We start from the raw sequence: 48759 nt of genomic DNA, 5'->3' as shown, positions 1-48759 counted from the left end.
GCCGGCCCGACCCGGTGCGGACAGGCTGCCATCCGGGCGTATCAGGCCAACGCGCGTCAGATCAGTCCCACCGTCATACAGAACCGGACATAATCGCTGCCACGGTCGAGGACGAGGTGGATCGAGTGGACATCGTGGCGAAGGTCACCGGCGCCCTGTGGGACGCAGCAGGGCGCGTGGTGGACCTGTGGTGGCGTCTGGCGTCCGGGCATGCCGCCCTGGGCTGGATCGGCGTGGTTCTGGCCAGCTGCGCGGCGCTCAGCATCGCGGGGCATCTGGACCGGCGGATCGAACGGGGACGTTTCCACATCACCCTCAGGCTGCATGGTTACCGCAGCCACGGCGAGTACGTCGGCGGCCCGGAGTGGAAGGCCAGGCGGCGGCGATGGCTTTCCGAAACCGGCAAGCGTCCCTGTCACATCTGCGGGAAACCATGGCGGGACGGCCCGTCCGGCGTCGGTTACCACGCACACCACGTCGATTATTTCCGGGCCGGGTCGGGTCACGAGTCCAACCGCGACCTGGTCCCCATCTGTCATGAATGCCACACCCTCGTCCACAAGGTCGACCGTTACCGGGGACCGTTCGGAACCCGTGCGCTGGGGTTGTCACTGCGCCGCTGTACCGGTCTGGTCCGTGCCGCCTACTGGCCGGTCCGGGCGCTACGCGGTGACGCCGGGATCGTGTACGGCCCCACGCCCCGCCGGGCGTCCCGCCGGCCACGACAGCGCCAGGGGATCCGACCCGCCGAGGTACATCCCCTGGGAGGCTCCGACCACCACCGTGCGGGCGACCACCGTGCGGGCGACCACCGTGCGGGCGACGTTGACCCCCACCGTCACCAGACGGGCACCGGCAGGCCCTGAACCGGGGATGCGGTCCGTCCACTACGCTGGTTGTAGCGGACGGCGTTGACGGGACGAGTAGCGGCGGGCGCAGCCAGGACGGCCGGTGACGGGCGTCGAGCGAGCCGGGGACGGTGCAAGCCCGGTGGCCAGCGCGTCGTGAACATCACCCCGAGCTGCCGGGAGAACAGGGTCGTACAAGCCCCCAGTAGATCCGGCACCGCGCGTGAAGAGAGGTCGTCCAGGTGACCGCGAGCCGGCATCCTGGAAGGCAAGGAGGGTGGTACCGCGGTGCCACCGCGCCCCGGCGACGGCCGGGAACCGCGGGGTGTCGTCCCTCCGTTGGAGCTTGATCCCCGACGGAGACCCTCATGTCAGCCAACGAAACACCAGCCAACGAAACGCCGGTCAACGAAACGCCGGTCAGCCGGACGCCGGCCTTCCCGCCGCTGCCGACCCAGGTCGACCTACCCGCTCTGGAACATGAGGTCCTCCAGCGCTGGACGGACCTGAAGGTCTTCCAGCGCTCCCTGGACGCGACCGCCGACGGGCCGCGCTGGGTCTTCTACGAGGGTCCGCCGACCGCGAACGGCAAGCCTGGCGCCCATCACGTCGAGGCCCGGGTCTTCAAGGATCTGTTCCCCCGCTACCGGACGATGCGGGGCTTCCACGTCCCGCGCCGCGCCGGCTGGGACTGCCACGGCCTGCCCGTCGAGCTCGCCGTGGAAAAGGAGCTGGGTTTCACCAGCAAGAACGACATCGAGGACTTCGGCATCGCCGAGTTCAACGCCCGCTGCCGCGAGTCCGTGCTGCGCCACGTCGCGGACTTCTCCCGGATGACCGAGCGGATGGGCTACTGGTGCGATCTGGACGACGCCTACCGCACCATGGACACCCCCTACATCGAAAGCGTCTGGTGGTCCCTCAAGCAGATCTTCGACAAGGGGCTGCTCGTCGAGGACCACCGGGTCACCCCGTACTGCCCCCGAGACGAGACACCCCTGTCCGACCACGAGGTCTCCCAGGGCTACGCCGACGTGGTCGACCCCTCGGTGTACGTCCGGTTCCCGGTGACGTCTGGCCCGCTCGCGCAGGCCGGGGTGAACCTGCTCGTCTGGACGACCACCCCGTGGACGCTGGTGTCCAACACCGCGGTCGCGGTGCATCCGGATGTCACCTACGTGGTCGCCCGGACCGGCGCCGGCGGGCGTGACGGCGAGCTGGTGCTGGTGGCCGAGCCCCTGCTCGCGTCCGCGGTGGGACCGGACGCCGAGGTGGTTCAGACGATCCGCGGGACCGATCTCGCCGGTGTGACCTACGCCCGGCCGTTCGAGCTGCTGCCCGTGGCGGAGTTCACGAACCCGGCCACCGGGCGACCGACGGGCGCGACGACGACCGCGGCCACCGGGCGACCGACGGGCGCGGGGACGGGCGCGACGACGACCGCGGTCGCGCACTCGGTGGTGCTCGCCGACTACGTCACCACGACCGACGGCACCGGTCTGGTCCATCAGGCTCCGGCCTTCGGCGCGGAGGACCTCGCTGTCGCCCGGGCGTACGGGCTGCCCGTGGTCAACCCGGTGGGCCGCGACGGCCGGTTCCTCGCCGGCACCCCGATGGTCGGCGGGTTGTTCTTCAAGGACGCGGACGCGACCCTCGTCGACGATCTGCGTTCCCGCGGGGTGCTGTGGCGGGCCGAGGCCTACACCCACAGCTACCCGCACTGCTGGCGCTGTCACACACCGCTGATCTACTACCCGCTGCCGTCCTGGTACATCCGGACGACCGCGGTCGCGGACCGGCTGATGGAGGAGAACGAACGCACCGACTGGCACCCGGGACGGATCAAGCACGGCCGTTACGGCGAGTGGCTGCGAGGCAACGTCGACTGGGCGCTGTCGCGCAACCGCTACTGGGGTACGCCGCTGCCGGTCTGGCGTTGCACCGCCGACCCGGCCCACCTCACCTGTGTCGGGTCGTTGCTGGAGCTGTCATCCCTGGCCGGGCGGGATCTGTCCGCCCTCGACCCGCACCGGCCGTTCGTCGACGAGGTGACGATCCCCTGCCCGACGTGTGCGGCGGTGGCCCGGCGCGTCCCCGAAGTGATCGACGTCTGGTACGACAGTGGGGCGATGCCGTTCGCCCAGTGGGGTGCGCCGCACCGCAACCAGGCGCAGTTCGAGGCCCAGTACCCGGCGCAGTACATCTGTGAGGCCATCGACCAGACCCGTGGCTGGTTCTACACGCTGATGGCCGTCGGCACGCTGGTGTTCGACCGCTCCGCCTACGAGACCGTGCTGTGCCTGGGCCTTCTCCTCGACACCGAGGGCCGCAAGATGAGCAAGCATCTCGGTAACGTCCTCGACCCTCATCAGCTGTTCGAACAGCACGGCGCGGACGCGGTGCGCTGGCTGATGCTTGCCGCCGGCTCACCGTGGGCGGACCGTCGGGTCGGCCACGAGGCGCTCGAGGACATCGTCCGCAAGGTCCTGCTGACCTACTGGAACACCGCGTCGTTCTTCGTCCTCTACGCCAATGCCGGCGGCTGGACACCGGGAAGCGCGCCCGGGTCCGAACCGTCGGAGCGGCCCGTGCTCGACCGGTGGGCGCTGTCCGAGCTGCATTCGACCATCTGTGAGGTCACCGAGGCGCTGGACACGTTCGACTCGCTGCGTGCCGGCCGCCGTCTCACCCGCTTCGTCGACGACCTGTCCAACTGGTATGTGCGCCGCTCTCGGCGGCGGTTCTGGGAGGCCGACCCGGACGCTCTGGACACCCTCTACACCTGCCTGGACGGCGTGACCCGGCTGATGGCTCCATTCATCCCGTTCCTCACCGACGCGCTGTGGTCGAAGCTGGTCGTCGGCGTCCGACCGGGCGCCCCGGACTCGGTCCATCTGGCCGACTGGCCGCAGGCGTCGGCGGATCTCGTGGACGCGCGGCTCGCCGGCCGGATGGACCTGGTCCGCCGCGTCGTCGAGCTCGGCCGGGCCGCCCGGGCGAGCAGCGGCGTGCGGACCCGCCAGCCGTTGGCGCGCGCCGTCGTGGCCGCGCCCGAGTTCGCCGGCCTCCCCGCGGACCTGCGTGCGCAGATCGCCGACGAGCTCAACGTCATCACGGTCGAGGCCGCTGCCGCGGACGTGGTCGACGTGACCGTGAAGCCGAACTTCCGGGCGCTGGGCCGCCGGTTCGGCAAGCGGACCCCGGCCATCGCGGCCGCCGTCGGTGTCGCCGCGGCCGCCGGCCCACCCGTCGACGGCCGCCTCACGGTCGAGGTGGACGGCGAACGGATCGACCTCGGCGAGGATGATCTCATCATCGCCGAGACCCCGCGGGAGGGATGGGCCGTGACCTCGGAGTCAGGTCTGTCCGTGGCCCTAGACCTGGAGATCACGCCTGCACTCGCCCGCGCGGGCATCGCCCGCGACGTCGTACGGGTGCTCCAGGAGGCCCGTAAGACCTCCGGCCTGGACATCACCGACCGGGTCGACGTCCGGTGGTCGGCGGACGCTCCCGACACCGCCGAGGCGTTGCGGGAACACGGCGCGGCCGTGGCGGGCGAAGTCCTCGCCGTGACCTTCGCCGAGGGCCCCGCAACCGAGAGCCCCGCAACCGAGAGCCCCGCAACCGAGAGCCCCGCAACCGAGAGCCCCGCAACCGAGGGCATGGCTACGGGGTACGGGCACACCGCGCCGGATCTCGGGTTGACGTTCTGGCTCGGCCGGGCCACCGTGACCGGCTGACACCGGTAACGGTGCGGCGTCCACCACAGGGCAGGTCCTCAGGACCGGTTCTGTGGTGGACGCCGGGAACGTCTGTGTACTCCGAGGGGCAACAGCACCGCCGCGACCAGGCTGGTGATGATGGCGGCATAGATGAAACCGGTGCCGCCGGCCACCCCCATCAGGAGCAGCACGGCGGAGACCAGCACGAGGACACCACTGAGAACGATCACAGCCGAGTAATCCCGATGTCAACCGCCCCGGGGGTCAGGGGTACGGGGGCAGGGATGGGCACGGGAACGCCCTCGAGCGTCTACCGGTCAGCCCTTCAGAAGTCCTGGATTCCGGGGACGTCCCGCCGGGCCGGTTCCAGCTCGGGGCCGCGGACCCCGCCGTTCTCGCTTCCCCGCGCCATCGCTCCCGCGGGCAGCGGGGAACCCTGCGGGAACGCGGACGTGGCGACCGGGCCGGGACCCTGCTGGGAACCGGCGGCGATCCCAGCCGGAGGCTGCGGGGACCCGGTGCCCGGGTTGAGCGTCGGACGCGGGGGGCCGCCGGCACCGACGGCCGGCTGCGTCGGCATCCCATCAAGATCGCGTAGCTGCATCTCGAGGTAGGCGCGCAACCGGGTACGGTACTCACGCTCGAAGGCACGCAACTGCTCGACCTGGCCTTCCAGGCGGCGCTTGTCATCCTCCAGACCACCGAGCTGCTCGGCAACGTGTGCCCGGGCTTCACCGATGATGCGGTCCGCGTCGGAGCGGGCTTCGCGCCGCGCTCGCTCGGACTCGTTGCGGGCCTCCCGCAGCGCCTCGTCGGCGGTGCGCTGTGCCAGCACGAGTGTCCGGGCGACGCGCTGTTCGATCTCGGCGTCCAGCTGGGTGTTGCCGGTGCGGGCCGGGACCTGGCCGGCAGGCTGTACCGCCGGCATCGCCGCGGTCGCGGCTGTCGGTTGCGCAGTGGAACGCTCACGGGCTGCGGCCTGTGCGGCCTGGGTCGCCTGAGCCGCCTGGGCCGCCTGGGCCTGAGCCTGGGCGACCTGGCGCCGCGCCTCCTCCAGCTGCCTGCGTAGCTGCTGGTTCTCCTCAAGCACCTGCGCGGGTACGCCTGGCCCACCGCCACCGGCGCGGCGGGCCTCGTCAAGCTGTCGGCGCAGATCGGTGATCTCGTCGAGCAGCCTGGTGAGTTCGCTCTCGACATCATCGAGGAAGGAGTCGACCTCGTCCTCGTTGTAGCCGGTGCGAAACCGGGTCGGGCTGAAGACCTTGTTCTGTACGTCCTGCGGCGTCAGAGCCACGTCGCCTCCTCATGATGCGGCATCGCCGCTCCCCCGGGGAGGGCGGTCCAGCGGCGGGCTGCCGCTCGCGTTCGCCGTGTTTGCGACTTCGTCACAGCCCATCCGCGAGTCCCCGCAAGACCCAGATCAAAATTAAGATCAATAAAAAACCCAGGTCAAACGCAACGCTACCCACCCGCAGGGGAGGGATGAACCGCCGCACGAATCTCAACGGAGGGTCGGTGACTGTGTACACGGACTCAAAGAGTAGTACCAGGACTCCGGTCGGCCGGAAGGTGTGGCTCAGAGCTAGCACCAGATCCATCGCCCAGCGTGCAATCAGCAACAGGAAGTAGACCAGCAGGAGCGCGGAGATCACATCACCCAGTGTGCTGATGGTGAGCTCTCCTGTACCTGTGGGGACCCGGGTCCGGTGGTGACTGCAATAGCATCATGACTGGTTGTAGAAGCCACCCTCACGAATCCGCCGCTTGTCGGTCTCGGTGACCTCGACGTTGTGCGGCGAGAGCAGGAACACCTTGTTGGTGACCTTCTCGATCGACCCGCGCAGCCCGAAGACCAAGCCCGCGGCGAAGTCGACCAGCCGCTTGGCGTCGACGTCATCCATCTCAGTCAGGTTCATGATAACCGGCGTACCGTCACGGAACTCCTCCCCTATCTGGCGCGCCTCGTTGTAGCTGCGCGGCTGCAGGGTGGTGATCCGATACGGCGACGGCTCCTCGGCCGCCGCCGGCCGGCGCATCGGCACCGGACCGGCCGGGCGGAGCTGTTCCACCGGGGGGCGTCGCGACATCGGAGCCGGCTCCTCACGTGCATCGATACGACGAACCGACCGCTCCACGGGTATGGGCTCACGCATCTCACGCCGGTCGTCACGACCAGCGTCCTCGTAGTCGTCCTCGAGGTAGTCTTCGTCCTCCTCGGCCAGACCGAGGTAGACCATCGCCCTGCGCGCGACACCCATGGGCGCGACTCTAAGGGACACCACGCCGTTGACCGAACAAAGCCGTCCCGATGCGAAGGTGTGTCGCGCCTTCGGCCACCGCATCCTCAAGGTCCCCGGACATACCGGCACTGATCGCCGAAGCATCCGGGTGCCCTTGTCGAAGCACGTCCGAAACCTCACGCAACCTCGCGAAGGCGGGACGAGCCGGCGCATCCCGCGGCGCGACACCCATCACCCCGGCAAGGACGAGGCCCCCGCTGCCTGCGACGAGATCGCCGAGGGCGGGGATGTCGGCCGGCAACGCGCCACCCCGCCCGGTGCCCGACCCCGCAGGGTCGAGGGACACCTGCAGGCACACCGCCAGCTGACGGCCGTTCACAGCCGCCGCGCGGGCCAGCGCCGTGACGACCGGCGCCCGGTCGACCGATTGGACCCAGTCCGCCCACCGGGCCACCGACGCGGCCTTGTTGCGCTGGAGTCGGCCGACGAAATGCCAGCAGGGCACGGATACCGGCGAAGCCTCCGCGTCCTGCCGGCCCACCCGGCCGGCATCGGCCCGGCCTGGCGGCCACACCAACGAAACCTCGGCGTCAAATAAGGATTTCGTCACGTCCACCACCTTCGGACGAGCTTCCTGGTCCCGGTTCTCCGCGAAGTGGGTGACGCCCAGCGCGTCGAGGATCACGACGTCCGCCGCCGGCCAGGTCTTGCTCACCGCGACGAGGGTGAGCTCACCGACCGGCCGACCGGCCGCGCCAGCCGCGGCGGCGATCCGGTCGCGGACGTCGGCGAGGTTGAGTCGCAGCTCCTCGCGCCGGCCGGCGGATGCCGCGTGTCCCGTGCCGGACGCGATCACATCCGGTTCCACACGACGATCAGGACGGCCGTGGCCGATGGACGACGGCCCCGTCTCTCACTTGAGGAAGTCGGGGACGTCGAGCTCGTCGTCATCGTCGGCGATCGGCCGAACCGGACGCCGCGGCGCCGGGTAACTCGGCCGCGGCCCCTCTCGCGCTTCCCGATAGGGCGGATAGCCCTGGTCGGAGTCTGCCTCGGCACCGTCTCGTCGGGACCCCGACCGTCCGTCATGGTCGTAGTCCCGGTCGTCGGGGACATCCGCCACGTGCCCGGGCGCGGACGTCCGCGGGTGGGTCGACTGGGAGGAGGAAAAGGTCGACGACGGGTTGTAGGTGGGCTGTGATGAGTAGGTCGACGTCGGGGTCGCCTGAGGTGACGACGAAGGGGTGTGCGTGGATGCGGCCGCCGTGGCGGGCACCGGCCGGGTCTGCGGCGTCGACGGCGCGAAGGTCGGTGTGGGCGTGGCCGGGGTCGACGGTGTCGAGATGGCGGCCGAGGTCCCGGGCGGGGTGGACCCCGGCCCGCCGCCGGGTGTCCCCGGCGCCGTGGTCCCGGGTCCGGTCGGCTGGCCGTTGCCGGGCCGCCGGGTGCTCGCCAGACCGCGGGTTCGGCGGTCCTGGACGGTGTCGAAGCCCGCGGCGATGACTGTCACCCGGACCTCGTCACCGAGCGCATCGTCGATCACCGCACCGAAAATGATGTTGGCTTCCGGATGGGCCGCGTCCGCGACCAGTTCGGCGGCGGCGTTGATCTCGAAGAGTCCGAGATCGGACCCGCCGGAGATATTCAGCAGCACGCCCTGGGCGCCGTCCATGCTCGCCTCCAGGAGCGGCGAGGCGATGGCCTGTTCGGCCGCGACGATGGCGCGGTCGTCCCCGCGGGCACGCCCGATACCCATCAGGGCGCTGCCCGCGTGTGACATCACGGTCTTGACGTCGGCGAAGTCGAGGTTGATCAGACCGGGGGTGGTGATGAGGTCGGTGATGCCCTGCACACCGGACAACAGCACCTGGTCGGCGCTGCGGAACGCGTCCAGCACACTGATGTCACGGTCCGTCATCGCCAGGAGCCGGTCGTTCGGGATGACGATGAGGGTGTCGACCTCGTTGCGCAGGGCGTCGATGCCGGAGTCCGCCTGGGTCGCCCGGCGCCGTCCCTCGAAGGTGAACGGGCGGGTGACGACACCGATCGTGAGCGCCCCCAGCGACCGGGCGACGTTGGCCACGACCGGCGCGCCGCCGGTGCCCGTGCCACCGCCTTCCCCCGCGGTGACGAACACCATGTCGGCGCCCTTGAGGACTTCCTCTATCTCCTCGCGGTGATCCTCCGCCGCCTGGCGACCGACCTCCGGGTCGGCACCCGCACCGAGCCCGCGGGTGAGTTCCCGGCCGACGTCGAGTTTGACGTCGGCGTCGCTCATCAGGAGCGCCTGGGCGTCGGTGTTGATGGCGATGAACTCGACGCCCTTGAGGCCGACCTCGATCATGCGGTTGACGGCGTTCACGCCGCCACCGCCGATCCCGACGACTTTGATCACCGCCAGGTAGTTCTGAGGAGCTGCCATGCGGTGTCGGTCCTCCAGCGGCGTCGGTGGGCGGACGGGGGCGTGCCCCAGCCGGCCGGTGCAGCGAGGAAGGCGGCGCCGAATGGATGGAGCGGGGACCGGCCGGCAAGCCTCAACCTTCACCGTCAGCTAGACGGTTAATGTTATGTCAACTTCCAAGCCGTGGTCCGGACAGTAGGGACGACCAACGCGAGGGTCAAGGATGCGCCCGGCGCGTCACGCCACGCCTTGCGCGTCCCCTCGCTCACATCATCGCGCATGCTGGGCACCAGCGCCGCCCCCACCCATCCGACAGGTATGATGCACGGTTGATCAACGTCGGGTGACACCGGACGACCCCGGAACATGATCCCGACACGCGGCGTCGACGCGACGGAAGATCCGTGGTCGGAGGAGACCACGATCAGACAATGCCCTCGACAACCAAAAGTGGCGATCCGATTACCGATATGGAAGAAATTCGAACGACTTCCATTCATTCGTATACAAACGGCAACGCCCGGTGCCCACCTCGACCATCCCACCGGAGTCGGGCCGGTCGTTACCTGCATGTTCCCGACAGATGTTTTGATATCCCTGGACGGGCTTGGCATCACCGGGTTTCGCCCACGCATGTCGACCAGGCACAGAACAGCTCGACCAGGCCAGGAACGACACCCTCATGATCTTCTTGTGCCGCCGGCAACCCCGAGGAAGCGAAGCGGGCCGAATACGGCACGATGACAGGTCTGCGCACCGCCGGAGGCCCAGGAAACCCAGGGGGGACGTGAAGTGGCTGGTACCAGCGCCTCCGGATCAGCCGACCAGCCGCATGCCATGGACGAGATCGCTACGCAACCCGGTCGACGGATACGACTGGTGGCCCGTTCCCGGAAAGCCGACGCGGACGAGCAGCAGGCCGTCTCCTTCGCCGACCCGGAGTCCGCGGGCACCGTGACGGTGCTGTTCACCGACATCGAGGGTTCGACCCGGCTTGTCCGTAAGTACGGCGAGCTCTACGGGACGATCCTGGCCGAATGCCAACACCTGCAGCGTCACGCCTTCGAAGCGGTCGGCGGCCGGGAGATCGACACCCAGGGCGATTCGTTCTTCGTCATGTTCCGCACGTCGAAGGACGCGGTGGCGGCTGCCGTCGCGGCCCAGCAGGCGCTTGCGGCGCACCCCTGGCCGCCCGGCGCTCGGGTTCGCGTCCGAATGGGAATCCACACCACCGAACCGACCGCGTGGACCGGCCGTTTCATCGGGCTCGGTATACACCGGGCAGCCCGCCTGTGCTCGGCCGGGCACGGCGGCCAGGTACTGCTGTCGGAAACCACACACTCGCTCGTCGAGGACGGCCTGGCCGCCGGCTTCGACGTGCGCTACCTGGGCGAGCACTGGCTGAAGGACTTCGACCGGGCCGAACGGATCTGGCAGCTGGTAGTGCCCGGCCTGGCCGACACGTTTCCCCCGCTGCGAACCCCCGACTCCTCGATGCCGACCGGTCCGGCCACCGGTCCGTCCGGTTCGGATGGTTCGGATGGTTCGGATGGCATCGAGCATCCGGACGGCTCCCCCCTCGGATGGCTGCACACCATGGCGGGCACCGCCTTTGTCGGCCGCGTGTCGGAACTGCGGGTCCTGCGGGAGGCGTGGGACCGCGCCCGCTCGGGACACCGGGTACTCGCGCTGATCAGCGGGGAGCCCGGCATCGGAAAGACGACCCTGGCTGCGCAGGTGGCGAGGACGGCGCGCGGCGACGGGGGGCTCGTCCTGCACGGCCGCTGGGACGAGGAGGTCCTCGCCCCCTACCAGGCCTACCGGGAGGCGTTGGGTGAGTACTCCCGCACCTGCCCGAGGCCCGTGCTGCGTGCCGAGCTGCGCGGGCACGCCGACGAGATCTCCCGGTTGTTCCCCGAGGTCGCCGAGCGCATCGGCGTGGTCGGCGCCCCCCTGCCCGGCAACCCCGAGGCCGAACGGTATCGCCTGTTCGAAGCCCTGGACGGCTGGCTGCGCGCGATGGCCTCCCGGCGCCCCGTGCTCATCGTCCTCGACGACCTGCAGTGGGCGGACCGCTCCTCGCTGCTTCTGCTGGCGCATCTGATGCGGATGCCGCGGGCAACCCCCCTGCTCGTCGTGGCCACCTATCGCAGTACCGGCCATGCAGAGCTGGGCTCCTTCCTGCCAACGCTCACCCGCGACACCGAGTGCCGCCGGGTCCAGCTGAGCGGCCTCGACGCCGCGCAGACCGCGACGCTGCTCGGTCGGGTCACCGGCGGGAAGCTTGCCGAACCAGGCGTCCAGCTGGCCCGCGAACTGCAGGCGGACACGGCGGGCAACCCGTTCTTCCTCACGGAGATGATGCGCCATCTCGTGGACATCGGTGCCTTCTCGCCGGATTCCACCGACAGGCCTGCCGGCCACCTGGCCGTGGAGATCCCCGAGACCGTGCGGGACCTGGTGCGCTGGCGGCTGGGCCGGCTGTCCCCCGAATGCCCCACCGCGCTCGCTGCGGCGTCGGTGATCGGCCACGAGTTCGACATCGACGTCCTCGCGACCGCAGCCGTGATCGATGACGTTCGCCTGCTCGACCTGCTCGACGAGGCCGTGGATGCCGGCCTGGTACACGAGGCATGTGACGTACCGGCGCGGTACCTGTTCGCCCACTCGGTCGTGCGCCGGGTCCTGCATGACGACCTGGGTCGTACCCGCACCGCCCGGCTGCACCGGCGGATCGCGGACGCGCTGGCGACGCGTCCGGGCACCAGCCCGGCCGAACGTGCCCACCACTACTGGGCGTGCGCCGACGCCGCTGTCGCGGACAAGGTAATCCACTACTCGCGGCTCGCCGGCGAGCGTGCGCTGGAGGAGGCGGCCTTCGACAGCGCGGTACTGCACTACCGCCGGGCGCTGGAGGCGGCGGACCGCCACAGCGGCGAACCGGTGCTGCGCTGCGAGCTGCTTCTCGCCCTCGGTGATGCCCATGGCCGGGCCGGGGAGTACCCGGCGCGGGACGCGTGTTTCGTGCAGGCGGCGACCGTAGCCCGCGATGCCCGCGCGGACAGGCAGTTCATCCGCGCCGCCATCGGCTACGGGGGCGTCCTACCGGCGGCGCTGAGCCCGGACCCGCGGGCACGTGCCCTCCTTGAGGAGACACTCGAACGCCTCGGTGAGGCCGACAGCGCCGCGCGGGCCAGGGTGCTCGGCCGGCTCGCCCACTGGGCGCACCACGAGCGGCCGTACTCCGAGCGGGTCGCCGTCTGCGAGCAGTCGGTGGCGATGGCCCGCCGGGTGGACGACCCGGCGACACTCGCCGCCGTCCTGTGCCACCGTTGCTGGGCTCTGGACGGCCCCCGGGACGTGGACGACCAGCTCACCGCCGCTGCCGAGATCCTGCGGCTCGGCAGGGAGCTGGGTGACCACGAGCTCCTCCTGGAGGGATTACGGGTCAGGATGTCCGCGCGGTTCAGACGCGGTGACTTCGAACTGGCCGCGGATACCGCCGCCACCCTGGCCGATCTCGCCCGGGAACTTCGCCATCCCGAGTTCCTGCGGATGGCGACCATGTGGGACGTGGCGGTGGCCACGCTCGAAGGACGCTACGACCAGGCCCAACTGCTCACCGACGAGCTGCACGCCCGGCTTCGCCAGCTCGGCCATGCACAGACGGACCTCATCGGTGTCGGCCAGGCGATTCCCACCCGGTGGCTGCGGGGCAGCCTCGGCGAGGCTGGGTCGCTCATCGGCGACATCGCCGCCCGACGGTCGGAGATGCAGGTCTGGCCGGCGATGAAGGCATGGGTGAACGCCGAACGGGGCGCGGACGACCAGGTGCGGGAACTCCTGCGGACCCTCTCCCCGGACACCCCGAGCACGCTGGACGAGAACTACCTGTGGTGGGGGACGATCGTCGCGTTCACCCGGGCGGCCACCTCGGTCGGTGACCGGGAGTGGGCGCAGGCCCTCTACGACCTGGCCCTTCCCTTGGCCCGGCACAACGCCACGGTCGGTCTGGCCGGTTTTCTCGGTGCCGTCACCCACCACCTCGGCGCGCTCGCCGCGACGCTCGGCCGGTGGGACACCGCCTGCGCCCATCTGGAGGCGGCGTTACATCGCCACCAGGCCATGGGATCTCGACCGTTCGTCGCCCTCACCCAGGTGGAGTACGCAGGCGTGCTCATGTCGAGAGACCGCGACGGCGACCGGGAACGCGCCGGCGAGCTCCGGGAGGCAGCGCTCGCGACAGCCGCCGAGCTGGGCCTCAAAGCGGTGGAGACGATCGCCGCGCGCACGACCACCGGCTGACGCCCACCCGGCGGTCAGGCCGCACCGTCGGATTCGAAGTGGCCGGTGATGAGCGGGTAGACGTCGCGGTCGGCGTCCCGGCCGATGATTGCGTCAAGGTGGGCGTAACCCGGCAGGAGGCTGCGGCTGTAAAGGTCCGGGCCGTTGGCCTCACGAAGCCAGTGCATGGTCCGCTCGGATCCGTCCGGCAGGAAGATGTAGTTGTCCGTCCCCTGCAGGAAACGGATGGGAAGCCGGAGGAACTCCGGGTTCCTGGTGTACACGTCCCGGCCGGCGTCATCGACGACAAGGCTCCCCCGCATCATCAGCGCAAGGTGCCGCAACGCGGTGACGTTCCCGACGCCGAACATGTCGTTCAGCGCCTCGTGAGTGGCCTGGTTCAGCCGCGCGTGTCGGTGGGTGCAGCCGTAGATGCCGTTGATCCAGCGGCACAGCGCCTGACCGCAGCGTTCGGGTCCGGCCATCGGCAACGCCCGCAACGCCAGGTCGACGGCCACGTTCGGGAGGGTGAACCGACCCGGCCGGACGAGTTTCAGTCCGAGATCACCGAGCGCCTCCCCAACATGCAGCTCGGTCTTGAACCTGTTCAACGGTGATGTGACCGGATGCAGCGGGAACTGCGCACAGACCGCCGAACGGACGTCGGGCAACCTGCCGGTCGCCAACGCCATCAGCAGCGAACCGGAGCCGACGCAGTGCCCGTACGCCTGGACGTCGGCTGCCCCGGTCACCCGCCGGACCTCCGCGACCGCGGTCGGCCAGTCCTCGGTGGCGATGACGTCGAGAGTGAACTGGCTGGCCGACGAGGGCAGGTCGATGGACGCGCGGTAGTCGAACAGCCAGACGTCGTACCCGTGCTCGACGAGGAACTCGGTCAGGTTCGTACGGATCGTGTCGGCCAGGAACGCCCCGGTCGACATACCGAACCCGGATGCCAGCAGGACCGGCCCCCTCGTCCCGCCCTGGTAACGGATGAGACGCAGCCAGCCGTCCGCGCCCACGTCGCTTCCCTCGTGCCAGTGGCTGCCCGCGCCGCACCAGCGGATCTCGGGAGCCGGGAGGCGTAACTGCCTGCGTGGTGGGCTGGCCGGGGAGCGGCCCGGGGCGGCGGGGAAGCGGCGGGCCTCGTCCAGGGGACCGCCGTAGATCCGCAGCAGGTATCCGGCGAACAACTTCGCGACCGCGAGTTCGTATCTGCGGCGGCGGCCGGGGTCCGCAACGCCCCGCACCTCGACCGCGCGCAGCGCCCGCAGGAAGTCACGGCGCTCGACCCGCGCGATTCCCGCGCCGAGTACCTGGCCACCGGCCGTACGCAGGGTCAGGTAGAGGGTTGTCGTGTCGGACCACGCGTCAAACCCGGGACGGTCGTGCAGCGTCTTGAAACCGTCGAGCACGTACCGCTCGCCGTCGTCGGCGACCAGATCCAGCCGATAGCGCACATGCCACGTCTCGACCTGATCGGGGTCGGGGTCGACGAGCACGAACTCGCCGCCTACGACCGTCAGCTCGTCACGCGACAGAAACGGGACCCGCACGCTTCCCGACGGGCGTCCAGGTATGCCGTGGTCACGCAGCAGCGCCTCGAGGTCGTCGAAGCCGATGGTGAGGACCAGTTCGACCGATGTTGCATCGGAGCGGCCGGGAACATCCTCGTGGCCTTCGGACGCGCCGAAGAAACCATGATCGCGCGATCTTTGGCCGGCGGACCATCCCGCCTGAAAGTCGTGATCGGTGACCCGGGTCGACAGGTAACCGGTGAACCGCTCGCGCAACCACAGTGCCGGGCGAGGTAACGGTTCGAGATCAGTCGCCTTCTCCGACGGTGCCGCATTCGACCTGGAGAGAATGCTCATGATCCCCCTCATACCATCACGCCCTCGGCCCGTGCGCCGGTCAGCGCGTCGGTCAGCGCGTCGGAATCCGCTGTCGGCTCCGGCGACAACACCCGGTGCGGACCATCGGCGGTGTTTCCGAACCGTGCATCCGAGCTGCGCCTCGGACGGACCCTTCGGCTTTCGCCGAGCACGTTCCCACAGCGCATCGACCACGTCACTATCAGCTGGCCGACATACCCCGGTCAACCGAGGTCCAGCGGGTCCTCGGCCGCGGTCTGCGGCACGGCCCGCACGGTGAAGGCGACCACTCCCGCCACGCAGAGGCCCCCGGCCCATACCCATGAGGTCGCGGAGCCGGCGGGTTGAAGCGGCCACGCCCACCAGAGGGGTACCGCCCGTCCCCGTATACCGAACACCGGGCAGAGCAGAGCGATGAAGAGCGGGACAACCCAGCTCAGCCCGGCGCCGAAAACCTGCGCCCCGAGATAGGCGAGCCCGATGTAGCCGATCAGGTTACGCAGCACTGCCCAGCCACCGTGGCCATGACCTTCCTGACTCCAGACCATAGCGGGCAGGAAGGCGACGATCGCCACAACGACCAGGGCGAGTCCGTGGCCGAGCCGGACCGCGCGAATTGCGCGTGCGGCCACCTGTTCGAGATCGGCCATGAAACACCGGGTGGTCTGGCCGACGAGGGCAGCGGCAGCGGCCGGTAGTACCAGATCCAGAGGAAGGAGGAACTGATCACCGCCCCGCAGGCTCGGCACGGTCAGCATGACACGTCCCACAACCGCTGCGAGCATGCCCGTCACCAGCAACCATGTGCCGTAACGCGGCAACTGTCGGGAGATGACATAGTGCCGCATCATGGGCCGGACGGTCCGGTAACAGGCTGGTCGCAGGCGCGAACCAGCGGAATATTGTCCCGAATCCAGGATCGCTGCCGGTCCGGGGAGGCACGCAGCAACTCCGCGAACCGCTCCGGGTCAGGTCGGATGTTGTCAGTCACACTCCCTGAACCCTGATAGGTGAGCCAGGCCCCGACCAACAGGTACCGTTCGAAACGCTCCGAATCGAAACGCTGCGAACCACTGGCCAGCATGCAGGCCGGCGGAGGAGTCGGAGCGATCCCGGCAACCAGACCGGTGATCAGGGAGCCCCTGGTCACCGGGACGGTATTGATCACAATCGCGGGAACACCCGCCGGTTCGGTGGGTGTTCCGCCGAGCCCGGCCTCGTTGATGACCGGTGGGAGTGTCGCCACCCCTTGCAGCGCGACGGCGAGCCGACCGGCGACGTCCACCGCGTCGTCCGCCCATTTCGCATGCTCGGGCCACAGGCACACCCGCGGCGCCGATCCCTGACAGTAGCCCGCGGTGGGTGCGCCGCGCGGCGTGAGGTTGTCACCGCCGAACCCGACCACCACCAGCCCCACGGCCGCGAGCCCGGCGATGGGGGCGGTGACCCGCACAACCCGTGCGCGCCCACCACCCCGACCTGCGCCGACGAGCGCCGCGGCACACACCAGGACGGCGCCGGCCAGCAGGACCCGCGCGCCGACAACCACGGGACGGGCCGCCAGAGCCGGCGAGGTCAGTAGCGGGTCGGTGGCCGTCAGCGCAAGCCGCTGCCAGCGCGGAGATGTCGTTGACAGGGCAACCAGCCAGCCGAAGACCGCGAGCCCGCAGATCGGCGCGGTGAAGCGGGACGAAACCAGCCGGCCGGCGCAGTAACCGACTGCCGAGTAGGCCAGCAGCGACACCGCGCCGACGAGGACGTAGGAAAGCCAGATATGGCCGGCCTTCGCCTCGGCGGCGGTTCGCACACCGGCCACGACCGCGCCGAGCAGATAGATGCCGACACCGACACCCGCCACGACCGCCCACTGCACGATCGACGCATGCCGAGCCGGGCGTGGCATGACGGCGTCGAGGATGGCGAAACCCTGCCGCCGCCCACGCCCGGCCACCCACGCCGCACACGCGGCAAGCGCAGGGGCCAGCACCAGGACGGGGAACGCGATCGCGAGACTGGTCGCGTGCCAGTCGCCCGCCCAGTAGCGGCTGTCCCTGGTGGCCAGCAACATGCCCAGGTCGAACGCGAGCAGCCACGGAGCGAACAGCAGCACGGGGCTGCGTCGAAGCTCGATGGCGAGCACACGCTTCACCCGACGCCCCGAGCCCCGGCGAGAATCGTCATATAACCGCGTTCCAGGGGGCTGTCCCCCGCCGTCTCGGTGGATCCCCGTGTGACGATCTCTGCCGGAGATCCCTGAAAGACCGCCCGGCCGTCGTGGACGATGACGACATCGTCACATGCCGCGGCCACGTCCTCGACGAGATGCGTGGCGACGACGACGACACCACGCTCACCGAAGCGCCGCAGCAGCACCCGGAAGTCGACCCGCTGCTCGGGATCAAGACCGGTCGTCGGCTCGTCCAGCACCAGCAGCTCCGGACGGTTCACGATCGCCTGGGCGATTCCGGCCCGGCGCAACATACCGCCCGACAACCGGCCCATCCGCGTCCCGGCGGAACCCGACAGGCCCACGGCATCGACCGCGTCCCGTGCCTGCTCCCGGACCCGGCCGGGCGGCACCTCACGTAGCCACGCGACGTACTCGACGAACTCAAGCACTGTGAAGCCCGGAAAGTAGCCGAAGGTCTGTGGGAGGAACCCCATGCGCCGCCTCAACGCACGCAGCTCACGCCGGTTTCGTGGGTCGACACCAAGCAGTGTCAGGGCACCCTGCTGCGGCAGGCTGCTGGTGGCAAGCACCCGCAGCAGCGTGGTCTTGCCGGCTCCGTTCGGGCCGAGCAGACCGAGCACACCCGGCCCGACCTCGAGACTGAAGGAGGAAAGCACCTTCCTGTCTCGATATCCGTACTCGAGCCCACGGACACGGATACCTGCCGCGACCGCCGACACGGCGGTCATGAGACGCCTGGGCGAGACGGCCGGTTCCGGCGGTGCGGGTCAATGCCAGCTCGACCGCACCGCCGGAACCGGACAGCATTCTCGTGCGACCTCGTCAGCGAGTCTCGATGATTGCCCCGCGAATACCCCACGGGCACTGGCCCGTCCACAGGTACCACGAACCCGAACCGACCCACGGCGAATACAGATCGGGAGCGTACGAACAGTCCGCCCGGACACGAACCTGACCGCTGTAGACCGTGCAGTTCGCATAGGCTCTGCCGGACGACGTCCACGAACTGCAGTTGACGGACGCGGCCTGCGCCGGAGCCGCCGCGAACGGAATGGCGACGAGCGCCAGCCCCGAGATCGCCGCCCCAATTGCAGATCTTCGAAACCGTCCCATCTGATGTCCCTTCGATGATGCGGTACAACCGGACATCAGGAGCACAACACAGAACGGCGGCAATTCTCCACAGAGTAGACCAATATCGGTCCAATCTCCGACCAGGAACCGACCGCCGACCGTTCACGTGTCGCGAGCAGCGGTCTCCGGCCGCTGTCGCCACGATATCCGAGATCATTCCAAGCCTTCCCGCAGAGCACGGTTCGCCCAGGCCTCGGCTCGTTCGAGGAGGGCCTGCCGATGGAGCGCGCCAAAAGCACCGTCGACCGCACCCAGCGCCGCTTCAAGCGCGGTCACAATGTCACGCGGGGGCAGTCGGACGCCACGCTCATAGTCGCCCAGGTTACTGTGGGATGATAACCCGACCCGACGCGCGAGTTCCCGCTGCGACAAACCGCTGGCCAGCCTCTGCCGCCGAATCTCCACCCCAAGGAGTACGACGACCGGTAGCCGCACCGGCTGTTCCATCGGGGGCTGAGATGAAATCTCCAATGCGGAGACTACTACATCCGCCGAACTATCTGGGGGACGACTACCGAACAGAGGTTCCTGATTTTTCACGGAAGCCCTCCAACACGGAATTGCGCCGCGGCGACACGCTACGACACCGATTTACGCGGCGGGTACATCATCAACTAGCGGAGAAGATATCAGACAAACCAATCGACGTCATCAGATGTCCGGAACACCGGCCGACGGCATCCGCGCGTACCTGCTGGAATCCCCACCGACGGGCACGCGATCGTTGTTCCTCTCGCACGCCCGGAGACCTCCGGAGAGACCGGCTTCCGAGCAAGGCCTCATTGGGATGACCTGCGGTCATCCCAATGAGGCGAGCAGGCGGGGGCCGATTTCGGTGATCGTCCCGGCGCCGAGCGTCAGGAGCAGGACGCCGTCCGGTGCGGCCGACAGGCTCACCCGCAGGTCGGTCGCGAGTCGATCGGCCAGCTCCTCCCATGGCACGTAGTACGTCGTCTCCGGAACGAAGATCTTCTTGGCGAGATCGCTGGCGTGCAGGCCCAGCGTGTCGTGCTCGCGGGCCGCGTAGATGTCGGTGACGTACACCCGGTCTGCGTCGACGAACGCATCGGCGAAGTCGTCCATCAGAGCGGCCAGCCGACTGAAGGTGTGCGGCTGCACGGCCACCCACACCCGTCGCGAGCCGGCACGCTGGCAGGCCGCGGCGAGCGTCGCCCGGATCTCGGTCGGGTGATGGGCGTAGTCATCGACGATCTCCAACGGGCCGTGACGATCCGTCGGGGCCACCACGCCGACCAGCTCGAACCGGCGAGCCGCACCCGTGTAGGTCGCAAGTGCCGCGAGCGCCTCCGCCGTGGCGACACCCAGCTCGGACGCGACAGCAAGCGCCGCAAGCGCGTTCAGGACGGTGTGGACGCCCGGCAACGCGAGCGTGAGCGTCCCGACGTCACGGCCGTCCCGGCGCACGGTTGCGCGGACGCCTCCGCCCGGCGTCGCGCCCAGGCCCACCGCCCGCCAGCTCCGGTCGGGTTCGAGGCCGTAGTCGACGACCCTCGCGTGCGGCTCGGGTAGCCCGGCCAGCACCGTGGCGACGCCGGGATGGTCACCGCAGACCACCAGCGTTCCGCCCGGCCGGACCCGCGACGCGAAGGCGGTGAACGCCGCGCGTACGGCGTTTTCGTCCGGGAAGAGGTCGGGATGCTCCCACTCGACGTTGGTGATGACGGCGAGTGCGGGATCGAGGTTCTCGAACGCCCCGCCGTACTCGTCGGCCTCCAGGACGAACACCCGACCGGCCCCGACCAGTGCGTTGCCGCCGAGCTGGCCCACCTCCGCGCCGATGACCGCGGTCGGGTCGATGCCCGCGGCGCGCAGCACCAGCGCGAGCATCGCGGATGTGGTGGTCTTGCCGTGCGAGCCGGCGACCGCGACCAGGTCGTGGCCGGCGGTCAGCTCCGGCAGCCACTCGCTGCGACGGCGGATCGGGATGCCCAGGCGGCGTGCGGCCACGAGCTCGGGATGACCGTCGGGCAGCGCGCTGGAGGCGACCACCACGTCCACGCCGTCGAGCTCCGCGTCCAGCACGCCCACCTCGGTGACGGTCCCCACCCGTACCCGGGCGCCGGCCGCGCGCAGGGCGTCCAGGCGGGGGGCGTCCTGGGCGTCACTGCCGCTGACCACTCCGCCGCGGGCAAGATGGATGTGGGCGAGCGCGGACATACCCGCCCCCGCGATTCCGAGGAAGCGCACGTGCTGAGAGTTCTCACGGGTCACGACAGGCAGTGAACACCACGCCCGGTCCTGATTCCCCACGGCCACGCCCGCCCAACGCCGCTCCACGCACCCGTCGCTACACTGAAGATCGGATACTGCTCGGGCATGCGATGGGAGATCGGCATGACGGTCGTGCGTCCGACGTCCCCGCTGCTGGTCCGACTACCCGGGCGGGCACTCACGCTGGACGACGTGAGCGAGCTGGCCGCGGCCGACGAACTGCATCGCTACGAACAACCTGCTGGTCATGCCACCGGCCGACGCGGAGCACGCCGCGCTGATCACGCGGGTCGTGGTCTGGCTCGTCGCCAACGGGCATAGCGCCGACCGGGTACTGGCCACCCCCGGCCTCCGTATCACCGAATCCTCCAGCGGCCGAAGCCCTGACATCCTCGTTCTCCGCCGCCCGGCCCCACGGGGCGCCGTGTGGATCGACCCGATCGACACGCTGCTCGTGGTGGAGGTCGTCTCCCCGGGATCGGAGAACCTGGACCGTATGATCAAACCGGGCGAATACGCCCGCGCCGGGATTACCCGGTTCTGGCGGGTCGAACGCGACGGCGGCCCGGCTCGCCACTACGGAGGTCAGCCGGGCAGTGACGCGCGTTCGGCGAGGACGCGCAGAAGCTCACCGCCGAGCAGGGTCACATCACCCGCACCGACGGTGAGAACCAGGTCGCCCGGGCGGACGAACGCCGCAACCCGGCCCGCCGCGGCCGACCAGGACGGCTCGTAGACGACCCGGTCGGCGGGCAACGGCACCCGGGAGGCGATCATCGCGCCGCTGACACCGGGGATCTGGCGCTCCCCCGCGCCGAACACGTCCATCACCACCACCGCGTCGGCGAGGGCAAGGACGGCCCCGAACTCGGACGCGAAAGCCGCCGTCCTGCTGTACAGGTGGGGCTGGAAGGCGACCACGACGCTGCCGCCGTCGGCGATGTCGTGGGCGGTCCGCAACACCGATCTGATCTTGGTTGGATGGTTGGCGTAGTCGTCGATCACCCGGATGCCGTCGACGGTGCCCTTGGACTCGAAGCGGCGGCGCACGCCCGCGAACCCCTTGAGCCCTTCCAGCAGGCCGGCTGCGGGCAGGCCGAGCTCAAGGCCTGCAGCCAGTGCCCCGGCAGCGTTCAACAGGTTGTGCCGACCGGGGACCTGCAGGGTGAGCTCTCCCAGGCGCCTGCCCCGGACGACCACCTCACAGGTCGATCCGGTGGGCGAGATCATGGGAAGTTCCACCCGGACGTTGGCGTCCGCCGACTCGCCGTAGGTGGTGACCCGCGGGGCCTTGGCGCCTTCCCGTTCTCCCAGCGCGGCGACGAGCCTGGCCGCCCCCGGGTCGTCCAGGCAGGCCACCACGAAACCATCCGGGTCAACCCCGTCGACGAACCGCGTGAACGCGATGTCGATGTCCTCCGGCCGGCGGTAGTAGTCGAGATGGTCTGCTTCGACGTTGGTGACGACCGCCGCGAAGGGCTCGAGGAACAGGAATCCGCCGTCGCTCTCGTCGGCCTCGGCGATGAAGATCTCGCCCGATCCGGCATGCGCGTTGGAACCGGCCTCGTTGATGTCACTTCCAATCATGAACGACGGGTCGGCTCCGCAGGCCTGCAACGCGACGGTGGCCATCAGGGTGGTCGTCGTCTTCCCATGGGTTCCGGCGACGGCCAGCCCGCGGAAGCCCCGCATCAGCGCGGCGAGCGCGGCGGACCTGGAGACAACGCACAGACCACGCTTTTTCGCTTCCTCAACCTCCGGGTTCCCGTCCGGAATGGCCTGAGAGAAGATCAACGTTCGGGCGTCACCGAGATGGCCGGGATCGTGGCCGATCGCGACCTGGGCGCCGAGCGCCCGCAGCGCGGCCAGCCGGCGCGAGTCCCTGGCGTCGCTTCCGGACACGTACGCACCACGCCGCAGCAGCAACCGAGCAAGGCCGCTCATGCCCGCCCCGCCGATACCGACAAGGTGAACACGGTCGAACTCGTCCGGTAGGGCCGGAGCTGTCACAGTGACATCTTGCCCCATCCCTCGCCCCGTACCGGGTTCAGCGGGCCGCGTGGCGTGCCGGTTGTCGCCGCCGGGACGCCCCGGCCTCCCGGATCATCGAAACGATCACATCCACGGCATCGGGATGTCCGGTACCGGCGCATGCCGCCGACATCTTCGCCAGCCGCTCGGCCGAGGTCAGGACGGGTAGCAACTCCTCGAACACCCACTCCGCGCAGAGCGCGGCATCCTCGATCATGAGGCCACCACCGGCTTCGACGGTGGGCAGGGCGTTGCGTCGCTGCTCACCGTTGCCATGCGGGAGTGGAACATAGGCGGCGGGCAAGCCGACGGCGGCCAGCTCCGCGCAGGTCATCGCGCCGGAACGACACAGGGCCATGTCCGCCGCCGCGTACGCGGACGCCATGTGGTCCAGGTAGGGACGCACGACATAAGGTGCGGCCAGGTCCGGCGGCAGTGCCGCGAGCACCGTGTCGGCGTTCTTGGGCCCGGCCGCGTGCAGGACCTGCACCCCGCCCGCCGTGATCTCCCGGGCTGCCGCGCTGATGACGTCGTTGATCCGCCGGGCCCCCTGGGAACCGCCGAAGACCAGCAGCGTCGGGCGGCGCGGGTCGAGCCCGTAACTGATCCGCGCGGCCCGCGCCGCGGCCGGGGACCGGTCGAGCTTCAGGATCTCCGGGCGCAGCGGGATGCCGACAAGCCGGCCGCCGCGCAGCGGCGTACTCGGATAGGACACCGCGACAAAGGGCGTGAACCGGGCGCCGATCCGGTTCGCGACCCCCGGCAGCGGATTCGCCTCGTGGACGACGATCGGGATGCCCGCCCGCCGCGCCGCGAGATAGGCGGGGACGGACACGTACCCACCGAAGCCCACCACCACGTCCGCGCGCACCCGCAGCAGCGTCGCCGACGCCTGGCCGACCGCCCCGGCGAGCCGGCCCGGCACGGTCAGCAGGGACGGCGTGGGCTTGCGGGGCAGCGGCACCTTCGGCACCGTCGCCAGCTCGTACCCGCGGGCCGGCACGAGCCTCGCCTCCAACCCGGACTCCGTCCCCAGCAGGGTCAGACGAATCCGCGGGTCGGCGGCCCGCAGGGCGTCCGCGACGGCCAGCGCCGGTTCGACATGGCCCGCCGTGCCACCGCCGGCGAGCACCACACTCCTCAGCATCGCTGACGACGATGGCACACCTCAGTAGTGGATCGCCCCCCGGGTCCCGCCACCAGCCGCGATGACCTCACCGTTGATGGCAACGCTCACCGAAGACGCGAGGAATGTCACGACTGCCGCCACCTCGTCCGCGGTCACGATCCGGCCGATCGACACGGTCCCGGTGAAGGCGGCGAACCGCCGCGGGTCCTCGGCGGTCAGAGCGGCCAGACTCTCGGTGAGCGTCGCACCGGGATGCACGACCGTGACGTTGATGCCGTGGGGGCCGAGCTCGTCCGCTTCGGGCGGGTCACCTTCGCGGCGTGGCCAACGCGACCGACCGCCTGACCGGCTTCCGGAAGGCTCCCGGGTCCCCCGGTCGTTCCCATCTCCCGCCGCGGCGATGCCGATACCGCGCAGCCGCGGCATGAGGAGCACCGTCATGCCCGTCGAGTTCATCGGAATGACATCGGTACCCGCGGGCGCTTCGAATACCGAAGGGACGTGACTATGAGTGTGACCATACCGGCCTCGCGGGAGGCTGGAGTACCGGTACGGACCGGCCCTGACACACCGGCGGTGGGTATCTTCCTGTCGCCGCTGTGGGGCGCCGGTATCCGGCACGCGCTTGACGAGGCACTCGCCGACCAGGTCGACATCGAGATCATCGAGATTCCGGACGAAGGGGAACCTGCCCGCCAGCCACGGATCCTGGTGACAGGCCCAGGGATGCAGGCCGCGGCGCCCCCGGCCTGGTTCGCCGGGGTCGACTGGGTGCACAGCGTCTCGGCCGGGGTCGACAGCTTCCCGTCCTGGGTGCTGGAACGACACACCGTGACGTGCTCCCGCGGGATCCACGCCACGCAGATCAGCGAGTGGGTGATCGCCGCGCTGCTCACCGAAACCCGGGTCGATCCGTGGATCAGCGCTCCGGTGGACCGTTTCCAGCCACCGCAAGGCGGCCTGCTCGCCGGTTCGACGCTGGGGATCGTCGGTTTCGGCGAGATCGGGCAGGCCGTGGCCCGCAAGGCCCTCGCTCTTGAGATCGATGTCGTGGCGGTCCGGCGGCGGGACCGGCCAAGCCCGGTGGACGGTGTCCAGCTACTGCCCGACCTCCCGAGCCTGCTCGCGGTGAGTGACGCGGTGCTGCTCAGTGCCGCGTCCACACCCGAAACCCACCACCTCATCGACGCCGCCGCGCTTGCCCGGGTGAAGCCCGGCGTGCACCTGCTGAACATCGCCCGCGGCACTCTCGTCGACCAGGACGCGCTGCGGGACGCGCTCGACGGCGGACAGGTCCGGGCTGCGAGCCTCGACGTGACCACGCCGGAACCGCTACCGGCCGGGCACTGGCTGTTCGACCACCCGCGGGTACGGATCAGCCCACATGTCTCGGGCTGGTCTCCGCGCCTGGAACGCCGGATCGCCGAGCGGTTTCGGGAGAACCTGCTGCGCTACCGCGCCGGGCAGCCGCTGGTTGGGCTGGTCGACCCCGTCCTCGGCTACTGACCCGCCGCGGACGGTACCTGTCTGTCAGGCCTGCTGGCCGAGCGCGGCCGTGGCCGCGTCGGCCAGCCGGCGGGCGGCGAGTTCCAGGCGTTCCGGGGAACTGCCCGCGAACGACATCCGCATGGTCGCGGGGTCCGGATGGTGCACGGCGAACTGCGGGCCGGACACGTAGCTCACCCCCCGGCGGACCGCCGCGTCGAGAAGATCGTCCGCGGACAGACCCGGCGCGACGACCCGCCCCCAGACGAACAGCCCACCGGCCGGGTCGTTGACCTCCAGCACCCCGGGCAGGTGGGCGGCGACGGCCGCGCGCAGGGCGGCGCACCGCTGCCCGTACACACCCGGCAACCTCGCCAGATGCTCGTCGAACCAGGCGTCCCGGCCGAGCAGCTCGACCAGGGCGTACTGCATCAGCGTCGAGGTGTGCAGGTCCGACCAGCGCTTCGCGCGGACCACCGCGTCCGCGAGCGCGGGCGGCACCACGACCCAGCCGGCACGCAGGCCCGGTCCGAGCGTCTTCGAGAACGACCCGATGGTAATCACATGATCGCTGTAGGCGGCGACCGGTGGTACCGGATCACCACGGAACCGCAGCGCGGTGTACGGCTCGTCCTCGGCCACCACGAATCCGTACCGCTCGGCCAGGTCCGCGAGCTTCCGCCGCCGGACGTCGCTGAGCGTGGCCCCGGTCGGGTTGTGGAAGGTCGCGACCGTGTAGACGAGCTTGGGGCGCAGGCCGCCTTCCAGCCGCTCAGCGAGCGCGTCGACGTCCAGGCCGTCGTCGTCCACGGGAATCGAGAGGAACTCCGGCTGGTACATCTCCAGGCAGTGCAGCGAACCCGGGAACACCGGCTCGTCGATGGCCACCAGATCACCGGGGTCGAGCAGGGCACGGGCGATGACGTCGAGCCCCTGGAGCCCCCCGGCGGTCACCACGACCTGGCTCGCCGCGACCGACCGCCCCCGTTGCAGCGACGCCCGCCCGGCGATCCAGGCACGCAGCACGGGAAGACCCTCCGCGGCGGAGTACTGCAGGGCGGTCGTTGCCAGCCTCGACGTCGTCACCCGCATCACCGCCTCGCCGATCTCCGCGGCGGGCAGCGTCTCCCCGGCGGGCAGGCCCCCAGCCAGGGAGATGACGTCGCTGACATCGCCGAGCCGCAGCGGGTCGCGCATCACCCACGTCCCGACCTCACCCATCCGACGGGCAAGCGGCACCGGTCCCGGAAGGATCGCCTCGACCGACTCGTCGCTCATCGCCCAGTCCTTTCCTCGGCCTGGATGCCGGACCACCCACCGTCACGCCCAGCCGGTGCCGGTGTGGCGCGCCGGGTCAGGAGCCGCCGTACCGCAGGGCCGCGATGTTGAGCGGTCGGTCCCCCGGCTCGGGCGCGGCGGGATCTGGACCGGCGCCGGATACACCACGTTCGTCGGAAGGTACCCCGCAGGACGCGGACCGTGGCACCGGCCCGGGTACGTCCCTGCCCGATGCCATCCCCGGTGGACGGGGGACGCCCAGGACCTCGAACGCCGCGGCGAAGATCGGCCCCATCCGCCAGCTCTCGTTGGAGTGCATGTGGCGCCACCGGCCCCGCCCGGAGTCCCGGCGATACTGGCCGGGCCAGTCCGTGGCGGCGATCTCGGCTTCGCCGACCTCGACCGGGCCCTCGCAGTCCGGGTCGACGAACAGCGCGTCCACCGGGCAGTAGATCTCACACATGAAACACGTCTGGCAGTCGCTCTGCCGGGCGATCACCGGCACGCCACCGGGTACCGCGTCGAAGACGTTGGTCGGGCAGACCCGCACGCAGATGTTGCATGTGGTGCATCGGTCGGCGAGCACAAGTTCGATCATGAGGCGATCCCCTCGGTGACGTCGGCGAGCCTGCTCGGGGGCATGGTCGAGCCGGGTGTAGACCCGGTCCGGCCAGCACGGTGTCACAGGCTGGTTCGTCCCAGGTACCACCGGGGCTCCTCGTTCAGGCCGCGCACGGTCCCCGGGCACGGGAAAGGTTCTGGGGATGGGGATGGGGACGGGCAGAAAATGGGGATGGAATCCTTACCCGGTCACCGGCGACACCCAACGGGTAACCCTGTCCGATAACCCGCGCGGAGGGTCACCACCACACGCGGACCAGACCGAGAAAGGACCGAAGAAAAGCGGTATCGGTCAGCACCGTCAGCGACCGAAAGACCGGGGGTGGAAACCGCCTAACGACACAGACAACTACTGCTGCGCGCGAAATCCACGCAGCGTCGTCGCATCAGACGCATTCCGATTGACACGTGAACTACTTTTTCCCACAGGCGTCTGTGCGTCAAGATGCCGGATACACCTCACATCCGCGATACCGGCCGCGACACGGAACCGCCCTATCCTCGGGCGCTCTTACCCGCCTGGGAACGACGGCGCCAACGACCGGAACGGGTCTCCTCCCGGGCGTCTCGTCGCAGTGCCGTCCGGGCACTGATCAGCGCGGCAGCCGCGGGTTCGTGCCGGGCGAACGAGAGCAGCATGCCGACCGTGAGCATCGTCGGGACCAGCGCGGAGCCGCCGAAGGACACCAGCGGGAGCGGGATCCCAGTGATCGGGAGCAGGCCCACCACCGCGCCCATGTTGACCATCGCCTGGCCGAGGATCCACCCGGTGGCCGCGGCGGCGGCAAGCTGGACGAACGGGTCGGTGCTGCGGTGGGCGACCCGGATGCCGGCGTACCCGAGAACGGCGAAGAGGATGACGACGACCAGTGTGCCGCACAGGCCGAGCTCCTCACCGAGGATGGCGAGGATGAAGTCGGTGTGGGCGTTGGGGAGCAGGCCGGGCCACTTCTCCCGGGACGCGCCGAGCCCCTCTCCCCACCAGCCGCCCGAGGCCAGCGCGTACAGGCCCTGCACCGCCTGGAATCCGGTGTTGTTCTCGTCGGCGAACGGATCGCGGTAGGACAGCAGCCGCTCGAGCCGGTAGGGCTCGGTCACGGCCAACAGAGTGCCGGCCAGCAGAATCGCACCGCCGATCGAGGCGAACACCCGCAGCGGCGTTCCGACCACCCACAGGAGGGTGAACAGGATCGTGAGCACCACGATCGCGGTTCCCATGTCCGGCTCAAACATGATCATGACGCAGATCAGCAGAGCGCCCGGGACGAGCGGGACCAGCAGGTGCTTCCAGTTCCCCAGCAGCCTGCGTTTGCGCACCAGCAGGTCGGCGCCCCACAGCACCAGACCGAGCTTCGCGATCTCGCTGGGTTGCAACGTGTACGGCCCGAGCCCGATCCAACGCTGGGCGCCGTAGGCCGAAACGCCGATCCCCGGTACCAGGACGACCACCAGCAGCACCAGCGCCACGACGAGGACCGGGTAGGCCAGCAGCCGAAACACCCGCACGGGCAGCCGGCTGGCCAGCACGAGCAGGGGCAAGCCGATACCCACCCAGGTGGCCTGCCGGGCGAACACGGCATAGGAGGAGCCCAGCTCGTCATAGGACCGCACGCTGGAGGCGGAGAGCACCATGACCAGTCCCAGCGCCAGCAACAGGCCCGCCGAGGACAGCAGAAGGTAGTAGGACGCCAGCGGCCGGGCCAGCACGGGCACCCGGACGTCGTCGAGAAGGCGCTCGCCCGGTCCGGGCTTTTCCGGCTTTCCGGACGTGACGGACACGCCGGACGCGGGCGTACCCGCCCCGGTCGCGTCGGTCATGCCGACACCACCCGCCAACGCTGCGACTCCCCCTCCCCGAACAGGTGCCACCATCACGATCATCTTGCCGTGCCCAGCACAGTCACCAGGACAATGTCACCTGGTCGGGGCCATCCCGCCGCCGGGGCCATCCCGCCGCCGGGGTCGCCCGGTCGCCGGGCCATCCGGTTGCCGGGGTCGCCCGGTCGGGCAGGCGGGGTCACCGCCTCCCCGCATGGTCCACGACACCGGCCCGCCCGACCGGCACATCGGGGGCGTGTCGGGCAAGCGCGGTGGCCGTCCCATCGAGGAGGAGACTCCCACCATGTCCAACCAGGTGCTGACCATTCTGCGCGACGCGGTCGACGCCACCTGTGTGCTGACCGACCCGGACGTCATGACCGGCTATGTCCGGGACTGGACCGGCCGTTTCGTCGGACGGACGGCCGCGGTCGTGCGGCCGGCGAACACCGCCCAGGTGGCGGCTGTCGTCCAGGCGTGCGCACAGCACGAGGTTGCGCTGGTGCCCCAGGGGGGCAACACCGGGCTTGCCGGCGGCGGCGTGCCGACCCGCGGTGAGATCCTCCTGAGCCTGCGTGGACTCTCCGACATCCTCCAGGTCGACGTCGCGGCCGGGCAGGCCACCGTCGGCGCGGGGGTACCCGTGGGTGTGCTGCGCGAGGCCGCGTCCGCCGCGGGTCTCGGCTATGGCGTGGACCTCGCGAGCCGCGACAGCGCCACGGTCGGTGGAACGGTCGCGACGAACGCGGGTGGTCTGCGGGTGCTGCGGTACGGAGACACCAGAGCCCAGCTGCTCGGGGTGGAGGCCGTCCTCGGTGACGGCAGCGTCGTGTCCCACCTCGCGGGCCTTGCCAGGGACAACACCGGCTACCACCTGCCGTCCCTGCTCGCCGGCAGCGAGGGCACCCTCGGCGTGGTCACGGCCGTACGGGTCCGGCTCACCCCGGCCACCCGGGCGCGGGCCGTGGGCCTGATCGGCCTGGCGTCCGTGCCGGATGCCGTCGCCGCGGCATCCCTGCTGCGTAACGGTCTGCCCGGCCTTGCCGCGGCCGAGCTCATGCTCCCACCCGGAATAGATCTTGTGATGCGGGCGTGCCGCCTTTCCCCGCCGCTGCGCGGGACGCACGCGGCGTACCTTCTTGTCGAGGTCACCGGGGACGCCCCGGGCGAGGACGGCGCAGGCGGGAACGGACCCCTCGACATCCTGGCGGACGCGGTCGCCGGCCTACCGGGCGTCGCCGACGCCTCGCTCGCGGATGACCGACCCGGCCGCGAGGCCCTGTGGGCCTACCGGGAACGGCACACCGAATCGATCAATACCTGTGGGACGCCGGTGAAGATGGACGTCACCGTGACGCCCGACGCGCTGCCCTCGTTCGTCGAGGCGGTACCCGCCGCGGTCAGGGCCGTCGCGCCGGAGGCGAGCACCTGGCTGTTCGGACACGTCGCCGAGGGGAACGTGCACGTCAACGTCACCGGTGCCGCAGGCGTAGGTGAACGGGTCGAGGACACCGTCTTCCGCCTCGTCGCCGAGCGCGGTGGCAGCATCAGCACCGAGCACGGGATCGGGACGGCCAAGCGACGCTGGCTGCCACTGAACCGCTCCCCCGCCGAGATCGCCGCGTTCCGCCGGATCAAGCAGGCCCTGGACCCCGCGGGCATCCTGAACCCGAACGTCCTGCTCCCTGCGCTCTGACGGCGGTCACCGCGTTACCACGGCATCCTGTCACAGAATGCGACAGCCTTCCATGGCGAGCGCGAAGGCGGCCCCGCGCTCGCGGTAGTCGCGGAACCTCCCGAAGCTCGGCGCGGCCGGCGAGAGAAGGACGACTCCGTCGGGTCTCGCCCAGCGGTAGGCCTCGACCACGGCACCGGTGAGGTCGTCGGTGTCCACGGATGTGACGCGCGGGCCGGCGCCGGCCTCATCGACCTGGCGCCGGATGTCCGGGCCGTTGTCGGGCACCGTGACCAGCAGGGTGTCCATCGTCCGGGTGCGCAGGCCGACCGCCAGCGGATGGTAGTCGATCCCACGGCTGTGACCGCCGACGATGAGGGCGATCCGCCGGTCGCCGAAGGCGTCGACGGCGGCGAGCGTCGGCAGGACGTTCGTCGAGAGGTTGTCGTCGACGAAGCTGACACCATCCACCACACCGATCAGCTTCAGCCTGCTGTCCAGCCCGGCGAACCCGTCGGCGGCGGCGCGCAGCTTGTCGTCGTCGTACGCCTCGGGCACGCCGAGCGCCCGCAGGCCGGCCCTGGCGATCGCCGCGTTACGCCGGTTGTGGACACCGAGCAGCCCCAGCGGTCGGCTCCAGCCCGTGTCGGACCCAGCGTCGGACCCGGCGTCGGACCCGGCGTCGGCGTGCACCCACTGCACCCTCGGACCCAGCAGTCCCCGGCGGACGCGGATCAGGTCGCTGTCACCGTTGGCGATGGTCAGGTCCGCACCTGGCTGGGAGCAGGCGGACAGCTTGTCCCGGAAGTACGTCGCCAGGTCCCCGTCATGCCATGGCAGATGATCAGGATGCAATGACGTGACCGCGACCACCGGCGGGGAGCACGCCAGGTCGGTCGCCTGATAGCTGGACACCTCGATGACCCAGAAGTCGTACTCGCCGACGATCCGAGGGTCCTGCGGCGGCACGCCGATGTTGCCCGCGACCAGGCATCGGTAGCCGAGCCGACCCAGCAGGTGCCCGGCCACGGCCGAGGTCGTGCTCTTGCCCTTGGTTCCGGTCACGCACAGCACCTTCGACCGGTCCGCGTCGGCCAGCCACAGGCCCACGCCCCCGACGACGGGGATGCCACGGCGCTCGAGGTAGCGGACGGTCTCGCCGTACCGTGAGATCCCGGGCGCCTTGACCACGACGTCGCAGCGGGCCAGGGCCGCGAGCCCCCCACCGGCGTTCACGAGGACCTCCCTGCCCTCGATCGGGGCATGTCCCGAGGCATCGTCGACAAGCACCGGCTCGACCCCCAGGGCAAGGCAGGCTCGCAGGTTCGCCTCACCCTCACGACCGAGACCGTAGAGACCGACGGTACGGCCGGGCAGGTCAGACCAGGAGATCGTCGGGCGCATACCGGTCCGGTACGAAGTGTCGGCCGTGGGGCGCGAGCAGGTCCTCGGATGCCGGCTCGCCCGGCAGCGGGCCCAGCGCGCTCAGTACCGGTGAACCGGCCCGGTCGCCACGCGGGGTGGCGAGCAGGGTCGCGACGCGGCACTCGGTGACGTCACCGACGCATTCCCAGGGCTTGCTGTCCGCGGACAGGCCCAGCAGCGCACGGAAACGGTCGAGCAGCCGGATGTCGGCCAGTGGTTCATGACCGTCGAACACCCGCCGCAACGTCGACTCGTCCACGAACGGGGAGAGGATCAGATCGATGAAACAGCATTTGTCGCACTGCCCGCACCATCTGTCCAGCCGCCGCGCCGGGTCGATGTGAAAGGCCCGGTTGCAACTGCGGAAGTGGTCGAAATACCGGGGAAGCGCCGCGAAACGCCGGGCGATCCACAGTTCGGTGAACGGGCGCAACAGCGAGAAGTACTCCGGTCTTTCCCCGAAGGTCTCGGCGAGCACCACCCGGAAAGCGTTCTCGAACGCCTCGCTCTTGGAATACTGATGGTTGATGGACCGACCGTCGACCTCGACGGTGCCCACGGACGCCGACCACTCGTTGGACATCACGACGGCGTCGCGTCCGTCGAGGACGGCAGCCATGACCGCGATCGCCGAGAGGATCCCGGTGACCGGCACATGCCCGTTGAGGAAACCGAGTTCGGTGGAGCGCAGCACCTGGGAGTCGATGAGCCGCTCCGCCCGGACCACGGGCAGACCCGCGACCCGCGCGGGCCGTTCGATGGCGTCGAAACGGTCCCCGGGTCGGTTGACGACGAACAGCGCCGGATCCTTCGCCAGCGGCCGGACCAGCTCCACGCTGACGATGGAGTCCACGCCACCACCGAACGGCAGCAGCGGCCGGCCCTCGTCGCAGTTCACGGCCACCGGTCCCGACCGCTCCAGCCGAGGGCCGACGATCCGCACGTCAGAAAGATCGAGGTTGTTGCGGTGGGCGAACTCGCCAAGACCCTCGAGGTAGAACTCACGCAGGAACGCCCGCTCGGCATCCGTCACGGCGATGTCGCCGAGGTCGATGACCGGCGGGGCCGCCGACTTGTAGTACGAGACCGCGGCCAGCAGGAACACCAGCCGCGCCGCCTCGGCAACCGCAGGGGCGGTCCAGTCCCCCCCGCCGGGGAACGTCACGTCCTCGCGGAACTCCCGCCCGTCGAGCCGGTAGCGGCACATGAGCCGGTGACGGGAGGCGTCGATGTCGTAGCCGACGTACCGGAAGCTCTCGCCGCGCCGGGGGGCCGACCGGGGGAACACGGTCATGGGGCATCCTTCCCTCGCAGGCGTGCCACGGCCGCGAAGCGCCCGCACGGGCTGCTCTGCGCACGGTGGCTGAAGAACGGCGTACCCGGGCCAGTGGCGGCGGCAGCGACGTGCACCTGATTCTCCGGCACACCCGCGGCGGTCAGAGCCAGCGTGTTGGCCCGCCACAGGTCGAAGGTCCACCTCCCGGGACCGTCCGGCCGGATCACCGTGTCGACCCGGTCGCCGAAGGCACCTCGGGCCGCCTCAGCGACATCAGCCCCGACCTGATAGTGGTCGGGGTGGATCGCGGGCCCGATACCGGCGACGATGTTCGCCGGGTCACTGCCCAGCCGCCGCATGGCTGCCACTGCGGCGGGGGCTACGCCGCGTACGGTGCCACGCCAGCCGGCGTGCGCGCACGCGAGCACGCCGGCCACCGGGTCGTGCAGGACGACCGGGACGCAGTCGGCCGCGAGGACGGCAAGGACGATGCCGGGGACCGTCGTCACAAGCGCATCGGTCAGTGGTAGCGCATTCGAGCCCGAGCGGGCACCACGACCACGGTGTTCACGGGTCACCACGGCCACGTCCGGCCCATGCGTCTGCTCGCAGAACACGAAATCGTCAAGGACTGCGCCCAGCGCGTTCGCCACTGTTGTCCGGTTCGCGAGAACGTGGCCGTCGTCATCCCCGACACGCAGACTCAGGTTGAGCGAGGCGTAACGCCCAGTGGACACGCCACCATGGCGTGTGGTGACGAAAGCATCGACCAACCGGTCGTCAAAGGCTGGCCAGCGCAGTACGTCCAGGCCCGATCCGGTTGGCCGGACCTGCGCGTTCGCCACGCTGATGGTCATTACCCCCGACCTCCGCGGCTATCGGCTGCCAACGTCGCGCACCGCCCGTTCCCACTCGACGAATTGTCGACGAGAAGTCCCCGGATAACACCGGTAAACCGCACGAACTGCTTTCAGATGCACTTCCGCGGCCCGCCACCTTCCACGTTCAGGATACACATCAGGAACCGCCGTGCGAGAGAAACTCCGCATAGAAAAGTCCAAGTCCGAATGCGACGGCGAGTCCGGACACGATCCAGAAACGGATGATGACCGTGGTCTCCGGCCACTCCGCCAACTCGAAGTGGTGGTGGATCGGCGCCATGTTGAAGACCCGTTTCCTGGTGGCCTTGAAGAACGCGACCTGCAGAATCACCGACAGGGTCTCGACGACGAACAGCCCACCGAGGACGAACAGCAGCAGCTCGGTCCGGCTGACGATCGCGATGCTCGCGAACGCCCCACCGAGGGCCAGGGAACCGGTGTCGCCCATGAATATCTTCGCGGGGCTGGCGTTCCACCACAGGAACCCGAAACAGGCGCCCATGGCCGCCGCCGCGACCAGCGCCACGTCCAGCGGGTCACGGACGTAGTAGCAGCCAGGAGTCAGGGGACCCGGTTCACAGAGGTTGCCGAACTGCCAGAAGGAGATCACCACGTAGGCGCCGAAGACCATCGCCGAGGTGCCTGCGGCCAGGCCGTCCAGACCGTCGGTGAGGTTCACCGCGTTCGACGTCGCCGCAATGATTATCCATGCGAGCAGCGGGAAACCGATCAGGCCGATCGAGAAGTCGGTGTCCCGGACGATCGAGACGAACGTCGACCCCGGAAGGAGACCGCCCGCGTTCTTGAACCGGACGGCCAGTAGACCGAAGGCCAGCGCCACCGCGGCCTGTCCGGCGAACTTGGTCCTGGCCGTGAGCCCGAGGCTGCGCTGCTTACGGATCTTGATGTAGTCGTCGAGGAAACCCACCATCCCGAGGCCTGTCATGACCATCAGGACAAGCAGCCCGGACGCGGTGAAGCCCTTCGCCGTGATCAGATGCGCGCCGAAATAGCCGAGCAGCGTCGCCAGGATGATCACCGTACCGCCCATGGTGGGCGTGCCACGCTTGGTAAGGTGACTCGACGGTCCGTCCTCACGGATTTCCTGACCGTAACCCTGCCGGCGGAACAGCTTGATCACCGACGGGGTGCCGAGCAGCGACACCACCAGGGCCACCAGCGCGGCGACCAGTACACCTCTCACCCGTGCGCACCCCACTCGGCGGACGTATCGCCGTCCGCCAGTTCACCGGAGACCAGTTCCTTCACGACCCGCTCCAGCCCGAACGCGCGGGACGCCTTCACCAGCACGACGTCGCCCGGCTCCAACCGTTCCCGCAGCAGCTTCACGGCCGACTCGACATCGGGGACCCACACCGACTCCCCGGACCACGAGCCCTCCAGCGACGCACCCAGGTGTATCCGACGTGCCTCGGCGCCGACCACCACCAGCTGCTGCACACCGAGACGGACGATCAGGCGGCCGAGTGCGTCGTGCTCGTCGTCCGCGCCCGCGCCGAGCTCCCCCATGGCGCCGAGCACCGCCCAGGCCCGCCGGCCCCGGCTCATGTCGACCAGGGTCTTCAGCGCCGCCCGCATGGACTCCGGATTGGCATTGTAGGCGTCGTTGACGACGGTGACGCCCTCACCGGTCACCGTCACCTCCATCCGCCAGCGGCTACGGGCCCGCGCCTGCGACAGCACCGACGCCGTACGCCCCGGTGGGAGCCCGAGCCGGATCGCCACCGCCGCGGCCGCCAGCGCATTGGCCACCTGGTGCGCGCCGACCAGGTTCAGCATGACGGGATGACGCTCGCCGCCGGCCAGCAGGTCGAAGCGGGCCAGCCCGGAGTCCTCGACCCGCACCCCGACGGCCCGCACGTCCGCCCGGTCGCTCTCACCGAAGGTGATCACGCTACCGCGAGTGTGGGCTGCCATCGCCGCGACCAGCGGGTCGTCGACGTTTAGGACGGCAGCGGCGGAGGCGGCCCCGGCGAGCTCTCCCTTGGCTCGGGCGATACCGGCACGTCCGTCCGCGTACTCGCCCACATGGGCCGAACCGACGTTCAGCACGACCCCGATCTCCGGCCGGGCCAGCGCGCACAGGGCGGCGATGTGCCCGAGCCCACGGGCACCCATCTCCAGTGCGACGAACCTGGTGGCCGGCTCCAGGCGCAGCAGGGTGAGTGGCAGGCCGATCTCGTTGTTGAACGAGCCGGGCGCGGCCACGGTCGGCCCGAGCTCCGCCAGCAGGTCGGCGAGAAGATCCTTGGTGGTGGTCTTTCCCGATGATCCCGTCACCGCGACCACCGTCGCCGACGACCGGTTACGCACCTCGGCGGCGAGCGCGGCGAGCGCGGCGAGCGCGGCGAGCGGGTCGGTGACCACCACCGCCGGCACGCCGACCGGCCGTGTCGTGAGCACCGCGACCGCGCCGGCCCGCACCGCATCCGCGGCGAAGCCATGGCCGTCGACCCGGGCTCCGGTCAACGCGACGAACAGCGCACCGGGGGTGACCTGTCTTGAGTCGACGACGACGCCGGCGACCAGGGCATCCGGGTCGGGTACGGCGTCCAGCCTGCCGTTGGTGGTGGTAGCGACCTCGCGCAGGGACAGCATTATCACCAGTGGATGCCTCTCACACCTGGCTGGGACGTGACGCGGGGCGGCACCCGGCCAGCTCCGTCCGCAACGCGTCACGATCGTCGAACGGGGTCACCGTGCCATCGCGCACCTGACCGGTCTCGTGCCCCTTACCGGCCACCACGACCGCGTCGGCCGGTCCGGCCTGACGCACGGCGAGACCGATCGCCGTGGCCCGGTCGGGCTCGACCACCACGCCGCCCCGAAGGCCGGCGGGCACCCGGGCCGCGCCGGCACACATCTGGGCAATGATCGCATCCGGGTCCTCCGACCGGGGATTGTCGCTGGTGAAGATCGAAAGATCCGCGCCGCGGGCCGCGGCGGCCCCCATCAGGGGACGCTTCCCGCGATCACGGTCACCACCGCAGCCGAGAACGACGATCACCCGGCCGGTGACCAACGGCCGCACGGTACGCAGCAGCGTCTCGACCGCGTCCGGCGTGTGGGCGTAGTCGACGAGGCCGAGAAACGGCTGGCCCGCGTCGACCCGCTCCATCCTGCCCGGCACCCCTGGCAGGCTCGCGAAACCCCTGACCGCGGTTTCGGCCGGCACGCCGGTCTCGGCGAGCAGCGCGAGTGCCACCAGGGCGTTGCTGACATTGAACGTTCCGGGCAGCGCGATGCGCACCTGCACGTCCGTGCCCTGCGGACCGAGCGCGCGGAAGGTGGTCCCCGTGGGATCGGTGGCCACGTCGACGGCACGCCACCGCGCGTCGGGGTTCACCCCGCAGGTCACCGCGCCCGGAATTCGACCCGCGAGCCGGCGTCCCCACCCGGTGTCCGTGTCGACCACCGACACACCGGTGCGCCGCGGGGTGAACAGTGCGGCCTTCGCCTCGAAGTAGTCGTCCATCGACAGGTGGAAGTCGAGGTGGTCCTGGCTGAGGTTGGTGAAGGCCGCTCCGGCGAAGTGGATTCCCCCCACCCGGTGCAGTGCGACGGCGTGGCTGGAGACCTCCATCGCGGCCGCGGTGACCCCGCGTTCGACCATGACCGCGAGCAGTGCCTGCAGGTCCGTCGCCTCCGGGGTGGTACGCACGGACGGGACCGCGGTACCCGCGATCCGCGTCTGGACCGTCCCGACGAGTCCGGTCGAGTGCCCCGCGGCACGCAGTCCGGCCTCCAGCAGGTATGCCACGGTGGTCTTGCCGTTGGTGCCGGTGACACCCAACAGTCTCAGTGACGCCGACGGGTCGCCGTAGACCCAGGACGCGACCGCTCCCAGCACCGCACGCGGGTCGACGGCCACGAGCAGCGGGACCGCGGCGGGCACGGTCGTCTCCCGGGTCACGGTCCCACCCGTGGCCGTCTCCCGGATAACACGTTCGGCACCGGCCCGGTCGGTGAGTACGGCCGCGGCGCCGGACGCGAGCGCCTGGCCGGCGAAGGCGGCGCCGTGCACATGGGCGCCGGGCAGGGCGGCATACAGGTCACCGGGCCGGACCGCCCGCGAGTCGTGGGTGACGCCGTGGACGACAACCCCCTCGTAGCCGGCGCCGACCACATCAAGATCGGGATATCGGGCCGCCAGGTCGGTGAGCGCCCGCGCCGCAGGGATGGCCGGGCGCAGCCCCGATGAGGTCACGCCGACGACATTAGTAGCCGGCCGTCCGGGACCTGCGACGGGTCAACGGCTCGCGCCGAGGTCGATGGTGAGCTTCGGGCCTGTCGTGCCCGTCGGGGGCACTGCCATCGTCGCCAACGCGAAGGACATCACCTTTTTGAACACGGGCGCGGCAACCGTCCCGCCGAAGTGGCCGTCCCGGGGATTGTCGAGCACCACCTCGACGACCACCTTCGGCTGGTCCGCGGGGGCGAAGCCCACGAACGAGGCCACATAGCCGTTGTAGTGGCCGGCCGGTCCCACCCGCTCGGCGGTTCCGGTCTTACCTGCGACCCGGTAACCGGGGATCGCCGCGAGCGGCGCGGTCCCCGAGTCGGACGTCACCGCCTCCAGCATCTGGGAGAGAGTCGCCGCCGTGCTCTCACTGATCACCCGGGTGCCGGGTTCACGAGGGGTGGTGTGCACGATGCCGTCCGGTGACGTGGTGCTGTCCACCAGGCGGGGTGGGACCCGCACACCACCGTTGGCGATGGTGGCGTAGACCGATGCCATCTGGATCGCGGTCGCGGACATCCCCTGCCCGTAGGCGATCGTGGCCGCCTGCTGGGGATCCCAGGCCGACGACGGCGTCAGCAGGCCAGCGCTCTCGCCCGGGAAACGCAGCGCGGTCCGCGACCCCAGGCCGAACGCGCGCAACGCACCTTCCAGATTGGCCGAACCGAGCTTGCGAGCGATCAGGATCGTCCCGATGTTGCTGGACCTCGCCAGTACGCCGGTGGCGGTCAGGTACTCGGTTGCGTGCGGCTCCGCGTCGGTGAAGGTCTGGCCCGCGATACGCAGGTTCGACGGCACCGTGACCGGCGTGTCGGCCGAGATCAGACCGCGATCGATCGCCGCAGCCATGGTGATGACCTTGTTGACGCTCCCCGGTTCGTAGACGTCCTGGGTGGCCCGGTTCTTCAGCGTCGCGGGATTGGCAGCGCCGATCCTGTTGGGGTCGTAGTCCGGCGCGTCCGCCATCGCCAGGATGTTCCCGGTGGCGGGTTCCATGACCACGACGGTGCCGCCGTCGGCCTGGGTGGTCCGGACGGCCTCGGCGATCGCGTTCTGCGCGGCCCACTGGACGTCGCGGTCCAGCGTGAGCCGGACGCCCGACCCGGGCACCGGGTCCTTCTCCCGGCTGGACCCGGACGGGATCGGCCGGCCGGCCGGGTCCACCTCGACGCGGCGCACCCCGTCGGTCCCGCGCAGCAGCCTGTCATAGGCGCCTTCGATACCACCACCGCCCACGAGCACGCCGTTGTCGCCGACCGTGGTGAAACCCACCACGTTGGACGCGAGCGAGCCGGACGGATACATGCGGCGGCGTTCCTCCAGGACACCGATGCCGGACAACCTGAGCCCGGCCACCTCCTTGCCCACGGCCGGTTCGAGCCCACGGGCCAGGTAGACGAAGCGTCCGCTGCCCAAAAGCTTCGTGACCAGGGTGTCCACCGGTACCTTGAGCAGAGGCGAGAGGGCGGTCGCAACCGCGCGGGCGTCGGTGACGTTGCTCGGGTCCCCATATACCGAACGTGCGTCGACATCCTGCGCCAGCGTAGCCCCGCTACGATCGGCGATGACCCCTCGGGCCGCGTCGAGCGTCACGATGTTCGTCCGCTGCTTCTCGGCGCGCTTGGCATAGGCGGACGCCTGGAACCCCTGCAGTTGCGTCAGGCGGCCGGCGAGCACCACCAGCAGGGCGCAGAGGATGACGACCGTGGCCCGTAGCCTGCGGCGGGTACTGCCGAGCCTCATCGGCGGGCGGGAGACCCGAGCGCGCGGTGGCCGGCGGGCCGGACCCGGGCCTCGTGGCGTCCCCGCCCGGTAGCCGGTGGCGTGGGAGGGCCGGCGGGCGCGGCGCGGATCCCGCCGGCGGTCCGACCGATAGGCGTACTCCTCTTCTCCCTCCCCGGTGACGTAGCCGTCCGGATCGCCGTAGCCGTAGCCGTAACCGTCCGGGTCCGCGTAGCCGGCGGCGAAGCCGTCGTCGTCGCGCTCAACCCACTGATCGTCCGTGACATGGCGACCACGATCCGACACGAGGCGTAGCCGAGAACGGCCGCGCCGGGACGAACGGTGAAGAGTAGAGGTCACCGGGCGCCCCCGGCCGGCCCGTTACCGGCCGGAGCGGAGGTGGCCGGAGCCTGGCGTGCGGTCTGTCCCGGCGGTGGCACCACGATGGTGACAACACCGGAGAACGGATCCGTATCGATCACACGGGCGCCGGCCGGCAGCGGAGCTCCCGGCGACAGATATTCGGGCATGCCACTGGGAACCATGCCGAGCTGGGTTGCCCTGGCCGCCAGACTCGCCGGGTCGGACAACCCGTCAAGGCGCATCGAGAGCGCCTGCTCCTCGTCCGCGAGAGCCGACGAGCGGATCTGGAGATCGTGCACCCGGAACGCGTTCTGCGCGAGTGCCGTGTTGAGCAGGAGCAGGCACATGAGGCCCGCACCCATCAGCAGCAGCAACAGGATGACGAACGGCGCGCGCGGCGCACGGCTGCGGGGGACGGGACGGGTGACCGTCAACGGTGACGGCGCGGGCGACCACCGCGGGCGCGCCGTGGGACGGGCCGGACGGTCGAGAACCGGCAGGGCGCCGGCGGTACCCGTCCGTCCGCTCAGGGACGGGATCGGGATGGCCGTATCGGCGTACGCGGTGGCCGATGTGGCACGGGCAGCCCGGGGCGGCGCGGCGCGGACGGTGTCCGCCCCGGCCCTCGTCCGCAGTCGCCGTGGCGGCGCCGGCGCCGGGGCCGGCGCCGTCATGCCACACCTCGGGCTATCCGCTCGACGGCGCGCAGCTTCGCCGCGGACGCCCGGGGGTTGGCGGCCACCTCGTCCGGAGACGGCGTCTCTCCCCCGCGGGTGAGCCAGCGCATCGTCGGCGCGGCCTCCGGTGGGATCACCGGCAGGTCCGGCGGCACTGCCGGCCGGACCCGGGCCGCAAGCGCCCGCTTGACCATGCGGTCCTCAAGCGAGTGGTAGGCAAGCACCACGAGCCTCCCCCCAACGGCGAGAGCGTCGAGTGCCGCCGGCAGTGCCTGCGCGAGCGCCTCGAGTTCGCCGTTAACCTCGATCCTCAGTGCCTGAAACGTGCGCTTTGCCGGATTTCCACCGGTACGGCGGGTGGCTGCGGGAATGGCCCGGCGAACAAGATCGGCAAGCCGTGCCGAGGATGCGAACGGCTCACGAACACGTTCGGCGACCACAGCTGTGGCGATCCGGCGGGCGAACCGTTCTTCTCCGTAGTAGCGCAGGACCCGGGCGAGTTCGTCGACACCGTAGGTGTTGACGACATCCGCGGCGGTACGGCCCCGGGTCGGGTCCATCCGCATGTCGAGCGGGGCATCCCGGGAATAGCTGAATCCCCGCTCGTCGGTGTCGAGCTGAAGCGAGGAGACGCCGAGGTCGAACAGGATGCCGGAGACCTCGCTCAACCCGAGCCCGTCCAGAACGGTCGCCACCTGGTCGTAGACGGCATGGACCAGCGTCACCCGGTCGGCGGCGTCCACGAGCCGCGCACGGCTGTAGGCGAGTGCCTGCGGGTCGCGGTCCAGTCCGACCAGCCGGATGCCCGGGCAGGTGGCGAGTAATGCCGTCGCATGGCCGGCGAGTCCCACAGTGGCATCGACCACCACCGCTCCCGGCTCACTCAATGCCGGTGCCAGCAGGCCGACGACACGGTCGGAGAGGACCGGGGTGTGCGTGGCGTCCACCTCGACCTCCTCGAACGGCTCGTGGACTTCGCGGCGGTTGGAAGATGCGGCGTGTGAAGACGGGGAGGACGAAGATGCGGGGGACGACATGTGGCGGAGTCGGGCTGTCGACGTGACCGCCCCGAGAGAACGGCGTGTGCCCAGGTCCCGCCCCGCTCACACCACCGGACACCGGGGAAGTGGCATCCGGTAAGAGCGGGGGGAGACCTCGGCGCACGCCAGCGCTTCGAGCTCCTCGGGGTCTGCGTCGACGAGGGGAAACGTGCCCGATAAATCACTCAGGGTCCCCGATGGCCGCGCAGCCTTCACGGCCGACTGGCTACACCCATTTCAGATGACGCCTGGCAACACCTCCTCGGAAAGTGCGGCGAAGTTCTCCTCCTGGCTGGCGAGATAGGCGTCCCAGCGGGACGCATCCCAGATCTCCACCCGGGTGTTCGCACCGTTCACGACGCACTCCCGGGTCAGTTCCGCGTAAGCCCGTAGCGCGGGTGGGATGGTGATCCTGCCCTGCCGGTCGGGAACGTCGTCGGATGCCGAGGAAAAGAAGACGCGGCTGTAATCCCGTAGCGCCTTTGCCGTAACAGGGGCGGTTCGCAGAGACTCACTGATCCGGGTGAACTCGACCATGGGGAACACGTAGAGACACCGCTCCTGCCCCTTGGTAATCACGAGTCCCCCTTCCAGTTCCTCGCGGAACTTCGCCGGCAGTGTGAGCCGGCCTTTGTCGTCGAGCCGTGGCGTGTGGCTGCCGAGGAACATCGACGCCCTCCTCGCCCGAGCCCGGGAGGTTCACGGCCATCCGACCCCACCCTGGTTGGCTTTTGAGTGCGTCCGCCCCCCACTGCGCGCCACTGTACCCCACTCCCCCCCACCTGGAAGCCCCACGACACTCCGGACACACCCCCCGCGGCCCACAGTTGCCGAGCTATATCGATCATGAATCGGGTGTCAATGTGTCTTTAGACCGAACACGACAAAAACGCCTGCCCGTAACAGTCACGACAGCTACGATCGAACGCCGCCGCGAATCAGTACGCTTTCCGGACAGGACCGGCAGATGATTCCCTGCGCATCAAGGCCGTGCCCACACCCGGGTGTCACACTCGTGAGGGCGCGGTCCGCCGAGCCCGCCCCACTGATCTTCAGAGCGGAGGTTGACGTGACGGTGACGGAGCCCGGCGTCATGCACTGGCGCGAGCCGGGGACGGACCTTGGCCACCTCGCGGATGTCGCGACACGGGTGACCCGGTCCGTCGAGACCGTCATCGACGGTAAAGCAGAAGTGATCCGAATATCACTTGTCGTTCTGCTCGCCGAGGGCCACCTGCTCATCGAGGACGTGCCCGGCGTCGGCAAGACCATGCTCGCCAAGGCACTCGCGCGTTCGATCGACGCCCGCGTCCGTCGCGTCCAGTTCACGCCCGACCTGCTGCCGAGCGACGTCACCGGCGTAAGCGTCTACAACCAGGACACCCGGGACTTCGAGTTCCGGCCCGGGCCGGTCTTCGCCAACATCGTCGTGGGCGACGAGATCAACCGTGCCGCGCCGAAGGCCCAGTCGGCGCTCCTGGAGTGCATGGAGGAACACCAGGTCACCGTTGACGGTGTCACCTACCACCTGGATTCCCCGTTCATGGTCATCGCGACCCAGAACCCGATCGAGATGGAAGGCACCTACCCGCTGCCGGAGGCGCAACGCGACCGTTTCACCGCACGGGTGTCCATGGGTTACCCCTCACCCGCGGCCGAGCTGGCCATGGTCGACAACCACGGCAACGCCGAACCCCTAGACAAGATCAACTCTGTCACCGATGCCGCCGAGATCGCGAAGCTCATCTCCCTGGTCCGCACCGTGCACGTCTCCGACGAGGTACGCCATTACATCGTCGACCTTGTGACGGCCACCCGCCGCCATCCCGACCTCGCCCTCGGTGCGTCCCCTCGCGCGACACTCCACATCATCAGGACCGCCCGAGCCCGGGCCGCCCTCGACGGCCGCGCCTTCGTGGTTCCCGACGACGTCCAGGCGATGGCCGAGCCGGTGCTCGCCCACCGGCTGCTGGTACACCCGGAACTTACGATGTCGAGCGTGTCCACCACCGATGCCGCCTCCCGGATCATCGCAGAGATCGTCGCCCGGGTCCCCATCCCGCGGGCAGGGACACGCCCGCCGCATCGCGGCCGTTAGATCACAATGCTGGACTTCCTGGCGGCACTGCGCGGCCTCACCATGCGGGGACGCTGCTTTCTCGCCGCCGGGACGGCCTGCTGCGGCTCCTCGATCGCGGTGGGCGAGAAGGACCTGTTCCGCGTCGGCCTGCTGCTGCTCGCCCTCCCACTGTTCGCCGCGGCGTTCGTATGTCGGACCCGCTACCGGCTCGCCTGCACCCGCCGTCTCGACCCCGCCCGCGCGTCCGTGGGCGGTTCGGTTTCGGCGAGCATCCGGATCGACAACATGAGCCGGCGTTCCTCCTCAGTGCTGCTGATGGAGGACCACATCCCCGATCGCCTCGGCTACCGGGCACGATTCGTACTCGACCGAGTGGACGGCGGGGGTACGCGGGAACTCTCCTACGAACTTCGGGCCCAGCTACGCGGCCGCTACCTCATCGGACCGATGTCGATCCGTCTCAGCGACCCCTTCGGCCTGTGCGAAATCTCCCGCGCGTTCCGCAGCCGCGACGAGTTGATCATAACCCCGGCGGTCGAGGTGCTGCCCCGCTCCCGTCCAGGTGGTCGGGTCACGATCAGCAACCACCGTGGCCGGAGCACACCCACCATTGGCGGGGACGACTCGTCCACCCGTCCCTACCAGCCCGGGGACGATCTGCGGCGGGTTCACTGGCGCACCAGCGCGCGCGCCGGTGCGCTGATGGTGCGCAGGGACGAAAGTGTGCGCTCGGGCACCACGGCCCTGCTGTTGGACACCCGGGCCGATGCCTGGTTCGGTACGGGCCGCACGGCGTCCTGGATCGGTGGCGGTCCGATGTCGTCGTTCGAGTGGGCGGTCAGCGCCGCCGCCTCGATCGCCGTACACCTCACCGCGACCGGCCAGGAGGTCCGTCTCGTGTGCCGAGCCGACGGCGGGACCGGTATCACGGCAACGGCAACGGCAACCGGCAGCTCCACCGCGCTGCTGGACGAACTCGCCGATGTGCGGACCACCGCCCCCGCATCCCTGCGTGCCCTGGTCGGCCGGGCCCGGATCGCCGACAGCGGGATGCTCGTGGCCATCCTGGGCAGAACCGACCCTGCCGAGGCTGCGATTCTCGCCGGGACACGGTCACGGGGCCTGCCCGCAATCGCCGTGCTCGTCGATGTCGCCACCTGGAGCACGGATCGCTCCACCGACCGGGACCAGTCCGTGGAGGCATGTCGCACGGTCTTCCGGCACCACGGCTGGACAGTGATCATCGCCGGTTGCGGCGACAAGCTCGCCGATCTGTGGCCCCATGCGTCCGGGCGGGACCCCGGCGCCCTCGGCACGAGCGCGCCGGGCGCCGGCCGGGACATCCCGGTGGAGGCCGTTACCACCTCCGGCAACCCGACGACGGTGCGGCAGCCCGCCGGTGGGCTGCCGCCGACGACGGACGCCGGAGCCGGGTGGTGATCCCCCGCCGCGCTGCGTCCGCCGGCGGTGCCGTCGCGTCCCTGCTGTGCGCATCCGCGCTCGCACCGCTGTTCGACGGCTTCTGGTGGTGGTTCGGCCCGGTACTCGTGGTCACGATCGTGTCGATGAGCGTGTCCGCCGTCAGCCGGGCGCTACGGCTGCCGTTGGCGGCCGGCGTCCTCCTCGGAATGCTCGGCGCAATGATCACCGTGACGGCACTGTGCGCACGGGACACCGCGATCGCCGCTGTGGTACCGACCCGTCGAACCGTGAGCGCCTTGCACACGCTGCTCGCGGCCGGCCGGGACGACATCTCCCGGCTCGCGGTGCCGGTGCCGCAGCGACCAGGACTGACGGTACTGACCGTCATCGGCGTGTACTTCGTCGTGATGGCCGTCGACTTCCTGGTGGTGACGATCCGACGCCCGACACTCGCCGGACTGCCGTTGCTGGCGCTGTTCGCGGTACCGGCCGCGGTGCTACCCCACGGTGTCGGACCTGTCCCGTTCGTGCTCGGCGCGCTCGGATTCCTCCTCCTGCTGCTGCTGGACGGTCAGGAGTCGGTGGAACGCTGGGGCAAGCCGATCACCGATACCGGGTACTCCTCGCCACGCAACATCCCGGGGACTCTTGGCGGCGCCATCGCCGTCTGCGCAGTGGTGTGTGCGGTGGCCGTCCCGGTCGTGCTGCCTTCCCCGGACGGATCGGGCCTTGTCGGACGCGGTCACGGCGGCGACAGCACCTCCGACGGCCCGAACTCCGCAATCGTGCTTCCGCCGTTCGTCTCGATGTCGCAGCAGCTGCATGCCAGCCAGACCATCGGGCTGCTGTCGGTGCGCACGGCGACGCCTCAGTACCTCCGGTTGACCGCGCTGGAGCAGTTCGACGGGCAGCGCTTCACCCTCCGCCCGCTGCGCGCCGTCGGCGAGGCGAGGGTCAGTAACGGACTGCCCCCGCCGAACCGCAACGCCCGCACCACGGCCGTGTCCGCAACTATTGACGTGTCGAAAAGCCTGGTCGAACGTTACCTTCCGCTACCGGGTTCCCCCACCAAGATTAACAATCTTGACGGTGACTGGCGGTTGTCCGCCGAGACCGGAACGGTCTTCAGCACGCGGACGTCGACGGCCGGCGCGTCCTACCAGGTCGAGGCATCCGTGCCCGACCCGCTACCGGACCAGCTCATGGCCTCACCGCAGACGGTCCCGGCCGATCTGAAGATTGACACAGAGCTGCCCACCACCACCGATCCGCGGATCCAGACCCTGGCACGCACCCTCACACGCACCAGCACCAACGCCTACCGGCAGGCTCTCGCGATCCAGGACTACCTGCGTAGCGGCAATTTCACCTACGACCTGGGCGGCGCGCCCACGACGCAGGACGGGGCGCTCGCGGAGTTCCTGTTCGCAACCAGGCGTGGCTACTGCGAGCAGTTCGCCTCCGCGATGACCGTGCTGCTGCGGGAGCTCGGCATTCCAGCCCGCGTAGCGATCGGTTTCGTCCCGGGCAGCAGACAGGCCGACGGGACCTATCTGATCACCAACAAGGAAGCTCACGCGTGGCCCGAGGTGTGGTTCGCCTCCACCGGGTGGATCCGCTTCGAACCGACCCCCCGAGGGGACGGCGGCACCGCCACTCCCAGCTATGTTCCGGCGACGACCCCACCGGGGCAGAGCCCACAGTCCACGGCCACAGACCCCTCGGCCGTCCCCACACCGGCCCCGACCGCGATCCCGAGCTCCGGCACAAGCGGGGACGACGGGCCGCAGCCGCAACCGGATATGGCTGCACGGACCCGGCCCGCGGCCGGCTCCCTGCTGTGGATCCTGGCCTGTGTCCTCGCCGGGATGATCGCCGTGACACTGCTGCTGGCGCCGGCCATGGTGCGGCTCACGCGTCGGCGGCACCGTCTCACCACCGCCGCGGCGGGCAGTTCATCCGACGGCAACGACGCAACATCCGTGGCTGCCCGCGTTCACGCGGCCTGGGCCGAACTGACGGATCTCGCCACCGATCTCAGGCTGCCGCTGCGTCCCGCCGAGTCGCCACGGGCCAGCGCGACGCGGCTGGCCGCGTACATCGCGGCCGGCCCGGAGATCCAGGAGCAGGACGCCGAGGCGGGTGGGGCGGCGTTGACCCGGATCGCCGCGGCGGAGGAGCTTGCCCGCTACGCACCACCGCCGCTCACCCGATCCGGCGTCTCCGAAGAACGGCTTGGGCACGACCTGCTGACGGTGACCCGACTGCTACGGATGGCGGCGCCGCGCGGCAACCGTACGCTGGCGGCAGTAGCACCACGATCGGTAGTCAGTGGATTCCGTGGACTCGGTGGACTCGGTGGACTCGCTCGGCCAGGGACGAACCGGCTGCGCGACCGTCGGCGGTCGGTCCAACGCGTGCGCGGGGATCTGGTGCGCGGGGATCTGGTGGGAACCGCGCGACAGGACCCCGCGGACAACTGAGGCGGACAGCTGAGACAGCCGTGACGACTGCCTGACGGACCATCTTCAGGGTCGGCACGAGCGACCGCTCAGCGACCGTCGCGGTCTTCCCATCGGCGGCGCCACCGTTCCTCAAGCCGCTCCACGACCGAGGTTCGGGTCCGACGGCGCGAAGGCGAGGGATGAC

Annotated in this window: 37 protein-coding genes and 1 pseudogene; 10 read left to right on the top strand and 28 right to left on the bottom strand. The window is 70.0% G+C overall.

The annotated features are described in order from the left end of the window. The first annotated feature begins 125 nt into the window (after positions 1 to 125). Positions 126 to 866, top strand: a complete 741-nt coding sequence (locus NBW77_RS11590; RefSeq protein ID WP_131747392.1) for a hypothetical protein — start codon at positions 126 to 128, stop codon at positions 864 to 866. Between the two features lie 350 nt (positions 867 to 1216). Beyond that, positions 1217 to 4588, top strand: coding sequence for an isoleucine--tRNA ligase (gene ileS, locus NBW77_RS11585; RefSeq protein WP_131747393.1), 3372 nt, complete (start codon positions 1217 to 1219; stop codon positions 4586 to 4588). A gap of 38 nt (positions 4589 to 4626) precedes the next feature. Here ileS and NBW77_RS11580 read toward each other — a convergent pair whose 3' ends face one another. From NBW77_RS11580 to ftsZ, 6 genes are all read right to left on the bottom strand, one after another. Next, positions 4627 to 4800, bottom strand: coding sequence for a hypothetical protein (locus tag NBW77_RS11580; protein WP_165486192.1), 174 nt, complete (start codon positions 4798 to 4800; stop codon positions 4627 to 4629). A 95-nt stretch (positions 4801 to 4895) separates the two neighbouring features. Further along, entirely contained in the window at positions 4896 to 5864 is a 969-nt protein-coding gene (locus NBW77_RS11575; protein ID WP_131747394.1) for a DivIVA domain-containing protein, read from the bottom strand. Between the two features lie 91 nt (positions 5865 to 5955). Then, positions 5956 to 6231: a YggT family protein gene (locus tag NBW77_RS11570; RefSeq protein WP_502799469.1), complete on the bottom strand. Its 276-nt coding sequence runs from the start codon at positions 6229 to 6231 to the stop codon at positions 5956 to 5958. Between the two features lie 63 nt (positions 6232 to 6294). Further along, entirely contained in the window at positions 6295 to 6828 is a 534-nt protein-coding gene (locus tag NBW77_RS11565) for a cell division protein SepF (protein WP_131747401.1), read from the bottom strand. Positions 6829 to 6838: 10 nt separating this feature from the next. After that, positions 6839 to 7678, bottom strand: a complete 840-nt coding sequence (locus NBW77_RS11560) for a YggS family pyridoxal phosphate enzyme (protein ID WP_250279682.1) — start codon at positions 7676 to 7678, stop codon at positions 6839 to 6841. 45 nt (positions 7679 to 7723) lie between these two features. Then, positions 7724 to 9232, bottom strand: a complete 1509-nt coding sequence (gene ftsZ / locus NBW77_RS11555) for a cell division protein FtsZ (RefSeq protein WP_250279681.1) — start codon at positions 9230 to 9232, stop codon at positions 7724 to 7726. Between the two features lie 771 nt (positions 9233 to 10003). Between ftsZ and NBW77_RS11550 the strand changes: the two genes are divergently transcribed. Next, positions 10004 to 13516 carry an ATP-binding protein gene (locus NBW77_RS11550; RefSeq protein ID WP_250279680.1) on the top strand — a complete coding sequence of 1171 codons (3513 nt, stop codon included), beginning with the start codon at positions 10004 to 10006 and terminating at the stop codon, positions 13514 to 13516. 14 nt (positions 13517 to 13530) lie between these two features. On the opposite strand, the gene NBW77_RS11545 is transcribed toward NBW77_RS11550, so the two are convergent. From NBW77_RS11545 to murC (NBW77_RS11520), 6 genes are all read right to left on the bottom strand, one after another. After that, a complete protein-coding gene (locus NBW77_RS11545; protein ID WP_131747398.1) occupies positions 13531 to 15369 on the bottom strand; it encodes a hypothetical protein in 1839 nt (612 codons plus the stop codon). 224 nt (positions 15370 to 15593) lie between these two features. Beyond that, positions 15594 to 16220: a hypothetical protein gene (locus NBW77_RS11540; protein ID WP_131747399.1), complete on the bottom strand. Its 627-nt coding sequence runs from the start codon at positions 16218 to 16220 to the stop codon at positions 15594 to 15596. Continuing rightward, on the bottom strand, positions 16217 to 17518 hold the full coding sequence (locus NBW77_RS11535; protein WP_250279679.1) for a DUF7224 domain-containing protein: 1302 nt from the start codon (positions 17516 to 17518) through the stop codon (positions 16217 to 16219). Before NBW77_RS11535 ends, NBW77_RS11540 begins: the two co-directional genes overlap by 4 nt. After that, complete coding sequence (locus NBW77_RS11530; RefSeq protein WP_250279678.1) at positions 17515 to 18288, bottom strand: ATP-binding cassette domain-containing protein; 774 nt, start codon at positions 18286 to 18288, stop codon at positions 17515 to 17517. The genes NBW77_RS11535 and NBW77_RS11530 overlap by 4 nt, the downstream gene beginning before the upstream one ends. A 559-nt stretch (positions 18289 to 18847) precedes the next feature. Further along, positions 18848 to 19129, bottom strand: coding sequence for a helix-turn-helix domain-containing protein (locus NBW77_RS11525; protein WP_165486194.1), 282 nt, complete (start codon positions 19127 to 19129; stop codon positions 18848 to 18850). A gap of 363 nt (positions 19130 to 19492) precedes the next feature. Next, positions 19493 to 20926, bottom strand: coding sequence for a UDP-N-acetylmuramate--L-alanine ligase (gene murC / locus NBW77_RS11520; RefSeq protein ID WP_131747422.1), 1434 nt, complete (start codon positions 20924 to 20926; stop codon positions 19493 to 19495). A gap of 123 nt (positions 20927 to 21049) precedes the next feature. On the opposite strand from murC (NBW77_RS11520), the gene NBW77_RS11515 reads away from it, so the two are divergent. Next, complete coding sequence (locus NBW77_RS11515; RefSeq protein ID WP_131747405.1) at positions 21050 to 21247, top strand: hypothetical protein; 198 nt, start codon at positions 21050 to 21052, stop codon at positions 21245 to 21247. Next, positions 21174 to 21455, top strand: a pseudogene (locus NBW77_RS11510) (Uma2 family endonuclease); the annotation flags it as partial. The gene NBW77_RS11515 and the pseudogene NBW77_RS11510, both read left to right, overlap by 74 nt. A 56-nt stretch (positions 21456 to 21511) precedes the next feature. Here NBW77_RS11510 and murC (NBW77_RS11505) read toward each other — a convergent pair. Genes murC (NBW77_RS11505) through NBW77_RS11495 form a run of 3 tightly spaced genes read right to left on the bottom strand, consistent with a single transcriptional unit; the run spans position 21512 to position 24542 of the window. After that, complete coding sequence (gene murC / locus NBW77_RS11505) at positions 21512 to 22936, bottom strand: UDP-N-acetylmuramate--L-alanine ligase (protein WP_242605927.1); 1425 nt, start codon at positions 22934 to 22936, stop codon at positions 21512 to 21514. Between the two features lie 37 nt (positions 22937 to 22973). Then, entirely contained in the window at positions 22974 to 24104 is a 1131-nt protein-coding gene (gene murG, locus NBW77_RS11500) for an undecaprenyldiphospho-muramoylpentapeptide beta-N-acetylglucosaminyltransferase (RefSeq protein ID WP_131747408.1), read from the bottom strand. Positions 24105 to 24125: 21 nt separating this feature from the next. Then, positions 24126 to 24542 carry an SDR family oxidoreductase gene (locus NBW77_RS11495; protein ID WP_242605928.1) on the bottom strand — a complete coding sequence of 139 codons (417 nt, stop codon included), beginning with the start codon at positions 24540 to 24542 and terminating at the stop codon, positions 24126 to 24128. A 51-nt stretch (positions 24543 to 24593) separates the two neighbouring features. Between NBW77_RS11495 and NBW77_RS11490 the strand changes: the two genes are divergently transcribed. After that, on the top strand, positions 24594 to 25592 hold the full coding sequence (locus NBW77_RS11490) for an NAD(P)-dependent oxidoreductase (protein WP_250279677.1): 999 nt from the start codon (positions 24594 to 24596) through the stop codon (positions 25590 to 25592). A 24-nt stretch (positions 25593 to 25616) separates the two neighbouring features. On the opposite strand, the gene NBW77_RS11485 is transcribed toward NBW77_RS11490, so the two are convergent. The 3 genes from NBW77_RS11485 to ftsW form a co-directional block, all read right to left on the bottom strand. After that, entirely contained in the window at positions 25617 to 26849 is a 1233-nt protein-coding gene (locus NBW77_RS11485; RefSeq protein WP_250279676.1) for an aminotransferase-like domain-containing protein, read from the bottom strand. 76 nt (positions 26850 to 26925) lie between these two features. After that, positions 26926 to 27447, bottom strand: a complete 522-nt coding sequence (locus NBW77_RS22815; RefSeq protein WP_131747424.1) for a 4Fe-4S dicluster domain-containing protein — start codon at positions 27445 to 27447, stop codon at positions 26926 to 26928. A 518-nt stretch (positions 27448 to 27965) separates the two neighbouring features. Beyond that, positions 27966 to 29288, bottom strand: coding sequence for a putative lipid II flippase FtsW (ftsW, locus tag NBW77_RS11475; RefSeq protein WP_131747411.1), 1323 nt, complete (start codon positions 29286 to 29288; stop codon positions 27966 to 27968). A gap of 304 nt (positions 29289 to 29592) precedes the next feature. Between ftsW and NBW77_RS11470 the strand changes: the two genes are divergently transcribed. Beyond that, positions 29593 to 30984 (top strand): FAD-binding oxidoreductase, encoded by a 1392-nt coding sequence (locus NBW77_RS11470; protein WP_131747425.1) that lies wholly within the window; start codon positions 29593 to 29595, stop codon positions 30982 to 30984. Positions 30985 to 31014: 30 nt separating this feature from the next. On the opposite strand, the gene murD is transcribed toward NBW77_RS11470, so the two are convergent. The 10 genes from murD to mraZ all read right to left on the bottom strand — a co-directional run bounded on the left by murD (position 31015) and on the right by mraZ (position 43277). After that, positions 31015 to 32367, bottom strand: coding sequence for a UDP-N-acetylmuramoyl-L-alanine--D-glutamate ligase (gene murD / locus NBW77_RS11465; RefSeq protein ID WP_131747412.1), 1353 nt, complete (start codon positions 32365 to 32367; stop codon positions 31015 to 31017). Then, positions 32342 to 33682, bottom strand: coding sequence for a MurL-like N-terminal domain-containing (locus NBW77_RS11460; protein WP_131747413.1), 1341 nt, complete (start codon positions 33680 to 33682; stop codon positions 32342 to 32344). Before NBW77_RS11460 ends, murD begins: the two co-directional genes overlap by 26 nt. Then, positions 33679 to 34521: a peptidoglycan editing factor PgeF gene (pgeF, locus tag NBW77_RS11455; RefSeq protein ID WP_131747414.1), complete on the bottom strand. Its 843-nt coding sequence runs from the start codon at positions 34519 to 34521 to the stop codon at positions 33679 to 33681. Before pgeF ends, NBW77_RS11460 begins: the two co-directional genes overlap by 4 nt. 160 nt (positions 34522 to 34681) lie before the next feature. Further along, positions 34682 to 35749 carry a phospho-N-acetylmuramoyl-pentapeptide-transferase gene (gene mraY / locus NBW77_RS11450; protein WP_131747415.1) on the bottom strand — a complete coding sequence of 356 codons (1068 nt, stop codon included), beginning with the start codon at positions 35747 to 35749 and terminating at the stop codon, positions 34682 to 34684. Then, entirely contained in the window at positions 35746 to 37170 is a 1425-nt protein-coding gene (locus NBW77_RS11445; RefSeq protein WP_131747416.1) for a UDP-N-acetylmuramoyl-tripeptide--D-alanyl-D-alanine ligase, read from the bottom strand. The genes mraY and NBW77_RS11445 overlap by 4 nt, the downstream gene beginning before the upstream one ends. 13 nt (positions 37171 to 37183) lie before the next feature. Beyond that, positions 37184 to 38773 (bottom strand): UDP-N-acetylmuramoyl-L-alanyl-D-glutamate--2,6-diaminopimelate ligase, encoded by a 1590-nt coding sequence (locus NBW77_RS11440; protein WP_131747417.1) that lies wholly within the window; start codon positions 38771 to 38773, stop codon positions 37184 to 37186. A gap of 42 nt (positions 38774 to 38815) precedes the next feature. After that, entirely contained in the window at positions 38816 to 40834 is a 2019-nt protein-coding gene (locus NBW77_RS11435; RefSeq protein ID WP_250279675.1) for a peptidoglycan D,D-transpeptidase FtsI family protein, read from the bottom strand. A 50-nt stretch (positions 40835 to 40884) separates the two neighbouring features. Beyond that, complete coding sequence (ftsL, locus tag NBW77_RS11430) at positions 40885 to 41565, bottom strand: cell division protein FtsL (RefSeq protein WP_131747419.1); 681 nt, start codon at positions 41563 to 41565, stop codon at positions 40885 to 40887. Next, a complete protein-coding gene (gene rsmH, locus NBW77_RS11425; RefSeq protein ID WP_131747420.1) occupies positions 41562 to 42515 on the bottom strand; it encodes a 16S rRNA (cytosine(1402)-N(4))-methyltransferase RsmH in 954 nt (317 codons plus the stop codon). Before rsmH ends, ftsL begins: the two co-directional genes overlap by 4 nt. Positions 42516 to 42845: 330 nt before the next feature. Next, positions 42846 to 43277: a division/cell wall cluster transcriptional repressor MraZ gene (mraZ, locus tag NBW77_RS11420; protein WP_131747421.1), complete on the bottom strand. Its 432-nt coding sequence runs from the start codon at positions 43275 to 43277 to the stop codon at positions 42846 to 42848. A 424-nt stretch (positions 43278 to 43701) separates the two neighbouring features. On the opposite strand from mraZ, the gene NBW77_RS11415 reads away from it, so the two are divergent. The 3 genes from NBW77_RS11415 to NBW77_RS11405 are packed head-to-tail and all read left to right on the top strand — an operon-like array spanning position 43702 to position 48593. After that, on the top strand, positions 43702 to 44706 hold the full coding sequence (locus tag NBW77_RS11415) for an AAA family ATPase (protein ID WP_250279683.1): 1005 nt from the start codon (positions 43702 to 43704) through the stop codon (positions 44704 to 44706). 6 nt (positions 44707 to 44712) lie between these two features. Next, entirely contained in the window at positions 44713 to 46128 is a 1416-nt protein-coding gene (locus tag NBW77_RS11410; protein WP_131747427.1) for a DUF58 domain-containing protein, read from the top strand. Then, entirely contained in the window at positions 46125 to 48593 is a 2469-nt protein-coding gene (locus NBW77_RS11405; protein ID WP_250279674.1) for a transglutaminase TgpA family protein, read from the top strand. The genes NBW77_RS11410 and NBW77_RS11405 overlap by 4 nt, the downstream gene beginning before the upstream one ends. Positions 48594 to 48759: the final 166 nt, after the last annotated feature.

The sequence above is a fragment of the Frankia sp. Cppng1_Ct_nod genome (assembly GCF_920656135.1).
Taxonomy (GTDB): Bacteria; Actinomycetota; Actinomycetes; order Frankiales; family Frankiaceae; genus Protofrankia; species Protofrankia meridionalis.
Note: the sequence above shows the minus strand (reverse complement) of the source record. Positions and strands in the feature narration are given on the sequence as shown.

Coding starts and splice junctions, on each gene's coding strand:
- ileS (WP_131747393.1), top strand. CDS start 1,217: ATGTCAGCCAACGAAACACCAGCCAACGAAACGCCGGTCAACGAAACG.
- NBW77_RS11565 (WP_131747401.1), bottom strand. CDS start 6,828: ATGGGTGTCGCGCGCAGGGCGATGGTCTACCTCGGTCTGGCCGAGGAG.
- ftsZ (WP_250279681.1), bottom strand. CDS start 9,232: ATGGCAGCTCCTCAGAACTACCTGGCGGTGATCAAAGTCGTCGGGATC.
- NBW77_RS11545 (WP_131747398.1), bottom strand. CDS start 15,369: ATGAGCATTCTCTCCAGGTCGAATGCGGCACCGTCGGAGAAGGCGACT.
- NBW77_RS11540 (WP_131747399.1), bottom strand. CDS start 16,220: ATGATGCGGCACTATGTCATCTCCCGACAGTTGCCGCGTTACGGCACA.
- NBW77_RS11530 (WP_250279678.1), bottom strand. CDS start 18,288: ATGACCGCCGTGTCGGCGGTCGCGGCAGGTATCCGTGTCCGTGGGCTC.
- NBW77_RS11515 (WP_131747405.1), top strand. CDS start 21,050: ATGACGGTCGTGCGTCCGACGTCCCCGCTGCTGGTCCGACTACCCGGG.
- murG (WP_131747408.1), bottom strand. CDS start 24,104: ATGCTGAGGAGTGTGGTGCTCGCCGGCGGTGGCACGGCGGGCCATGTC.
- NBW77_RS11495 (WP_242605928.1), bottom strand. CDS start 24,542: ATGAACTCGACGGGCATGACGGTGCTCCTCATGCCGCGGCTGCGCGGT.
- NBW77_RS11490 (WP_250279677.1), top strand. CDS start 24,594: ATGAGTGTGACCATACCGGCCTCGCGGGAGGCTGGAGTACCGGTACGG.
- NBW77_RS11485 (WP_250279676.1), bottom strand. CDS start 26,849: ATGAGCGACGAGTCGGTCGAGGCGATCCTTCCGGGACCGGTGCCGCTT.
- NBW77_RS22815 (WP_131747424.1), bottom strand. CDS start 27,447: ATGATCGAACTTGTGCTCGCCGACCGATGCACCACATGCAACATCTGC.
- ftsW (WP_131747411.1), bottom strand. CDS start 29,288: ATGACCGACGCGACCGGGGCGGGTACGCCCGCGTCCGGCGTGTCCGTC.
- NBW77_RS11470 (WP_131747425.1), top strand. CDS start 29,593: ATGTCCAACCAGGTGCTGACCATTCTGCGCGACGCGGTCGACGCCACC.
- murD (WP_131747412.1), bottom strand. CDS start 32,367: ATGCGCCCGACGATCTCCTGGTCTGACCTGCCCGGCCGTACCGTCGGT.
- NBW77_RS11460 (WP_131747413.1), bottom strand. CDS start 33,682: ATGACCGTGTTCCCCCGGTCGGCCCCCCGGCGCGGCGAGAGCTTCCGG.
- pgeF (WP_131747414.1), bottom strand. CDS start 34,521: ATGACCATCAGCGTGGCGAACGCGCAGGTCCGGCCAACCGGATCGGGC.
- ftsL (WP_131747419.1), bottom strand. CDS start 41,565: ATGACGGCGCCGGCCCCGGCGCCGGCGCCGCCACGGCGACTGCGGACG.
- mraZ (WP_131747421.1), bottom strand. CDS start 43,277: ATGTTCCTCGGCAGCCACACGCCACGGCTCGACGACAAAGGCCGGCTC.
- NBW77_RS11415 (WP_250279683.1), top strand. CDS start 43,702: ATGCACTGGCGCGAGCCGGGGACGGACCTTGGCCACCTCGCGGATGTC.
- NBW77_RS11410 (WP_131747427.1), top strand. CDS start 44,713: ATGCTGGACTTCCTGGCGGCACTGCGCGGCCTCACCATGCGGGGACGC.